Source organism: Kitasatospora sp. NPDC057936 (assembly GCF_042887525.1).
GTDB lineage: Bacteria > Actinomycetota > Actinomycetes > Streptomycetales > Streptomycetaceae > Kitasatospora.
Genome location: NZ_JBHVPD010000079.1, coordinates 1 through 49,540, shown reverse-complemented (window position 1 = coordinate 49,540; position 49,540 = coordinate 1). Strand labels below are relative to the sequence as shown.

Genomic DNA, 49,540 nt, shown 5'->3' with positions numbered 1-49,540 from the left:
GCGGCAGCTCCATCCACTCCTGACCAACCCCGCACCATCCGGCGGCCACGGGCTTCGCGCCCGTGGGCGCCGCCCCTGATGAGAGGGACGGGACCATGCGCAGGACTCCGGCTCCGCTGTTCACGGCGGCCGTCGTCGCGGCACTCGCCGCGGGCGTCAGCGCCCCGGCCGCCGCCGATCCAGCGCCCGGGGTGATCCCGGGCGCCCAGGACATCGTGTGTACGGCGCCGCAGGGCGCGTCCGACGTGCTGAACCAGCTCAGCGGCGACTACAACGCCTCGCTGACCGACCCCGGCGCTCCGCGCTGGTACGTCTGGGGCCCGCAGGGACCGTCGCCGATCACGGCGAAGGCGGGAGCGAACCCGATCACCCGGCCGAGCAACACCACCGGGGGACTGAGAGCTCTCGACTTGCCGGGCAGCGGCGTCGACTGCGCCGGCGCCGCCCGCGACCCGCAGAGCGGCGACCAGGTGAGCGACGACTTCGTGGCGTTCGCCAAGGAGGCGGTCGCGGTGGCCGGAGGATCACGGGTGCCGGCGAACCTGACGACGCAGAACCTCAGGGACCTCTACACCTGCAACGTCACCAACTGGCATCAGATCGACCCGGCGTACTCCGACTCCACGGCCAAGCCCTTCCTCCCGGCGTACGACTCCAACGTCAGGGCCTTCTTCCTGAAGACCATCGGTGGCGGCAGTCCGGTCACCCCGGGTAGCTGCGTCATCCAGGGCACCCAGGAGAACCAGGGATCCGACCCGGCGCTGAGCGATCCCGACGCGATCGTCCCGTACTCGGTCAGCCACTACATCTGGCAAGTGCTCTACGGCCGCGGCGGCGGCTCGGACGTTCCCGGCCCGTTGACCCTGCGCAGCATCGACGGTGTCGCGCCCGTCGACACGGCGAACCGGAGGATCGGCGACGCGTTCGCCGGGACCGTCTACAGCCACATCCTCTACAACGTCGTCCGGGACGCCGACTGGACCGCGACCGACGCGCACGCCACCGCGCTGCAGAACATCTTCGGCCCCACCGGCTGGATCTGCACCAGCCCGACGGCGGCCGGCGACCTGCAGAGCTTCGGCCTCCTGCCGCTACAGGGCTTCGACTGCGGCAGCTCCATCCACTCCTGACCGGCTCCTCTCCGCACCAGTGGAACCCACCTCTCCCAAGGAGTTCACCATGTCAAGAACCCGTGTCCGGCTCGCCGCCACCGGTGCCGCCGTCGTCCTCGCCGTGACCGGCCTGAGCGGCGCCGCCGCGGCCGACACCACCGTCACGACCACGCCGCCCACCGGGCAGGCCGTCGTGACCTCCGACCTGACGTTCCTCCAGAACGCGGTGACCAACGGCATCGTGATCGTCCCGCTCCCGCCGGCGACCCCGGCCTACGCTGACACCACCGGCCTCACCACGACCTTCCCGGTCTCGGGCGGCGTCGCGAACATCCCGGCGTTCAACGGTGACATCCAGTTCGGCGGCGACCTGCTGTTCGTCAACATCGCCACGGGCAAGACCGTGATCTTCAAGCAGCTCGACCTCGTGATCAACAAGGGCAGGTTCTTCGCCGTGCCGGACGGCGCGACGGCCCCGGTGGCCCTGCTGGACCCGGCGGGCCGGGTCTCGGTCGGCCGCAACGGCACCGCCCAGACGCTCGACACCACCGGTCTGAAGGTGGACGCGGCCGCCGCGCAGTACCTCGACACCAACCTCGGCACGACCTTCTTCACGGCCGGCCAGTCGATCGGTTCGCTCGCGGTGACCTACACGCCCGGCAGCTGACGTCTCGGCCCGGTGGACGCCACCGGGGCAGCTCGGCGGGTCCGCGCTCCGGCGCGGGCCCGCCCGCCTTGGGAGCGGCCAACTCCGTTACAGGGGAGTCGCGTTGTGGCCTCGTACATCTGGCCGACCGGATCCGGCCATGTCCGGCTGGCCGAATGGTACGCACCGGAGCCATCCGGCCCAGCGCCATCGACGCCCCGCGCCGCCCACCGGCGGCTCGCACCCACCGGAGGTCCCCGCCATGAGAATCCGCGAACCCGACCCGGGAGGCCGAGGGTGGTGGCGCCGGCGACTGCCGGCCCTGGCGCTCGTCTGGGCCGTGGTGGCGGCACTCGCGGTGGTCCCGGTGGGCCTGGGAGCGGTGCCCGAGGCGCGGGCGGACTCCGCGAAGACGGTGCAGGGACCGAAGGTCTGGATCCCGGAGAAGAAGGGGTACGGGCCCGAGGGGAGCGTGACGGTCTCCCAGACGGAGAACCTGACCAACCAGGTGCTACAGGTCTCCTGGAGCGGGTTCACGCCGACCCGGTCCGTCACCGGCAAGCCGGTGATCAAGGCGATCAAGGATTCCGAGGACATCGCCTACGCGGTGCGGATCTACGAGTGCAAGGGCGAGAACCCCCTCATCACGGACTGCTACGGAAGCACGCTCTACGGAGGGGAGGCTTCGCTCGGCTTCGAGCAGAAGGCGCGTCCCTCGGGTCTGGAAGCGCCCGAACTCCGGTCCAACATGGTGATCGCCGCGACCGGCCAGGACGGCTCCGGCGCGGCCTCCATCGAGGTCTGGAACAAGCAGCAGAGCGTCGGACTCGGGTGTGACGCGGCGAACCCCTGCTCCCTCGTGGTCGAGCCGAACTACGGCGGCGACCCGATCGACTACTACAAGCTCCGCAAGGGCCAGGCCGACTGCGAAGACCACCGGATGGACGTCGGCTCGCAGATCTTCAAGGCCGCGACGGACTCCACCCTGCGCCCCGGCATGGAGAACTGGAAGACCAGGAACCGCAGCAGCGAGCAGTGCGCCTGGGGCCATCACGTGGTCGTCCCCCTGCACTTCGCCCCCACCCCGGACGACTGCGCGGCGGCCGCCGCCGACCTCCGGGCCCAGGGCCTGGAGATGGCGAACCGCGCCATGCAGCAGTGGCGGTCCGGTCTGTGCCTCGGCAGCTCCCCGCTGACCGTCCAGTACGCCTCGGCCGGCGGTGAACCGCAGGCGCGGACGGCGTTCTTCGGCGGGACCACCGACGTCGCGCTCACGGCCAGGCCGGACCAGTCGCCGCCGGCCCGGCCGTACGTCTACGCGCCCCTGACCACGACCGGCATCTCCGTGGTGTTCGCGATCGACGACAGGACGACCGGGCGCCAGATCCGCGACCTGCGGCTGAACGCCCGGCTGCTGGCCAAGCTCCTGACCCAGTCCTACGACTCGCCGGGCGATCCGATCAAGTCGGTGGCGGGCAACCCGACGTGCCTGTTCACGGACCCGGAGTTCATCAAGCTGAACCCGCAGACGGAAGCGAACGGAATCCACTGGCCGACCAACTGCGGCGGGATCCTGACCGTCTTCCCGTCCGTCGCCGGCGGTACCACCGACCTCACCTACCAGGTGACCTCGTGGATCGCGAGCGACCCCGAGGCGGCCCGTTTCCTCGACGGCGAGCCCGATCCGTGGGGCATGCGGATCGACACCTTCTACCTGCGGCCGCAGTTCCCCGGGTACCCCGTCGAGGCCTTCCAGCCGCAGGACTTCACCGGCCCGGGCGTGTCGACCACCACCGTGGACCTCGCCCACTGGAAGCAGTACGAGTGGAACCCCTCCCTGCTCGGCCTGAGCCGGGTGGCCCGCAACATCCTGGAGGGCAAGCCGACCTGCCAGCAGCCGAACTCCGAATCGGACGGCCGGCACCTGGACTGCCCCGTCCAGGCCCCGGGTGAACGGGCCCTGCTCGCCATCATGGACGCCGGCCAGGCCAAGGCGTTCTCGATGCCCGAGGCGGCCCTGCTCAACCCGGCGGGCGCCTTCGTCGCCCCCGAGCGGTCCGGCTTCCAGGCCGCCGTCGCCGACATGACGGTCGATGCCGCCACCGGCGTGCAGCAGCTGCCCTACGGCGCCGCGGACACCGCGTACTCGCGGGACCAGAAGGCCTACCCGCTGACCACCGTGCAGTACGCGATGGTCCCGACGAGCGGAGTGCCGGAGGCCAAGGCCGGTGCGATCGCGAACTTCCTCAAGTCGGTCACCAACGGCGGCCAGGTGTACGGCATCGAGCCCGGCCAGCTCGCCCCGGGCTTCCTCGCCCTGACCGCCGCCCAGCGCGCCCAGGCCCAGGACGCGGCCGCGCACGTGGCCGCGCAGGACGGCAAGCTGCCCGGGAACCAGGCCGCCCCGCCGAACCCGCCGGCCGTCGCGGGCGGCACCTCCGGGGGCGGCGCCACCTCCGCCCCGGCGGGCGGCAGCGGAGGCTCCACCCCGGTGAGCGACAACGGCTCGGCGGGCGGCACCGCCCCCGACGGCACCGGGACGGGCTCCGGCCGGAACGGCACCGCCACCGACGGGTCCACCGCGGCCGGTACGGGCGCCGGTGCGCCCGCTGCCGCGGCACCGCCGGCCGCGGGTGCCAAGCCCACTGGGACGCCGACCGCCAAGGGCCCGCTGTCCGCCGCCCCGGTGGCGGCCGGCACCCCGCTGGCCGACCGATCGGGCCTGGCGCGGCTGCTGCTGCCCGTCGCCCTGATCGCCGGCCTGGTGCTGGTGGTCGGCGGGCCGGCCGCGCTGCTCCTCGGCGGCACCCCGGCCGGCGACAAGGCGGTGGCCGCAGTGCGCCGGGGCTGGTCGCGGCTGCGCCGCAGGCCCTGACGCCGACGCGGCGAACGACTCGGCGGGGCCGCCGTCCCGGCCCCGCCGAGCCCCTTCCGGCGGGCGCACGCTCCCTGCCCGTTCCCCCACAGCCGTTCCATGCAGCCGTTCCCACGCAGCCGTCCCCGAGCACGGAGAGCAGACCATGACAGCCGCCGCCGAGCCCGCGGCACCGTACGCCGGGGCACCGGGCCAGCCCGACCGCGGGCCGGACGAGGACGTCCCGCGCATCATCACCGCCCCCGCGACCGCCGGCGACCGGGTGTTCCGCGGCGTGCTGCGGCTCGCCGGGCTCTCGGTCTTCGCGATCATGGGGCTGATCGCCTTCTTCCTCGTGCTGCGCGGCGCCGACGCGCTGCGCATCGTCGGCTGGTCCTTCCTGACCGAGCGGAAGTGGCAGACCGGCGCGCACAGCTTCGGCATCGCGGCGGTGCTCCCGGACGGTCTGCTGATCGCCGTCATCGCGCTGACGATCGCCGTCCCGGTGGCGCTCAGCACCGCGATCTTCATCTCCGAGTACGCGCCCCTGCGGCTGCGTGCACTGCTGATCACCCTGGTCGACCTGATGGCGGCCATCCCCAGCATCGTCTACGGCCTCTGGGGGCTGTTCTTCCTCCAGCCGCGCATCCTCGGCCTGGTGCGCTGGATGGCCAACCACCTCGGTGACGTGCTCCCGTTCCTGAAGGTGCGCACCAGCGACGTCGGACCGTCCTACACCTCCTCGACCTTCATCGCGGGCGTGGTGGTGTCGCTGATGATCATTCCGATCGTCACCTCGCTCTCCCGCGAGGTGTTCTCCCAGGCGCCGCAGGGCGAGCGGGAGGGCGCCTACGCACTGGGCTCGACGCGCTGGGGGATGGTCCGGACCGTGGTGCTGCCGTTCGGACGCGGCGGTGTGATCGGCGCGGTGATGCTGGGCTTCGGCCGCGCGATGGGCGAGACGATCGCCGTCGCGCTGATCATCTCGCCGAGCTTCCAGACCATCACGCACGTCCTCGAGAACGGCGCCAACTCGATCCCGGCGCTGATCGCACTGCGGTTCGGCGAGTCGGACTCGCTGTCGCTCTCCGCGCTGATGGCGGCCGGTCTGGTGCTGTTCGCGCTCACCCTGCTGGTCAACGTGGCGGCCGGCTTCGTGATCAACCGGTCCCGTTCCGGCTCCGCGACGGCGGACTGACCATGACGAACCCCGAAGGGACGATCCGATGACCACGCTCGACCTGCCGCCGGTCGCGGCGTCCGGGCCCGCAGCCGCTCCCGCGCCCGACGGACGGCCGCGACCCGAGAAGCGGGTGAAGCTCGGCGGCATCACCCGGGACGACGTCTTCACCCTGGCCGGCGCGTCGGCCGGCTCGCTGGGCCTGGACTGGATGCTGTACGAGCGGGTCCTGCCGTTCAGCGGCGTGCTCGGCTTCCTGATCTGCTGGTACGTGCTCTTCCTGGCCGGCTACTACGCGCTCGGCCGTCTCCAGTGGGGTCCGATGATGGTGCGCGACCGCTTGGTGGCGGTGGTCGCCTGGAGCGCCGGGCTGCTCATCGTCGGACTGATCGCCGACCAGATCGGCTACGTGACGAGCCGTGGGATGGACGCGGCGCAGCACCTCAACTTCTTCACCGAGTCGATGGAGAGCACCGGCCCGCTCAGCCCGATCACCTCCGGCGGTGCGCTCAACGCGATCGTCGGATCGCTCGAACAGCTGGGCCTGGCGACGTTGTTCGCGGTGCCGCTGGGGATCGGCGCGGCCGTCTTCATGTCCGAGGTCGGCGGCCGGATGGCCCGGCCCGTACGGACGCTGGTCGAGGCGATGACGGCGCTGCCGTCGATCGTCGCCGGCCTGTTCGTCTTCGGCGTCGTGATCCTCACCTTCGGGTTCGAGAAGAGTGGCTTCGCCGCCTCCCTGGCGCTGACCGTGATGATGATGCCGATCGTCACCCGGGCCGCCGAAGTGGTCATCCGGTTGGTGCCGGGCACCCTGCGCGAGGCCTCGTACGCGCTCGGCGGCAGCCAGTGGCGGACGGTGTGGAACGTCGTGCTGCCCACCGCCCGCCCAGGACTGGTGACGGCCGTCGTGCTCGGGATGGCGCGCGGCGTCGGTGAGACCTCGCCGGTGCTGCTGACCGCCGGCTTCACCGCACAGTTCAACGGCAACCCGTTCGAAGGGCACCAGGTGTCGCTGCCGCTGTACATCTGGAACTACGTCAAACAGCCCTACGACCCCATGATCGCGCGGGGCTTCGCCGCCGGTCTGACCCTGATGGGCGTGGTGCTGGTCCTGTTCGTCACCGCGCGTCTGCTCGGTGGCCGCCGGCCCGGTCAGCTGACCGGGGCCCAGAAGCGCCGGATCAGCCGGGACGCGCGCCGCGCCGAGGCCGCCGCGCTGGCCGCCGTCTCCCGTCCGGTCGTCGCCGTGCCGAGGAGTCGCTGATGTCGCACTCAACCAACCGCTGTACCAGAGGAGTTCTCATGTCGTGGGAGGCCGCAAGGCGCCCCGTGGCCCGCACGGTGGCCGTACTGCTGTCCCTCCTGCTCGCCTCGGGGACCATGCTGGCGCGCAGCACTCCGGCGCACGCGGGCGTGGTGCTGAGCGGCGAGGGTTCCAGCTGGGCCGCACCGGCCCTGGACCAGTGGCGCCAGGACGTCCGGACGCAGGGCATCGGCATCGACTTCGCCGCGACCGGCTCGGCGAACGGCCGCGCCTCGTGGCGCAACAACCAGACCGACTTCACCGCCTCGGACGTGCCGTTCCGCTCCAAGGAGGACACCGGCCTGAACGAGGCGGGCCGGCGCGGCGGCGGCGGTGGCGCCGAACAGCCGACGTACGGCTACTCGTACGTGCCGATCACCGCGGGCGGCACCACCTTCATGTACAACCTGCAGATCGGCGGGAAGCAGGTCCGTGACCTGCGGCTCTCCCCGCAGACCATCGTGGACATCTTCACCAACAAGATCACCAACTGGAACGATTCGAAGATCACCCAGGACTACGGCAGACAGCTGCCCAGCCTGAAGATCTTCCCGGTCGTCCGCTCCGACGGCTCGGGCGCCACCGCGCAGTTCACCCGCTGGATGTCGCACACCTACGGCGCCCAGTGGGACGACTACTGCAAGGCGGTCAACTCCGTCAGCTGCGGTGAGTACACCGAGTTCTTCCCGGCGTCCAGCCCGATGGTCGCGCAGAGCAGCTCCGACACCGTCGCCAGCTACATCATGGCGCCCACCAACCAGGGCACCATCGGCTACGACGAGTACGCGTTCGCCAAGAAGGCCAACTGGCCCGTGGTGAAGGTGCTCAACAAGGCCGGCTACTTCTCGCTGCCGACCGCCTCCAACGTGGCGGTGTCGCTCACCGCGGCGAAGATCCGGGGCGTCGACGACGACACCCCGGAGTCCGACCCCAATTACCTCCAGCAGAACCTCGACGGCGTCTACACCATGGACGACCCGCGCGCGTACCCGATCTCCAGCTACAGCTACCTGATCGTGCCGCGCTCCGACTTCCTCAAGCCGCTGCCCCGGTTCAACGACGACAAGGGCGCCGCCCTCAGCCGGTTCCTCGACTACGTGCTGTGCGAGGGACAGGGCGAAGCCGATCAGCTCGGCTACTCGCCGATCCCGTACGGCCTGGTCAAGGGCGGGCTGAAGCAGAGCAAGCACATCCCGGGCAACGCCAGCAAGGTCAACGCGGACAGCCTGGCGGGCTGCGCCAACCCGACCATCAACCAGGCCGGCGAGCTGACGCTCCTCAAGAACGCCCCGATGCCCAGCCCCTGCGACAAGCAGGGTCAGGCGCTCGACTGCACCGTGCAGAACGGCCAGGCGGTCAGCGGCGGTTCGGGCCCGGGCGGCGGCCCGGGCGGCAGCGGCGGCGGCGCGGCCGGCGGCACCGGCGGTACGGGCAGCGGCGGCGGCACCGGCAAGGCCGGAAACAAGGGCACGGGCGGTGGTGGCACCGCGGGCGGCGCCGGCGGTGCGGCGGCGGCCGGCGGCACCGGCGACCCGAACGCGCAGGGGGCGGCCGCCGACCCGAACGCGGCCGCCGGCACCCCCGGCGACCAGCCCGTCGACGACGTCGTCGACCCGCAGACCGGCCAGGTGGTGGCCCGCGGCCGCGGCGGTGCCGGGGAGGTCGCGGCGAACGTGGTCGACGTGGCCGGAAAGCCGGACGACTGGATGCTCAGCACGCTCACCGCGATCGAGCTGATCGCCGTCGTCCTCGTCCCGCCGCTGCTCGGCCGCCGGCTGCTGCGCCGCCGCACGTCGGGCGGCGCGTCGTGACGGCCCCCGTGCTGGAGAAGCCGGCCGCCCCCGCCCCTGGCGTTCCGGAGCCGGCCGGTCCGGCCGGGCGGCCCGCGGTGACGCCGGGGCGGCGATGGTTCCTCCAGGCGGCCTGGGCGGTCAGCCTGCTGGCCGCGCTGGTCCTGGGCTTCGTCGGCTTCCTGTTCACGCTCTCGGACATCCAGGAGCGGCACTACCAGTCCACCGCGCACAAGACCTTCCGGGACCAGCTCGCCCGCGCGGTCGCCCCGACCGGCTCCGCGCCGGACGGCGAACCGGTGGCGCTGCTGGACATCCCGGCGATCGGCCTGCACCAGGCCGTCGTCGTCGAGGGCACCACCGGCCGGGACCTCATGCGCGGGCCCGGCCACCGGCGGGACACCGCGCTGCCCGGCCAGAGCGGGGTGGCGGTGGTCTTCGGCCGCGGGGCCACCTTCGGGGCGCCGTTCGCCGAACTGTCCAAGCTGCGGGTCGGCGACCGGATCGAGACGATCACCGGGCAGGGCACGGCCAGCTACACCGTCAACGCGTACGGCGACGGCGACGCCCCGATCACCGACCCGGCCCGCGACCGGCTCGTCCTGGTCACCGGGGACTCCGACTGGATCCCCGGCTCCACCGTGATGATCGGCGCCCGGCTGGACGGCGACCCCCAGCAGAACCCGGGCGGCCGGCCCGCCACCGTCCCGTACGACAAGGCGCTGGCCGCGGACAAGGGCGCGCTGGCCACGCTGCAGCTGTGGTCGCTCGGCCTGCTCGGCGCGGTGGTCGCCGCCCTGCTGCTGGCCCGGTACTGGCGCCGCTCGACCGCTTACCTGAGCCTCGCACCGGTGGTCGGCGCGGCGCTCTGGGCGGTCTACGAGAACGCCGCCGCCCTGCTGCCCAACCTCTACTGACGCGCGCCCGGAGGACCGTACCGATGATGGATGCACCGATGACCGACCACCCGCCGACCCCGGCCCGGCCGGCCGACGCGCCGCACCCGGCGGCGGACCCGGCCGCCGACACGCTCACCCTGCCGCCCGTCCAGCCGGTGCCGCGGTACGGCACCGGGGCCGGCGGCGGGGCGCTCGCCGCCCTGGAGACCCGGGACGTCTCCGCCTGGTTCGGCTCGCGCAAGGTGCTGGAGCGGGTCTCGCTGGCGATGCCGGCCGGCGAGGTCACCGCGCTGATCGGCCCGTCGGGCTGCGGCAAGTCCACCTACCTGCGGATCCTCAACCGGATGCACGAGATGGTGCGCGGCGCCGCGCTGGCCGGCGAGGTCCTGCTGGACGGCGAGGACGTCTACCACCTCGACCGGCGGCCGGCCGAGGTGCGCCGCCGGATCGGCATGGTGTTCCAGCGGCCCAACCCGTTCCCGGCGATGTCCGTCCAGGACAACGTCGCGAGCGGGCTCAAGCTGGCCGGGATCAAGGTGTCCAAGGAGGAGCGCCGGCACCTCGTGGAGACCAGCCTGCGCCGGGCCGGGCTCTGGGACGAGGTGGCCACCCGGCTGCACACGCCCGGCGGCGCGCTCTCCGGCGGTCAGCAGCAACGCCTGTGCATCGCACGGTCGTTGGCCGTGTCGCCGGACATCCTGCTGATGGACGAGCCGTGCTCGGCGCTCGACCCGACCTCCACCCGGCGGGTCGAGGAGACCATCGCCGAGCTGCGCGGGCGGCTCACCATCGTGATCGTCACCCACAACATGCAGCAGGCCCAGCGGGTCTCGCAGACCTGCGCGTTCTTCCTGGCCACCCACGACACCCCGGGCCGGATCGTCGAGGCCGGGCCGACCGAGCAGGTCTTCGGCAGCCCGCGCGACCGGCGCACCTCGGACTACGTCAACGGCCGCTTCGGCTGAGGGAGCCCGAGGATCCGCTCCAGCACCGCCGCGACGCCGTCCTGCTCGTTGCTCACGGTGTGCAGCGCCACCGCCGCCAGCACCTGCGGGTGCGCGTTGGCGACGGCGTACGCGGTGCCGGCCCAGTCCAGCATCTCCAGGTCGTTCGGCATGTCGCCGAAGGCGACCACCTCGGTGCGGTCGATGCCGTGCCCGGCGCACCAGCGGGCCAGCGTGCTGGCCTTGGTGACGCCGGGCGCGCTGATCTCCAGCAGCGGGATCGGCGCGGAGCGGGTGATCTCGGCCAGGTGCCCGGCGGCCTCGCGGGCCTCGCCCAGCAGCTTGTCCGGGTCGAGGTCCGGGTGCTTGGCCAGCAGCTTGAACAGGCCGCGCACCGGCCCGTCCGGCCCCAGCAGCAGCTCGGCCGGGCCGATCGGGTGGTCCACGTCCTCGCCCCACATCGGCACCTCGTACCCGGGCTCGCGGGCGAACCCGGCCGGGTACTCGAAGGCGAAGGACGTGCCGGGCAGCTTGGCGCGCAGGATCTCGACCACGGCCAGCGCGGTCTCCTCCGGCAGCGGGAAGGACTCCAGCAGCTCGCCGCGCCGCACGTCGACGACCGCGCCGCCGTTGGAGCAGATCGCCACCCCGTGCCCGCCGATGTGCGGGCTGACCTGCTGCATCCAGCGCGGCGGGCGCCCGGTCACGAACACCACCCGCACCCCGGCCGCCTCGGCCGCGGCGAGGGCGGCGGCGGTGCGGTCGGTGACGGTGCCGCCGCTGCACAGCAGGGTGCCGTCCAGGTCGGTGGCGATCAGGCGGGGGGCGCGGGGTTCGGTCACCGGTCCATCTTCGCCCATCGGCGGGGTGCCGGTCATCGGCGGGACCGCCACCCGTCCTCCGACCCCGGTCGGCCTTCTTTCGGCCCCGGAAGCGCCGTTTCCGGCCGATTCGCCCGGGGCGGGGGTGTCCGGCTTCCGCCCTCCGGGCAGGACCCGCATGGCCGAGCAGACCGCCTCCCCGTCGGCAGGAAGAGCCATGCCCACTCGCCAGCTCCGGGACGAGACGCTCCCGACCGCCCCTCCCGCGGCCCGCGCCGCGCCGCGCGAGCCCGTCCTCCTCGGCGACGTGCTGTTCCACGCCCTCGCCGAGATCGCCCGCCGGGGAGCCCCGGACGGGCCCGCCGGGCCGGAGCCGAAGCTCCCCGCCCAGCGCACCCGTCCGCACCCGTGATCCGGCCGTCGGTCCCCTGAGCCGCTAGCCCTCGCCGAGCTGGGCGAGGCCCTCGGCGGCGATCTCCTCGAAGACGGCGAGGTCGTTCTCGAAGATCGAGCCCGGCACCGGCCAGTGGATCACCAGCTCGGTGATGCCCAGCTCGCGGTAGGTGCCCGCCCAGTCGACGAAGGCGCCCAGCGACTGCAGGGGCTTCTCCGCCGTCGAGCCCTGGAGCAGCACCTTCTCCAGTGTCGCGACGTCCCGGCCGGCGGCCTCGCAGGCCGTGGTGAGCTTCGCGATCTGCCGCGCGATGACCTCGGGCGCCTGCTCCACCGGCACGTCCGCCGGCCCGCGCGGGTCGCCGTACGTGACCCAGCCCTGCCCGTGCTCGGCGGCCAGCCTCAGCCCGCGGGGGCCGGTCGCGGCCACGTAGAACGGGACGCGCGGCGTCTGCACGCAGCCGGGGATGTTCCGCGCCTCGACGGCCGAGTAGTACGTGCCGGCCTCGGTCGTGGCGTCCTCGCGCAGCAGCTTGTCCAGCAGCGGCAGGAACTCGCCGAAGCGGTCCGCCCGCTCCTTCGGCGACCACGCCTCCTGGCCCATCGCCGTCGCGTCGTAGCCGACGCCGCCGGCGCCGATGCCGAGCGTCAGCCGCCCGCCGGACACGTCGTCCAGCGTGATCAGCTCCTTGGCCAGCGTCACCGGGTGCCGGAAGTTCGGCGAGGTGACGAGGGTGCCGAGGCGCAGCCGCTCGGTGGCCGTCGCGGCCGCGGTCAGGGTCGGGACGGACCCGAACCACGGCTCGTCCCGGAACGACCGCCAGGAGAGGTGGTCGTACGTGTACGCGGCGTGGAAACCGAGCTCCTCGGCCCGCCGCCAGATCTTCTGCCCCTCGCCCCACCGGTGGATGGGGAGGATCACGGTGCTCAGTCGCATGGGTCCGACCCTACGTCGCCCGTGCGCCGGTGTCCGGTGGCGCAGGGGGCGCCCAGGGGCGCGGGGGTGCAGGTGCGGGTGTGCGTGGAGCGACGGTGGGAGGCGCTAGTCTGTCGGCCGCACCGATAACCTGATCATGCGTCACACGGGGGTTAGTCGTCATGCTCGTTTCCAGGAAACTGCTCTCCGCCGCCCTGGTTGCCACGGCCGCGTTCGGCCTGGCCGCCTGCGGCCCGGACAACTCGTCCGACCAGGCCGGCGGCGGCTCCAGCACCGCCGCCGCCGCGCCCACCGGCGCGCCCGCCACCGCCGCGCCCACCGCCGCGCCCACCGGTGCGGCCACCGGCGCCGCCTCGCCGACCGGGAAGGCCAAGCCCACCGGCAAGCCGTCCGCCGGCGCGACCGACGCAGGCCCGGAGGGCATCTGCACCCACGACCCGCTGCCGGCCGGGCAGAAGTGGATCGTCCCGGTGAAGGGCACCAACGGGACCACCCTGGTCTACAAGGACACCAAGGACGCCTGCGGGGTCGACGACGTCGCCCTCGAACCGACCGGGCCCGACAAGACCGCGCAGTTCGCGCCCGCCTTCAAGGCCCAGCTGCGGTCGGTGGTGAAGCCGCCGATGGACGCCAACGCGGAGACCCTCGCCAAGCACGTCAACGAGTGCATCGCGACGCCGGGCAGCGACAAGGGCGTCTACCCCTGCCAGAACAACGTCTTCAAGGTGACGCTCGACGCCTCCGGCAAGGTCGTCGAGATGTGGGAGAAGGCGGTTTCCTGAGGCGCGGCCGCCCGCGCCGGTAGCGGGTGGCGCAGGGCGAACGGGGCGGATCGGCGGTCGACGCCGGTCCGCCCATTGCGTTTGGATCACGGCGTGCCCGATTCATCGGGAATTGGGAGGGAACGTGGTGATGATTTTGTTGGCGGATTTCTCACCGGCCTCTCATACTTCCTGCTGAGACGCGTGCCGGACGGTCCGGAGAGCCGCTGGGGGGCGGTGTGCGAGGGGCCCGCGCGCGACATTCCACGTTTCCCTGGGGGAGTTCCTTGTCCGCGCCCGAAAACGAGCACCCCGCAGAGCAGCCGGTAGCTGCTCAACCTGCTGTTCCCGGTGCCGAGTTGCCCGCCGCGCCGATGGCCGAGCCGATTGCCTCGCCGATGGCCGAGCTGACGGCCGAGCCGATGGCCGAGCCCGTCGTCGGGGCGCCCGCCGAGGCGCCCGCGCGCCGACTGCCGCGCGCCGTCGGCATCGCGCTCGCCACCGCCGGGCTGCTCGCCGTCACGGCGACCAGCGCCGCCGTGACCGTCGCGGTCGGCAAGCCGGACGCCCGCCCGGCCGCCGCCGCACCCGCGCCGACGGCCGCCGCGTCCGCGTCCGGGACGGCCTCCGCGAGTCCGACGCCCACCGCCGTGCCGCTTCCGACGCCGACCGCCGTCCCGACCACGCCCAAGCCGGCCAGCACCGTCAAGGGCGCCGTCAGCGGCGGCAGGCACGACGGCGATCTGCGCTACTTCCTGCTCCCGATCCCCGACGGCGGCGAGTCGTACGGGCCCGTGGACGGGGCGAAGCTGAGCGACGACGACGTCGCCGAACTGTTCGGCAAGCAGGACGGGATCATGGGCATCCTCGGCTCGTACGGGTACAAGGAGGGCGCCACCCGGATGTACCGCACCGCCGACGGCAAGGCCGAAGTCACCGTCACCCTCCTGCACTTCGGCTCCACCGCGATGGCGACCGAGTTCGTCAAGGGCTACACCGTCAAGTCGCAGGACCCGATCGACATCGACGGCGACCCGAACGCCCACGGCTACGTCCACAAGCCCAAGCAGCAGGCCTACACCGGCTCGATGACCGGCATCTCCAGCCAGGGCGACGTCCAGTACACGATCGACGTCGAGGTGAAGGGGACGCCGGACAAGGCGCTGCTCAGCGAGCTGATGAAGCGGCAGCGCGAGTGGCTCGCCTCCGGCGGCTGAGCCCGTACCGCCGCCCGCCCGCCGTCGTCCTTCCTTCTCCTGGAGCCACTTCGTGACCACCGAACCCGTGGAGCCGTCGCCCGGCGACGCTCCTCCGCAGCCCGCGGCCCCCGCCGCGCCGCCTGCCCCGCCGGTGCCGCCGCAGCCCGTCGCCGCGTCGGACGCCATCGCTCCCGAGGCCGTCGCTCCCGACGCCGTCGTGACCGGGCCGCCCGGTGCCTTCGTGCCCGACCTCCTGGCCGTCGGTCCCGAGCCCGCGCCGCGCGTCCCGCGCCGGCCCCGGCCGGTGCTGCTGGCCGTGTGCGGCCTGGTGCTCGGCGTCCTCGGCGGTGGCGGCGTGGGCTACGCCATCCAGGCGCAGCGCCCGCCGACGCCGCTCCCGCCGCTGCAGGTCGCACTGCCGTCCTACCCGGCCGCGACGGTCGACCCGACCGCCTTCGCCGCCGAGCAGCCGCAGCCGCTCGCCATCGACGGCGACCTGCGCAAGCTCCTCCTCACCGCGCCGGAGGGCAGCAAGCCCTGGGGCGAGAACCCGGACAAGCCCTCCTGGGTGTCGGCCGGCGACCTCGCCGAGCACACCGGCGACGCGGTCCGCGAGTTCAAGGACCTGAACTCGCGCGGTTTCCGGCGCGCGGTGGAGGTCGACTGGCAGAAGGACGACGTCAAGTACCGCGTGTCGTTGATCCAGTACGCGCCCGAGCACGCCGGCGAGGCGAAGTCGCGCGCCACCGTCTTTCGCACGCAGCCCTTCGAGAAGGGCGCCAACGGCGGTTACAAGGTGTTCGACCAGCCCAATTACTGGTCGGACAGCAAGGATCCGTACTACTACGGCCACGCCGTGGCCCAGCGCGGCACCGTCGTGATGGAGGTCGAGATCTTCGGTGCCAAGCCGGTGACGTCGAACGCCGTGGAGGACCTCGCCAAGCAGCAGTGGGAGCGGCTGATATGAGCGACAGCACCGTGACCGGGGCTGAGACCCCCGAGCAGCCGCACACCATCCCCGTGCAGCCCGCCGCCGAGCAGCTCGCCCCGGAACAGCAGCCCGCCGCCGGGCGGTTCGCGCCCGGGCCGTTCACGCCCGAGCAGCCGGCCCCCGTCGCCCCGCGCCCCCGCCCGGCCTCCGGCCGCCTGTTGCGCGCGGGTGCCGCCACGGTCGCCGCGGCGCTGGTCGGCGTGGTCATCGGCATCGGCATCATCAAGACGCAGTACGACGACCCCGCCCCGGTCGCCGCCGGCCCGTCCGCCGCGCCGGCGCCGACCGCGACCGCCACGCCGTTCGGCGCCAGGTCCAACGGCAACCACTTCGGTTCGCTGCGCGACCTGCTGCTGCCCGTCCCGGCCGGTTTCGAACTCGGCCCGGACGAGGGCGGCTACGGCAACGACGACGAGATCGGCGCCGAGCGGCTCAGCGCCGAACTGGACGAGGAGCTCCAGCAGATCCCCAAGGACAAGCGGGACAAGCTCCGCGCCTACTGGGAGGGCCTGCACGTCAAGGCCACCGGTGTGCGGACGTACCGGGCCCAGGGCGACGACCTGGTGGCCGGCCTGAAGCTGCGCCAGTTCAACCAGCAGGAGGTGCAGAAGCTCAACGAGTACACGGCGGTCTTCAGCGACACCGGCCTGTTCCGGCTCGGCCCGGAGATCCCCGGCCACCCGGAGGCGCACTGCTACCTGATGCCGGCGCCGCCGTCCGCCCCGCTCGACTACCTGGAGTGCTCGGCCGCCGAGGGCGACCTCCTCGTGGTCATGAACGTCGAGGGCGTCGCGCCGCTGCCCAAGGACAAGATCGTCGCCCTCTTCACCGCGCAGCTCGACCGCCTCGCCCGCCCGGGAGCGTCCGTATGACCGACCACGTCACCTCGCAGGACCCCGCGGGCACCCCCGTCCCCCCGCCCGCGCCGACCGCTCCGCCCGCGCCCGTGCCGACCGCTCCGCCCGCGCCCGTGCCGACCGCTCCGCCCGCGCCCGTGCCGACCGCCCCGCCCGAGCCCGCGGCGCCGGCCGGCCCGGCGCTCTCCGAGGTGGAGCTGGTGCCGCCCCCGCCGGCCGCGCCCGAGACGCCCGAGAAGCGCGAGGCCCGCCTCGCCCGCCGGACCCGCCGCCGCAAGGCGGTGGTGCGCTGGGCCGCCGCCACCCTGGTGTGCGCGCTCGCCGGCACCGGGACGGCGATGGCCCTGACCGTTCCCGAGCGCACGGACATCCCGGGCCTGGCGACCAAGAGCGACGGCCGCTACACCTTCCCCGCGCTCGCGTTGCCGCCGCAGCCCCCGGCGAAGGGCCCGTCGGTGCGCAAGGAGCCGCACCGCGCGGACCTCCGCAACCTCGTGCTGCCCGCGCCCAAGGAGGCCGGCGGTCCGCTCGGGCTGGTCGTCTTCCCGAGCCCGACCGCGACGCCCTCGGCGTCCGGCTCGGCGAGCCCGTCCGCCACCGCGTCCGCGAGCCCGTCCGCGAGCGGGTCCCCGTCCGGGACGGCGAGCCCGGCGGCCTCCGCCAAGGCCAGCGCGGCCACCGCCGACTGGGCCCCCTGCGACGCCGTCCTCGACGAGCAGCAGAACCCGGACGACCTGCGCGCCCTGCTGCTGCAGAACGCGTGCCGCGCGGCCGCCGTCCGGGAGTGGACGGCCTCCGACGGCACCCGCACCCAGATCCGGCTGCTGCGCTTCGGCTCCTCCTTCGAGGGCGGGGAGGTCTTCTCGGCCCTGCGCGCGAACAGCCTGCCGAAGGCCCTGCCCGGGGCGAAGGCCGGCTCGCACGACGGCTGGGACGCCCTCCCGAACGTCGACCTCGCGGTCAAGGAGTCCTCGGTGCAGGGCGCCAAGGGCGACCCGACGGCCCGCGTGGCGTACCTCGGGGCGAGCAACGTCCTCGCCGTCATCACGATGACCAACCCGAAGGGCGTGCCGGTCGCGCCGTTCCGCCAGGTGGCCACCCTGCAGTCCGACCTGCTGAACTGACGGAACGTCATGCGAACGCCGGGCCGACCGCGTCACGACCGGTCGGCCCGGCCGCTTCCGTCCGACCCCTAGGGGAGAGCCCGCCGGCGTCATACCGCAGCATCATCCGCGGTTCGTCATTCCAGCTCATGGTCCTTGCGGCGCGGGCCCGTTACGTTGGGGGCGTGTCCACTCCTGTCATCAAGACGGACGACCTCTCCAAGAGGTTCCCCCGGGTAACGGCGCTCGACCGGCTCACCGTCGAGGTGCACCCGGGGGTCGTCGGCCTGGTCGGCGCCAACGGGGCGGGCAAGTCCACCCTCATCAAGATCCTGCTCGGGCTCGCCCCGGCGACCTCCGGCACCGGCCGGGTCCTCGGCCTGGACATCGCCACCCAGGGCCCGGAGATCCGCGAGCGCGTCGGCTACATGCCGGAGCACGACTGCCTGCCGCCCGACGTGTCGGCCACCGAGTTCGTGGTGCACATGGCCCGGATGGCCGGACTGCCCGCCGCCGCGGCCCGCGAGCGCACCGCGGACACCCTCCGCCACGTCGGCCTGTACGAGGAGCGCTACCGCCCGATGGGCGGCTACTCGACCGGCATGAAGCAGCGGGTCAAGCTGGCCCAGGCACTCGTGCACGACCCGAAGCTGGTGCTGCTGGACGAGCCGACCAACGGCCTCGACCCGGCCGGCCGGGACGAGATGCTGGCACTGATCCGCCGCGTCCACCGGGACTTCGGCATCTCGGTGCTGGTCACCACCCACCTGCTCGGCGAGCTGGAGCGCACCTGCGACCACCTGGTCGTCATCGACGGTGGCAAGCTGCTGCGCTCCTCCTCCACCGCCTCCTTCACCGAGGCGACGGCCCTGCTCGCGCTCGAAGTCACCGACCACCCGGATGACCTGGTGCGCGACCCCGGCGCCGCCGTCCTCGAACGCCTCACCGCCGCGGGCCTGTCCGCCACCCCGGACGGCTCGCACGTGCTCCTCGTCCGGCTGGCCGGCGACGACACCTACGACACCATCCGCGACACCGTCGCGGACCTCGGCCTCGGCCTGGTCCGGCTGGAACAGCGCCGGCACCGGGTCGCCGAACTCTTCACGGACGAGTCCAAGGGAGGTCCGGACGATGCCTCCTGAGAGCAGGCCCGCCGACGCCGGCGTCATCCACGACATCGGCTACCGCGGCTACGCCGGCCCCCGCCTCGGCCGGGCCTACGCGACCCGCTCGCTGTTCACCCAGAGCCTGCGCGCCGCGTACGGCCTCGGGCGCTCCGGCAAGTCCAAGGTGCTGCCGATGCTGGTGCTCGGCGTGCTCACCGTGCCCGCCGTCATCATGGTCGCGATCGCGCTGTTCACCAACGCCGCGCAGCTGCCGCTGGACTACCCGCGCTACCTGTCGGCCTTCGGCCTGATCGTCTCGATCTTCCTGGCCTCGCAGACGCCGGTGCTCCTCTCCCGGGACCTCAGGTACCACACCGTCCCGCTGTACTTCTCCCGCCCGATCACCCGCGGCGACTACGTGCGGGCCAAGTTCGCGGCGATGTTCTGCGCCCAGTTCCTGCTGATGGCGGCACCCCTGGTGGTGCTCTACGTCGGCGCGCTGCTGGGCCGGCTGGACTTCGCGCACAACACCGAGCACTTCCTGATCGGCCTGGTGGCCGCCGTGCTGTACGCGCTCGTGCCGACCTCGGTCGCGCTGGTGATCGCCGCCGCCACCCCGCGCCGCGGCTTCGGGGTGGCCGGGATCATGGGCTACCTCGCGGTCAGCTCGGTGGTCGTGGCGATCCTGACCCGGATCGGCACCGGCTTCGAGGTCACCGTCCCGGACTCCGCCCAGTGGGCCGCGCTGCTGTCGCCGAACGACCTGGTGGAGAGCCTGACCAACCAGCTCTTCGACGTCGGCGGCTCGGTCGGCCGGATGCACGCCCCCGGGGCGCTCGGCGCCGCCGTGTTCCTCGTCGTCGCCGCCGGGATGGCGGCCGGGGCGTACGGGCTGCTGCTGCGCCGCTACCGCAGCGTCTGATCCACCCGCGGCGTCCGACGACCGCAGAGCCCAGGAGGGGCACGCAATGGCCACCATCACCATCGACAAGGTCTCGCGCTGGTTCGGCAACGTGGTCGCCGTCAACGACATCAGCATGGCCATCGGCCCGGGGATCACCGGTCTGCTTGGCCCGAACGGCGCGGGCAAGTCCACCCTCATCCACATGATGAGCGGCTTCCTCTCGCCCTCCACCGGCACGGTCACCCTGGACGGCTCGCCGATCTGGCGCAACCAGGAGGTGTACCGGAAGATCGGGCTGGTCCCCGAGCGGGAGTCGATGTACGACTACCTGACCGGCTGGGAGTTCGTGCTGGCCAACGCCGAGCTGCACGGCCTGCCCGATCCGGGCGCCGCCGCCCGCCGCGCCCTCGGCCTGGTCGAGATGGAGTACGCCCAGGACCGCAGGACCGGCACCTACTCCAAGGGCATGAAGCAGCGGGTCAAGATGGCCTCCGCGCTCGTCCACGACCCGGCCGTGCTGCTGCTCGACGAGCCGTTCAACGGCATGGACCCGCGCCAGCGGCTCCAGCTGATGGACCTGCTGCGCCGGTTCGGCGCGGACGGCCGGACCGTCCTGTTCTCCTCGCACATCCTGGAGGAGGTCGAGCAGCTCGCCCGGCACATCGAGGTCGTGGTGGCCGGCCGGCACGCCGCCTCGGGCGACTTCCGCCGGATCCGCCGCCTGATGACCGACCGCCCGCACCGCTACCTGGTCCGCTCCAGCGACGACCGCCGGCTGGCCGCCGCCCTGATCGCCGACGGCTCCACCGCGGGCATCGAGGTGGACGAGCGCGAACGGGCCCTGCGGATCCAGGCGGTGAACTTCCAGGGCTTCACGACGCTGCTGCCCCGGGTCGCCCGGCAGGCCGGCATCACCCTGTACACCGTCGCCCCGGCGGACGAGTCGCTGGAGAGCGTGTTCTCCTACCTCGTCTCCGCCTGACCTCAGCACGCCATCGGGAAAGGCCGACCATGAATCCGACCGTCGCCAGGCTGACGCTGCGCGGCCTGCTGGGCCGCCGCCGCGGCGCCCTGCTGCTGGTGGTCCCCGCCCTGCTGCTGCTCGTCTCGGCGCTCGCGAGCGGGTCCAGCGGGGACGGGCACGACCTGACCGTCAAGATCCTCGGCCAGCTCGGCCTCGGCACCCTGGTGCCGATCCTCGGCCTGGTCGTCGGCACCGGCGTGATCGCCACCGAGATCGACGACGGCTCGATCGTCTACCTGCTCGCCAAGCCGCTGCCGCGCTGGGAGATCGTCACCACCAAGCTGTTCGTCGCGATCGGCACCACGTGGGTGTTCGCCGCCGTCCCGACCATGCTCGCGGGCTTGATGCTGTACGGCACGAAGGACGGCGTCACGCTCGGCTACACCGTCGCGGCGCTGGTCGCGGGGGCCGCGTACAGCGCGATCTTCCTGCTGCTCGGCGTCGTCACCCGGCACGCGGTGGTCGTCGGACTCGGCTACGCGCTGGTGTGGGAGTCGCTGGTCGGCAACTTCGTGGCGGGCGCCCGCACGCTGAGCGTCCAGCAGTGGGCCCGGTCGGTCGCCGAGACGGTGGCGGGGGACACCGCGATCGGCGCGGACGTCTCCTTCGGGGTGGCCGTGCCGCTGCTGCTGGTGGTCACCGTCGCCGCGACCGTGCTGGCCGCGGTGCGGCTGGCCGGGCTGACCCTGGCCGGCGAGGACTGAGCCGGCCGGGGCCCGGCCCGTACGTCCAAACGGGTGGTCAGAGCGTCCGGTTGCGGCCCGCGCCCCAGCCGGCCGCGCCGACCACGGCGACCAGGACGAGCATCAGTGCGAGCGTCGCGCTCCACCCGCCGGTCAGCTGGTGCAGCGCACCCGCGCCGACCGGACCGGCCGCCGCGACGAGGTAGCCGATCGCCTGGGACATGCCGCCGAGCTGGGCGGCGCCGGCCGCGCTGCCGGTCCGCAGCACGATGAACGCCAGGCCCAGGCCGAGCGAACCGCCCTGCGCGACACCGAGGATCGCCGCCGCGACCCAGGCACCCGACACCGGCGCGACCAGCAGCACGGCGATGCCGAGGCCGTTCAGCCCGGCCATGGCCACCGCGAGGGCGCGCTGGCTGGTCATCCGGCCGGCGATCAGCGGCACCAGGAAGGCGCCGACCACCTGCAGCAGGTTGGAGAAGGCGAAGACCAGGCCGGCCTGGCCGCGGTCCATCCCGTGCTCGGCCAGGATGGTCGGCATCCACGCCACCAGGGTGTAGACCAGCAGCGACGAGATGCCCATGAACAGGCTGATCTGCCAGGCCAGTCCGGACCGCCAGATGCCCTCGATCGGCTTGCTCGCGCCGGCCCGTCCGGCGGCCGGGGCCGCGCCGGCCGCCGCCCGCTCGTCGCGCGAGCGCAGCACCTGCGGCAGCCAGGCCACCGCCGCCACCAGCGCGAGCACCGACCAGGCGCCCAGCGAGGCCTCCCAGCCGCCGCCCAGCGCGTGCTCCAGCGGCACCGAGAGCCCGGCCGCGAGGGTCGCGCCGACCAGCATCGTGGTCGAGTAGACGCCGGTCATCGCCGCCGCCCGCTCCGGGAACTCCCGCTTGACCAGGCCCGGCATGGAGACGTTCAGCACCGCGATCGCCACGCCGATGACCACGCAGCCCGCGTACAGCGCCACCACCGAGGGCAGCACCCGCAGCAGCACGCCCGCGCCGAGCACCAGCACCGCGCCGAGCACGACGCGCTCGGTGCCGAAGCGCCGGGTCAGCCGGGGGGTGAGCGGCGCGCCGACGCCCTGGAACAGCACCGGCACGGTGGTGATCAGGCCGCTCGCGGTCGTGGACAGCCCGAAGGTGCGCTGGATCTCGCCGACCATCGGGGAGATCGCCGCGAGGCAGGCGCGCATGTTCAGCGCGACCAGCAGGATGCCGGTCAGCAGCAGGGCCGGGTGGGCCAGCCGGGACCGGACGGGGAGCGGGGCGGAGGAGGTGACAACCGGCTGCTGGGCACGGGTGACGGCCATGGGGGTGCTGTTCTTTCGGGGGGGGAGAGAGAGACGGTGCGGACGGCGGAAGGGCGCGTGGGCCCTGCCCCCGGCCTTACTTCCGGGCCGCGATGGCCGCGATGAGCTGCTCGACGGCCGCGATCGGCTCGGCGAGCAGCGCCCGACACGCCGCCTCGGCGCGGTCCGGGTCGCCGCTCTCGATCGCGTCCACCAGGGCCGCGTGGGTGGCGACGACCACCTCGGGCATGTCGTGGTCGCCGAAGGCCGTCCGCATCGACTCGCGCACCGAGGCGCCGAAGTAGCGGTAGACCTCGGCCAGCGCGGGGTTGTGCGCGGCCTCCACGACGGCGGTGTGGAACTCCAGGTCGTGCTCGACGGTGGCCTCGCGGCCGGTCCGCTCCGGGCTCGCCGCGATCACCTCGGCCTCGCGGGCCAGCGCGGCCCGCATCCGGGCGATGTCCTCGGGGGTGTGCCGCAGGGCCGCCAGGCGCGCGCCCTCGGTCTCCAGCGCCGCGCGGACCTCCAGGACGTCCCGGATGCCCGAGCGCTGGACACCGCGCAGGACGGCCGCCGGGTCGCTGGTGCTGCGGACGAAGGTGCCCTCGCCCTGCCGGGAGACCAGCATGCCGGCGTGCACCAGCACCCGGATCGCCTCCCGGACGGTGTTGCGGCCGACCTGCAGCCGCTCGGCGAGCTCGTGCTCGGTGGGGATCTTCGAACCCACCGGCCAGGCGCCGCCCGCGAGTTGCTCGCGCAGCTGGTCGATGGCGGTGTCCACGAGGGAGCGCCGTCCGGCCGCCTGCAGGCTGTTGCCGTCGCTGGTCATGCCGGTGCTCCCTCCGCTGCTCTTCACCATCGGTCGTCGGTCATCCTACAACCGCTTGCCCGGTCATCCTACAACTGGGGGTGAAGGTTCGGCGACGGGTCCGGGACGGGGAAGGCCCCGGCCGCTCAGCGGGCCGGGTAGAGGCGCTCCAGGACGACGGCCACGCCGTCCTCGTCGTTGCTCGCGGTGACCTCGTCGGCCACGGCCAGGAGCTCCTCGTGGGCGTTGGCCATCGCGACGCCGTGCGCGGCCCAGCCGAACATCGGCACGTCGTTGGGCATGTCGCCGAAGGCGATGGTGTCGGCGGCGCGCACCCCGAGGCGGCGGGCGGCGACGGCCAGCCCGGTGGCCTTGGACAGGCCGAGCGGCAGCAGCTCGACCACGCCGGCGCCGGCCATGACGACGCCGACCAGGTCCCCGGCGACGCGGCGGGCGGCCTCGGCGAGGGCGTCGTCGGTCAGGCCGGGGTGCTGGATGTAGAGCTTGCTGATCGGGGTGGTGAGCAGTTCGTCCCGCTCGACCCGGACCACCGGCAGGTCGGAGCCGATCAGCAGCTCGTAGCCGGGCCCGGCGAGGACCTGGCCGTCCAGCCCGTCCTGGTTGGCGGCCACCGCCAGCGGGCCGGTCTCGGCCTCGATCTTGGTGATGGCGACCGCGGCGAGCCGGCGGTCCAGGGTGAGCGAGGTGAGCAGCTTGTGCGCGCCGGCGTCGTAGACCTGGGCGCCCTGGCCGCAGACCGCTATCCCGGTGTAGCCGATCTCGTCGAACACCGGCCGGGCCCAGACGGCGGAGCGGCCGGTGACGACGATGTGCAGCGCGCCCGCGCCGGTGGCCGTGGCCAGGGCGGCGCGGGTGCGCGCGGAGACGGTCTCCTCGCCGGTCAGCAGGGTGCCGTCGAGGTCGGTGGCGACCAGCCGGAAGGGCAGGCCGCCACCGCGCGGGGCGTCGTCGCCGAGGGAGACGGGGCTGGGGCTGGTGGTGCTCATGGGCCGTGCGTCTCCCGGGAGTTGCTGGTGGTGCGGGCTACTTGGCGACCGGTTCGAGGACGGTGCGCCCACCGAGGAACGGCCGCAGCGCCTCCGGCACGACCACCGAGCCGTCGGCCTGCTGGTGGTTCTCCAGGATCGCCACGATGGTGCGCGGGACGGCGACCAGCGTGCCGTTCAGGGTGGCGAGCGGGCGGGTCTTGCCCTCCTCGCGCATCCGGATGGCCAGTCGGCGGGACTGGTACTCGGTGGTGTTGGAGGTCGAGGTGACCTCGCGGTACTTGCCCTGGGTGGGGATCCAGGCCTCGATGTCGAACTTGCGGGCCGCCGAGGCGCCGAGGTCGCCGGAGGCGACATCGATCACCCGGTAGGGCAGCTCCAGCGCGTTGAGGAAGTCCTTCTCCCACTGGAGCAGGCGGCGGTGCTCGTTCTCGGCGTCCTCGGGAGTGGTGTAGACGAACATCTCCACCTTCTCGAACTGGTGGACGCGGATGATGCCGCGGGTGTCCTTGCCGTAGGTGCCGGCCTCGCGGCGGAAGCAGGACGAGTAGCCGGCGTAGCGCAGCGGCAGCTTCTCGGCCTCGATGATCTCGTCCATGTGGTACGCCGCGAGCGGGACCTCGCTGGTGCCGACGAGGTAACGGTCCTCCTCCTTGAGGTGGTACACGTTCTCGGCGGCCTGGCCCAGGAAGCCGGTGCCGTCCATGGCGGCCGGGCGGACCAGGGTCGGGGTGATCATCGGGATGAAGCCGGCCGCGGTCGCCTGCGCGAAGGCCATGTTGACCAGGGCGAGCTCCAGCAGCGCGCCGACGCCGGTCAGGTAGTACGAGCGGGCACCGGCGACCTTGGCGCCGCGCTCGGTGTCGATCGCGCCCAGGATCTGGCCGAGCTCGACGTGGTCGCGGGGCTCGAAGCCCTCGGCGGCGAAGTCGCGCGGGGTGCCGATCTCCTCCAGGGTGACGAAGTCCTCCTCGCCGCCGACCGGGGCGGCCGGGTCGATGAGGTTCGCCAGCGAGCGGAGCAGGCGGTCGGCCTCCTCCTTGGCGGCGCCCTGTTCGGCGTCCGCGGCCTTGACCTCGGCGGCCAGGTCCTTGGTGCGCTGCAGCAGGGCGGCCTTCTCGTCGCCCTTGGCCTGGGCGACCTGCTTGCCCAGCAGTCGCTGCTCGCTGCGCAGTTCGTCGAAACGGGTGCCCGAGGACCGGCGCCGCTCGTCGGCGGAGAGGAGGGCGTCGACCAGGTCGACGTCCTCGCCACGGACGCGCTGCGAGGCGCGCACTCGGTCAGGGTCCTCACGGAGCAGGCGAAGGTCAATCACGCGCCCAAGCCTACCGGGCGGGGGCTCGTCCACCGGTACCGGTTTTCCCCTGGGGATAACTCGGTTCCGCCTGTGGATAACTCCTGTGGGGAACCCGTCGGACGTGAGTTATCCACAGGCGTGGGGCCGAGGCTGTGGATCCTTGTGGAACGCAGCCCTCCGGGCGGTCGAACCAAGGAATTGAGGTTTCAAACCTCATTCGACCTTCTCGGGCGAGGGAATTGAAGCACTGGAACGGGTGATTTGCTGGCAGGCGGGTGACTCTGGTCCGATTAGTCAACTCTGCGAAGCAAACCGATGATCTGACCGTTCTGCGCAGTGGCTATACCGGTTTGTCGACTCATCCCCAGGCCTGTGGATAACTTTCGGCTGTGGATAGCGGGTGGCCCTGTGGACAGCGGGTTCCGGGTCCGGACGCGCCTGTGGACGACGGGTGCGGTCACCCGCCCCGTCCGGAGGGTCCGGGCGAAAACGGTCGGAAAAGGTCAGAAAGACAAAGGGTGTCGCTCAGATGTCGCCGCGGCCGTCGAGGGCGCGCGAGAGCCAGTCGGCCGCCGCCGCGAAATCCTCGTCCGAGGTCCCGGGCCGCCGGTGCGAGGACTCCTGCCGGTCGGCGCGGGGATAGGAGCCGAGGAAACGCACCTGCGGGCAGATCCGCTTGAGGCCCATCAGCGCCTCGCCCACCCGCCGCTCGGACAGGTGGCCCTCGCAGTCGATGAGGAAGCAGTAGCTGCCCAGCCCCTCGCCGGTCGGCCGGGACTCGATCCGCATCAGGTTGATCCCGCGCACCGCGAACTCCTGGAGCAGCTCCAGCAGCGCACCGGGGTGGTCGTCCGGCAGCCAGGCCACCATCGAGGTCTTGTCCGCCCCGGTCGGCGACGAGACCCGCCCCGGCTTGCCGACCAGGACGAACCGGGTGGTCGCGTTCTGCGCGTCGGCGATCTCCTTGACCAGCGGGTCCAGCCCGTAGATCGGCGCCGCGAACTCGCCCGCGAACGCGCCGTCGTAGCGGCCCTCGGCCACCAGCCGGGCGCCGTCCGCGTTGGACGCGGCCGCCTCCCACCGCGCGTCCGGCAGGTTGGCCGCCATCCAGCGCCGCACCTGCGGCTGGGCCACCGGGTGGCTGGTGACGGTCTTGACCTCCGACAGCTCCGTGCCGGGGCGCACCAGCAGCGCGAAGGAGATCGGCAGCAGCACCTCACGGTAGATCATGAGCGGTGTGCCGGAGGCGAGTTCGTCGCTGGTCGCGGTGACGGCGCCCTCGACGGAGTTCTCGATCGGCACGAAGGCGCCGGAGGCCTCGCCGCCGCGCACCGCGTCCAGCACCAGCGGCACCGAGGCCAGCGGCACCAGCTCCCGGGTCGCCGCCTCGGGCAGGGTGCGCAGGGCCGCCTCGGTGAAGGTGCCCGCCGGGCCGAGGTAGGTGTAGCGGGTGGCCGACATGCCGTCTCCGTCTCGTCAGGTCGAAGTAGCCACCATAGCCACTCCGTTCCCCGCCCAGGAAAGCGTTCCGATGGGCGGGATCCGCCGCCGCCGTCCAGCAGTTCGGCGGTCGCGCCGCCCGGCGCCGGCGGCGGGCGGTGGGTTCAGGCGTCCAGCAGCTGCTGCCCCACGTACCCGCCCTGCGGGGCGCCGGGCGGCACGACGTACAGGCCGCTCGCCTCGTGCCGCAGGAAGCGGGAGAGGCCGTCGCCGCGGGACAGTTTGCGCTGCACCGGGGTGAAGCCCTTGCGCGGGTCGGCCTGGAAGGCGAGGAAGAGCAGTCCGGCGTCCGGCGAACCGTCCGCCAACAGGCCGTCGTGGTACGAGAATCCGCGCCGCAGCATGGCCGCGCCGCCGTTGGAGGCCGGTGCGGCGACCCGGATGTGCGCGTCGGAGGGGATCGCCAGGGCGCCGTCCCCGTCCTGGGCGGACAGGTCCACCGCGGCGTGCTCCCCGGCCCCGGCGGGCGTGCCGAGCGGCGCGCCGTCCGACTTGCGCCGCCCGATCACCCGCTCCTGGCGGTCCACCGGCAGCGCCTCCCAGTGGTCGAGCAGCATCCGGATCCGCCGGAACACCAGGTAGGAGCCGCCGGCCGCCCAGGCCGGCTGGTCGCCCCCGGCGGCGGCGAACACCTTGGCGGCGAAGCCGTCGTCGGCGGGCTTCGGATTGTTGCTGCCGTCGATCTGGCCCATCAGGTTGCGGCCGGTCATCGGGTGCGGGGTGGCGCCCGGGGTGCGGGCGAAGCCGCCGCACTGCCAGCGCAGCGAGGCCGTCCCGGCCGCCTGGCGCTGGAGCACCCGCAGGGCGTGCACGGCCACGAGGGCGTCGTCGGCGCCGATCTGGACGAACAGGTCGCCGTCGCCGCGCGCCGGGTCGAGCGCGTCGCCGGGGAAGGCGGGCAGCGGTTCGAGGGCGGCCGGTCGGTGGTCGGCCAGCCCGGCCTTGTCGAACAGGGCGGCCCCGAAGCCGAAGGTGAGCGTCAGCGAGCAGGGGCCGGCGTCCAGCGCGATCTGGTTCTCGAACTCCTCGGCCGGCTCCCCGGCGGTCAGCCGGGCCGCCGTGCGCGACCAGCGCCGGAGCAGGCCGCGCAGCCCGTCCCGCCCGGCGCCGTCGGCCAGGTCGAAGGCGGCGAGCTGGACCCGGGCCTGCTGCGGTTCGAGGATGCCGGCCTGGTGCTCGCCGAAGAACGGGACCCGGGCCGCGCCGAGCGCCGGGCCGCCGCCCGGCCCGCCGCCGGCGGCCGGGCGCTCCAGGGCCACCGCCCCGGCGACCCCGGCGCCGGTGCCGACGACCAGCCCCGCGCCGGCGGTGCCGAGCAGGGCGCGCCGGGTGAAGCCGGTCCGTGCGGTGGCGCTGCCGGTGGTGCTGTCGGTCATGCTCAGCCGATCTTCAGGGACTTCGTCGGGGTGGTCTGGTCGATGTCGGAGGAGCGGATCTGCACCGACACCACCCACTCCCCGGCCAGCGGCAGCTGCGCGGTGCCGCTCCAGCGGCCGGTGCCCTCGGGGGTCAGCGGCACGGGCAGCGGGCCGAGGTCGCGGTCCGGCAGGGTGAAGGCGAGCTGCACCTCGGGGACGTCCACCGGCTTGCCGTCGGCGCCGTCCAGCGCGAGCTTCACCTCGTTGGAGCCGGTCCCCGCCGGGTTGACGGTCACCGTCGCGGTGCCCTTGGCGTTCGGGGTGCGGCCCTTGGTGTCGTACGGGAGCTTGAGCTCCACGGTGCGGCCCGGCTGGGTCTGCGCGGGAGCGGCCCCGCCGGCCGCCGGCGCCGCGGCGCCCCCGGCCCCGACCTCGCCCGCGACCCGCCCGGGCGGGGAGTTGGTCAGCATCGTGGTGACCACCAGCACGGCCACCGCGACCGCCGCCTCGACCAGCACCGAGCGGCGCAGCCCGGCCCGGGTCGGGGTCAGGCCGCGCGCCCGGCCGGCGCTCGCCACGGCGGCCCGCTGGCGCTCCAGCTGGGCCCGGCGGACCGGGTCCTCGGAGTGCGCCGCGACGGCCACCGGCTCCGGCAGTTCGGCCGGTTCGACCTCGGCGGCCTCGGCCGGGGCCGAGCGCAGCCGGGCCAGCCAGGAGCGGGAGATCCAGGCGACGCCGAGCATCGCGACCACGCAGCCGGTCTTCACCAGCAGCAGCCGCCCGTACTCGGTGCCGGTCAGTGCGCCCCAGCTGCCGAGGCCGCGCCAGGACTGGTAGACGCCGGTGACGACGAGCACCGCGACCGAGCCGAACGCGATCTTGGAGAAGCGATCGACGACCTCCGCGCCGACGCCCTCGCGCAGCGCGACCAGCAGCGAGGCGAGGCCGCCCAGCCAGAACGCCATCGCGATCAGGTGCAGCAGGCCGAGCGGCAGCGCCAGCCAGACCTGGATGCCCACCGAGGCGTGGTCCGCGCCGACCCAGGTCGCCGCGAGGGCGACCGCCAGCACCAGCCCGCCGACGCCGAGCCCGATCCGGGCCTCCCGCTGCGGGCGCCGGGCGGCGCGCCGCTCCAGCTCGCGCAGTTCGGCGGCCTCGGCGTTCTCGGCGGCCCCGGGGGCCCCGGCGCTCGAGTCGTCGCCTCCGTCGCCGTGCTCGTCCTCGCCCTCCGGGCCCGGCTGCCCCAACTGGCCGACCAGCAGCGACAGGAACACCCCGCTCGCCGCGAGCAGCAGCAGCCGGGCGGCCAGCGCGGTGCCGATCCGCTCGTCCAGCGTGGTGCGCACCAGCGACAGGTCGAGGGCCTGCCCGATCCCCGAACCGCGCTCGTAGGGCCCGCGCAGCATCAGCACCGCGACGGTGGACACCAGCAGCGCCACCCAGCCGGTCATCAGCAGCCGCTGCACCGAGCGCCGGGCCACCCCGGCGGGCCAGCAGATCAGCGTGAACGCGGCGGCGCCGGCGAGCAGTGCGAACGCGACGTACGCGACGGTGCGCCCGGTGCCGTACAGCGCGGCGACCACGCCGTCCGCCTTGGCGCCCTGGAGCGCGGTGGCGGACACCGAGGTGTCCGAGGGCGCGCCGATGGAGAAGGTGAACGCGCCGCCGACGGGGTGGGAGTCCTCCGAGACGGCCCGCCAGGCCACCGTGTACGTGCCGTTGGCGAGGCCGGGGTTGAGCCCGACCCGGGCCGTGTCGGTCCTGCCGTCGGCGTGCCCCGGGTTGCCGGTGTCGACCGCCTTGCCGGCCGGGTCGAGCACCCGGACCGAGTCGCCGGAGAGCGACACGCCCTCGCTGAAGGTCAGGGTGACCGCCTGCGGGGCGGTGGCGAGCACCGAGTTCTGGTGCGGGTCGGTGGACTCCAGGGTGGCGTGCGCGGAGGCCGGGACGGCGCCGGCGAGCATCAGCGCGAACAGCGCGCCGAGCAGGCCGAGCAGGCCGGCGATGCGGCGGGGGGCGGTGCGCGGGGCTGCGATCCGGCGGTGCGAGGCCTTCTCCATGCTGGCGGACCCTAACTCTGGCCGGGACGGTAGGTGAGCTCCTTGACCGGCACCTTGACGGAGATGGTGCCGGACTTGGCGAAGGTCAGGTCGAGCTCCAGCTCGTCCCCGAGGGCCGGGGCCTTCTGCCAACCCATGATCATGAGATGGGTGCCGCCCCGGGTGAACTGCAGCGCCCCGTGCGCGGGCACGTCCAGGCGGTCGACCTGCTCCATGGTCGACGCCGTCGACTGGTGCATGGTCACCGATCCGGCGCCCGGGCTGGTCACCTTGACCAGCTGGTCCTCGCCGCCGTCGTTGCGCACGGTCAGGTAGCCGGCCGCCATCCCGCCCGCCGGGGGCAGCGGGATGTAGGAGTCGGCGACGCTCAGCCTGGCCGCCCCGCCGGCGGCACCGTCCTGGCCGCCCGCCCCGCAGGCGGCCAGGAAGGCGCCGCCGCCCAGGGCCGTCGCCAGCACCGCGCCGGTGAGCGCCGTCCGGCGGAAGCCGAGCATCGTCATGCCGCGACCCCCTTGGCGAGCAGCGGCAGGTCGTGCTGGTAGGTCTTCACCTCGGTGCCGCTCATGTACAGCACGTGCGCCTTGTCGTCCGAGGGGAGGAAGGCCAGCACCTGCGCGCCGTGGGTGGAGGTCACGGTGCCGTCCGCGTTGACCACCGGGTCCTCGATCATGATGCCGAGCGACCTGGCGGCGGTCTTGACCTTCTCCAGGTCGCCGGTGAGGCCTATGAAGTCGCTGCCCATCGAGTCGAGCCAGGTGCGCAGCACCTTGGGAGTGTCGCGCTGCGGGTCGGTGGAGACGAACACGACGTCGATCTTCTGCCGCTCCTCGGGGGAGAGGCCCTTCATGGCGACGCCGATGTCGCCCATGGTGGTCGGGCAGACGTCCGGGCAGCTGGTGTAGCCGAAGAACAGCAGCAGGCTCTTGCCGCTGGTGCGCTGGCGCAGGTCGAAGGGCTGGCCGGAGGTGTCGGTCAGCGTCAGGTCCGGCTTCTCGAAGTTCTTGGCGAGCTTGGTGCCCTCGTACGGCGTCGCGTCCTTCTGCTGCGTCACCTTGGCGGCGGTCGAGCCGCCGCCGGAGGACCCGCAGGCGGTCAGCGTGAGGGCGGCGGCCAGGGCGACGGCGGCCGCGCCGGCCAGGCGGGTGGTGCGGGTGGTGCGGGGCATGCGGGTTCCGATCGTGCGCGGTGGTCCGCCGGCGGGGGTCAGGAGGCGGTGCCGCTCTTGCGGCGCAGGCCGATCACGCCGACGGCGGTGCCGATCACGCCGACGACGATGCCGACGACGCCGAGCACCCGGGCGGTGGAGTCGCTGCTCTTCTTGTCGCCGTCCGAGGCCTGGGCCTGGTCGGCGCTGTCGCCGTGCCCGTGGCCGCCCGCGGCCGGGGAGGCGGTGGCGGAGGCGCCGTGGCCGTCGTCGCTGGCGGCCTTGGTGAGCTTCAGGACGGGCGCGGGGTGGGCCGGCTCGGGCTGGCCGGCCTGGGACTCGTCGATCCAGCGGACGACGTCGCCGTTGTCGTAGGTCTGCAGGGCCTTGAAGGCCATGCTGTCGGCGTCGGACGGCAGCGGGCCGAGCGAGACGCGGAACTCCTGGAACTGCCCGGGGGCGATCTTGGTGCCGGCGTCGGCGGTCCAGGTGATCTTGGAGACGGCCTCGTTGACGTCGGCGCCGTGCACCTTGATCGGCTTGTCGAGCTTGGCCTTCTCGACGGTCGCGGTCCAGCCCGGCATCGGCAGCGTCCGGACCGAGGCGAGCGGGTGGTCCAGCGGGAGGTTGACCTCGAGCTTCACGGTGCTCGCCGAGTCGCTCTCGTTCGGCACCCGGAAGTCGACGGCCGTGTAACCGCCCTGGGCGGCCGAGCCCGGGTTCACGGTGACGTGCGCGAAGGCCGGTCCGGCCAGCACCACGACGGAAGTGGCGGCGACGGCGAGGGCGGCGGCGATGCGGCGGGTGGGAAGGGAACGCATGGGTTCGGGGTCTCCGTTCGGAGCTCGGCGGACCGGCCCGCCGGGATCAGGCCCGGTCGGGGTCCGCGCGTGGGGACGGGTGGGGGTGGAACGGCGCACGGACCGCCGCGACGTGAACGCGGGTGCGGCCCGGCGACCTGCGCACGCCCGGTGCCCGGCAGGAACGGGGCACCAGGGGGCTGGTCAGTACGCGAACACCCCGGCCGGCGGCCCGCGCCGCACCACGCTGTGCCGCAGCACGGCACCCCCGGGCAGCGGGTGCTCCCCGCCCCGGACACCGAACCGGCGGGCCGGGCCCGCCGCCCCGAACAGACCCCGCAGCAGCGCCGCGACCAGCGCGAACGCCGACCGCAGGGGCGCCGCCCAGTGCTCGCGCGCGGCCGTCGCGGCCACCCGCACCAGCCGCCACAGCGCCGCCTCGCCGCGCCGCAGCCACCAGCCGGCCACCAGGGCCGCGGCCAGGTGGCCCGCCAGCATCGCCGGCGTCATGCCGAACACGCCGCCCTGCCACCACGGCACGGCCGGGAACGCGGCCGGGTCCAGCCCGGCCGACGACACCAGCTGCTCGGCCGTCGGACCGCCCGGCAGTCCGGTCAGCGTGCCCGGGTGCGCCTCGTTGCAGATCAGCCGGCCGGCCACCTGCGGCAGGGTCAGCGGGCCGGAAGCGCCGTGGTGCATCCCGGCCATCGACCCGGCGCCGGAGTCGCCGACGAGGGCGCCGAAGCCGTGGAAGAGGCAGTGCAGACCCAGCTGGCCCGCGCCCAGTGCACCGGCGATGGCCGCCAGCGAACGCTCCCGCCCGCCGAACGCCACCGCGAGCACCAGCACCGCCGCGAAGCCCGTCGCGAGGGCGGGCGGGGCGACGTCGCCGCCGCCCGTCAGGGCGTGCCCGGCGGCCGCGATCAGGGTGCAGACGAGGGCGAACGGAACGGCCCTGGCAAGCCGCAGGTCCCAGGCGGCGGCCCCCACCGGCGCGTCCGGTGCGGGGGCGCCCGGGTGTGGGGCGGCGGCGAGGGCAGTCATGGCCGGGCCATCATCTCATCGCCTACCACGCCACCGGGGGCAGGGTGGGAAATGCCTACGAATCCCCCGTCCGGCCGAGGCGCGTGCGCTCGCGTGTGCGCCGCTCGGCACAGACCACCGCGCCAGTCCATCCGCCGAACGGGCGGTCGCGGACCTCCGTCACGGTTCACCGGCGGAACGGCCGGAGATACCTAGTTGTATGTGGAGCCGCAGCCAGGAGGGACCTCCCGTGGACATCTGGTGGACTCTGCACCTCAAGCGCGACCCGGCCAGCGTTCCGCTGGCCCGGCGCATCCTGCTCGGTGCCATGGCGACGGCGGGCGTCGACCCGCAGATCGCCGACGACCTCGGCGTCGCGCTCAGCGAGGCCTGCGCCAACGCCGTCGAGCACGGCGCCGGCGGGCGGCCCGACGAGGGCTTCCAGGTCACCGCGTCGATCTGCGGCGACCGCCTGCGGATCGAGGTCACCGACTCCGGCCCGGGCCTGCCCGCGCCGACCGCGGCCCCCTCGCCGCTGCCCCGGCGCCGCCCGCCGGCCCCGCCCCAGGCGCAGGCCCACCCGGCCCCGCGCCGCTCCCGCCGCGGGCGCGCGACCGTCCCCGCCCGGGTGCTGACCGGGCACCGCCCGCGCCGCGACGGCCGCCCCTACGACACCCACGTCCTGCCCTGTCGCCCCCAGCCCCCGACGCTGCGTCCGGTGGACCTCGACACCCTCCCCGACCTCACCGCCGAATCCGGCCGGGGCCTCTTCCTCATCCACGCGCTCACCGACCACGTCCAGCTCCGCAACCACCCCCTGCGAGGGGCGATCGTGAGCTTCGACAAGATCCTCAAGTGGCAGGACGGCGCGCTGCTCCAGGCGGCGTCGTAGTCGCCCCCCGGATCAGTCCTCTTCGACCGCGGTGGTGCGGCGGCGGGTGAGCAGCAGGAGGGCGGCGCCCAGCGCGATGGTGGCGGCGCCGGTGACCGCGATGGGGGTGGAGCCGGTGCCGCCGCCGGTGTCGGCGAGCCGGTCGGCGGTGCGGGCCGGGCTCGGTGCGGCGGCCGGGGCGGTCGTGCCGGAGGCCCCGGCCGGGGCGTGGTCGGTCACCGTGAAGGTGCCGCCGGTGCTCGCGGTCAGCTGGGGGCAGGTGTACTTCTTCGCCGGGGCCGAACCGATCGGCAGCACCTCGGACCTGGCCGCGAACGCGAAGCGGTAGTCCCCGGGCGCCGCGCCCGCTCCGGCCGTCACCCGCACCTGGAGGGTCAGCTTCTGGCCGTGCTCGATCCCGTAGGTGCCGGTGTTCGTCCCCGTGAGCGGCTTCCAGTCGCCGCCGGGCGCGCGCAGCTTGACGTCGAGCCCGGTGGCCGCGCCGTCCTTGCCGGCCAGCGTGAAGGTCGTGGCCAGCTCACGGACCGTGGCGCTGCTGGTGTTGTCGAAGGTCACCGAGAGCTCGCCGGGTGCTCCGCCGGTCACCACGGCGCCGCCGGCCGGGCCGGCGGCGGTGGCCGGCATCGGGGCGGCCATCGGGCCCTCGGGGCAGTTGTAGGGCCACGGCGAGCCAGTGGCCGTCGGGGTCGCGGCGGCGGTGGGCGTGCCGGTCGCGGTGGGCGTCGCTGCCGGAGCGGTGGCGGGCGCGGTCGGTTCCCCGGTGGCCGGGGCGGTCGGGCCCGCCGAGGTCGTGGGGGCCGGGTCGGCGAGGGCCGGGGCGGCGCCGGCGGCGACGGTGCCGGTGGTGAGCACGAGCAGGGCGCAGGCGGCGGGCAACCGGGGGGAACGCATGGTCGGGGCTCCAGCGGTGGGGTCGGGTGTCGCTACTCCGGCTGGGAAGACCACCGGGGGGCGGGAACGGTTGTCCCCGCCCCCCGGTGAATTGGTCAGCTGTTCGTGCCGGCCTTGCGACGGCGCAGGAAGAACAGGGTGCCGGCGCCCGCGACGAGCACCGCGGCACCGCCGACGGCGATCGGCAGGGTGGTGGACGAGGCACCAGTCTCGGCCAGGTGCGGGCCCGCGGCGGCCGGGGCGGACGGCGACGCGGAGGCGGCGGTGGCCGGGGTGGTGGCGGCCGGGGCGGCGGTGGCCGGGGCGGTGGCGGCACCCGCCTCGGCGACCTGGAAGTTGCCCTCGAAGTCGGCGAGGAACTGGGTGCAGGCGTTCGGCTTGGTGTTGGCCGGGGTGGGGACCTTGTCGTTGTCGAACGCGTCCGAGCCGGCCTCGTAGTTGCCGCCGTACTTCCCGGCCGGGGCCTTGGCGTTGGCGGCGATCCGCAGCTGGACGGTGAACTTCTCGCCCTTGGCCAGCTTGAAGTCCTGCATCTGCAGGACGCGGTCCTTGTCGGTCAGCTGCTTCCAGCCGCCGGCGGTCTTCAGCTGGACGGTGAAGAACTCCGGGCTCCAGTCGACCGGGCGCTCCTGCATCTCGTCGGTGAGGTAGAGCGAGTTGTGAACGACCGGCAGGTCGGCGCCGCTGTTGTTCTCCCAGGTCAGGCTGACCTCGGCGGCCGGGCCGCCCTTGACCAGGGTGGTGCCGTACAGGCCGGTGCCGGTGACCTTGAGGAGCCCGCTCTGGTAGACGCCGCCGTTGCAGCGGTCGCTGTTGGTCGGCGTCGGGTTGGGCAGGCCGGTCGGCTTGGTGGTCGGCGCGCCCGTGGGGGCGGTCGGCGCCGGGGTGCCCGGGGCGGCCGTCGAGGTGGAGGTCTCGGTGGCGGTCGGGGTCGGCGTGATGCCGACGGCGCTCGCGGTGGCGGTGCCAACCGTGGCGCCGAGCGAGAGCGCCACGAGGGTGGACGCGGCCAGGAGGCGGGAAGAGCGCACGGTCAATGCTCCAGCTTTGGGTGAATTCTGTCCGTTTTCAGGCGACTTGGGGCGGCGACGGCGGGGCGTCGGCGGTGGTCGCGCCCGCGAACCATACCGGCCGGTGGTGGCCTGATCTCGATCAGGGGCTGTCGAAATACGATCGATATAAAGGGACGCTCGGTGCGGCCCGTGGTCCGGCCCGGGTCCGCCCCGGTTGCCGGGCCGTTCGGGGGGTCGGACGATGGGGGCATGATGCACCAGATGCGAGCCGAGTACGGCGCCGGCGGTCCGTCGGACGGGGTGCGGCTGTGGCACGTGGTCCGGGGTGCCGAGCAGGTCGCGATGTGCGGCCGGGAGCTGGAGGCGGGGGCGCCGGTCCGGGACGCGGTGGACTGGGGGAAGACCCCCGAACTCTGCTGCCACACCTGCGGGGCGTACTTCCTGCGCGAGTCGCCGTACCTGGGCGCCGAGCACCAGTAGCGCCCCCGGCGCGCGGGCTACCGTGATCGGCATGGAGGAACCCCTTGTCCGGCCCCGCTCGCTGACCCGCGAGGCCGCCGAACTGCGCGCCGGTGACCCGCCGTTGACCGAGTACGTCGAGCGGCTGTGCGCCCGCGTCGAGCGGATCGACCCGCTGATCCACGCCTTCGTCCCCGAGCCGGGGCGCCACCACCGGCTGCACGAGGAGGCCCGCGCGCTGGCCCGCAGGTACCCCGGGCCGGCCGGGCGGCCGCCGCTGTACGGGGTGGCGGTCGGGATCAAGGACATCATCCACGTGGACGGCCTGCCCACCCACGCCGGATCCGCCCTGCCGCCGGGCGTGCTCGCCGGGCCGCAGGCCGTCGTCGTGGACCGGCTGCGGGCGGCCGGGGCGCTCGTGGCGGGCAAGACGGCGACGGCCGAGTTCGCGGCCACCGCGCCGGGGCCGACCCGCAATCCGCACCACCCGGACCACACCCCGGGCGGGTCGAGCAGCGGTTCGGCGGCGGCGGTCGCGGCGGGGCTGGTGACGCTCGCGGTCGGGACGCAGACGGTCGGCTCGGTGATCCGGCCCGCCGCGTACTGCGGGGTGGTGGGCTTCCGGCCGACGTACGGGCGGATCCCGATGGCGGGGGTGATCCCGAACGCGCCGTCCTTCGACACGCTGGGCGTGTTCGCCGCGGACGTGGCCGGGGCGGCCCTGGCGGCCGGACTGCTCTGCGACGGCTGGGAGCGGGCCGGGGCGGGCGCCGTCCGGAGGCCGCCGGTGCTCGGCGTGCCGGACCGCCGGTACCTGGAGCGGGCCGACGCGGAGGCGCTGCGGGCGTACGACGCGCAGGTGGAGCGGTTCGAGGCGGCCGGGATGACGGTGCGGCGGCTGGGCTTCGGCATCGGGTTCGAGGAGATCGTCCGGCAGTTGCAGACGGTCAACCGCTTCGAGCTGGCCCGCAGCCACGCCGACTGGTTCGCCCGCTTCGGCTCCCTCTACCGCCCGGAGACGGTCGCGAGCATCCGGCAGGGCCAGGCCGTCGCGCCGGAGGACCACGAGGCCGCGCTGCGGGCGCGCGAGCACCTGCGCGAGCTGGTCGCCGGGTCGATGCGCGAGCACGCGGTGGACCTCTGGCTGGCGCCGTCCGCCACCGGCGGGGCGCCGAAGGGCCTGCACGGCACGGGGGACGGGGTGATGTCGCTGCCGTGGAGCCATCTGGGCCTGCCCGCCGTGAGCCTGCCCGCCGGACGGACGGCGGACGGGCTGCCGCTGGGCCTCCAACTCGTCGGCGCGGCAGGGCGGGACGAATCCCTGCTGTCCTTCGCCGCCTTCCTGGAAACGGAGTTGGCGAAGCGCCCGCTCTAGGGGGTGTCGGCTGGTCCGGGCCTCAATGCCGCAGTGGAACGGGGCTTGACGCATCGTCTGGAGTGCGAGCCGTTCGCCGGAGTCGAGAACCCGTGGCAGCTCGCCTCGACGCCGCTCACCGTCCGGGAAGAGTCCGAAAGAGATCGACGCCCGGATCCCCGTCGTGCACGATGAGGGCGACACCGCGGTCGGCCCGGACCACGCCCACCGGCTCAAGGCCGCCCACGGCGGCCGCCCGGCCTGCTGCTCACCCGGGGCCGGGCCACCGCAGGATCGTCACCGAACCCACCGTCATCGACCAAGCCGTCGGCTGCGTGGCCGCCGGCCAGGAGAGTGCGATCCGATGGAACTGACAGCGCTGTACGCCCGCTCGGTGGAACTGGCCGCCGAGGTCGTCGACACCGTCACGCCGGAGCACCTGGAGCTGGCGACCCCGTGCGGGGACTGGAACCTGCGCCGGCTGATGGAACACGTGGTCGGCCAGCACCAGGGCTTCGCCGCCGCCGCGCGCGGCGCCGGGCCGGACCTCGCGCTGTGGGCCGACGCCCCGGTGGGCGACGACCCGGCTGGCGCCTTCCGGCGCACGGCGGAGGACCTCAAGGCGGCGTTCGCCGAGGCCGCCGCGGCGGACCGCAAGCTGTGGCTGCCCGAGATCCGCGACGGCGGCCCGTTCCCGCTGGAGCTGGCGGTGGGCTTCCAGCTCGTCGACACGCTGGTGCACGGCTGGGACGTCGCGGCCGCCCTCGGCGCGCCGTCCGGCCTCGCCGCGGCCGTCGACGCCGACCCGGTGCTGGCCGGGGCGCTGGTGTCGGTGTCCGAGCTGGTCCCGGCCGGGCCGGAGAGCCGCGGGCCGGACCGCGCGTTCCGCGAGCGCCTCCGGCAGGACGGCGCCCACGGGCCGTTCGAGCGCGCGCTGGCGCTGCTCGGCCGCGACCCGGCCTGGACGCCCTGAGCCGGCGGGGCCCCGGACCCCGCCGGGCGGTCAGCCGCGCGGCCGCTCGGGCCCGCGCTCCTCGTCGGGGAAGCGCGGCCCGCCGATCAGGAAGAGCAGTGCGGCGCTCGGGAAGCCGAGCCCGGCCGCCAGCACCACGATGAACTGCCAGAACATGTCCCGCTCCTCGTCGATCGGGAGCCGTCGGGGGCGGGGCCGCCGGAACCGTCAGTCCCGGGTGCGGCCCGCCACCCGAAGGTGGACCGCAAACCCGACCGGCCCTGATTGGCCGAATTGTCCACTCGGTATCCGACGGTATGGCCGGATTGCCCCGGCTGCCACCGGACGCCGGTCACCCCGAGGGCCCCGGCTCGCGCCACACCGGCGCAAGGGTCTGGGCGCGGGCCGGGGGAGGCGGCCACACTGTCGGGATGCAGCTACAGCTCGCAGGGGAAGCACGGCGGCCCGGCCGCGAGAGCGAGGACTTCGCGGCGGCTTCGCCGGAAGCGCTGGTACTGCTGGACGGTGCGAGCTCACCGGCCGGCCTGGAGTCCGGCTGCCGGCACGGGACGGCCTGGTACGTCCGCCGGCTGGGCGTGCACCTGCTCGCCCGGCTCACCGACCGGGTGGACCGCTCGATCGCCGAGTGCCTGGCCGACGCCATCGTCGAGACGGCCGCGCTGCACGGCGGCCGGTGCGACCTGGCCCACCCGAACACGCCCGCCGCGATGGTCGTCGCCGCGCGGCGGCACGGCGAGTCGCTGGAGTACCTGGTGCTCGGCGACTCGCTGCTGGTGCTGGAGTTCAAGGACGGCCCGCCGCGGGTGATCGGGGACAACCAGCGCTTCCCCGGCGGCGAGGGCCTGCGCCGGCAGATCTGGCAGACCGTGCCCGGCTCCACCGAGCGGGCCGCGCTGCACATGGAGTACGCGCTCGCCGTCCGCGCCGCGCGCAACACCGGGAACGGCCCGTGGATCGCCGCGGCCAGCCCGCGCGCGGCCGGGCACGCCGAGACGGGCTTCGTCCGGCTGGAGCGCCTGCGGGCGCTGGCGGCGCTGACCGACGGCGCCTCGCGCTACACCGAGCGCTTCGGCCTGGGCAGCTGGGCGGACGCCCTGCGGCTGCTCGCCGAGTCGGGACCGGGGGAGCTGATCGCCCAGGTCCGCGAGGTCGAGCGGGCGGACGCCGCGTGCGAGCGGTGGCCGCGCGGCAAGGCGCAGGACGACGCCTCGGCCGTCTACGCGCTGCTGTAGGCGACCGAGGCGTCCGGGTCCGCGGGTCCGGTCAGTCGACCGGGTGGCCGAAGCTGCCGGACTGGAAGTCCCGCATGGCCTGCTCCAGCTCGCGGTGGCTGTTCATGACGAACGGCCCGTACCAGGCGACCGGCTCCCGGATCGGCTGCCCGCCCAGAAGGATGACGTCCAGGTTGGGGTGCCGGGAGTCCTGCTTGGCGTCGGCGGCGATGGTGATCGTGTCGCCCTCGCCGAACACCGCGGCCTGTCCGCTGCGAATCGGCCGGCGCTCGGCGCCGATCGTGCCGTCGCCGTTCAGGACGTACGCCAGCGCGTTGAAGTCCTGCTTCCACGGCAGGGTGATCTGAGCGCCCGGGGTGACGGTGGCGTGCAGCAGGGTGATCGGGGTGTGGGTGACGCCCGGCCCCTGGTACCCGCCCAGCTCGCCCGCGATCAGCCGCAGGATCGAGCCGCCGTCCGGGGTGGAGAGCAGCTTGACGTGGCCGCCGTGGATGTCCTGGTAGCGCGGGGCGGTCATCTTGCCGGACGCCGGGAGGTTGACCCACAGCTGGATGCCGTGGAACAGGCCGCCGGACAGCACCAGCGACTCCGGCGGGGTCTCGATGTGCAGGATGCCGGAGCCGGCCGTCATCCACTGGGTGTCGCCGCCGCCGAGGTGGCCGCCGCCGCCGTGCGAGTCCTTGTGGATGAACTCGCCGTCGATCAGGTAGGTGACGGTCTCGAAGCCGCGGTGCGGGTGCCAGGGCGTGCCCTTGGGCTCGCCGGCGGCGTACTCCACCTCGCCCATCTGGTCCATCATGATGAACGGGTCGAGGTACTTGGTGTTGATCTTGGCGAAGGCGCGGCGCACCGGGAAGCCCTCGCCCTCGAAGCCCTCGGGCGCGGTGACCACGGTGAGGACGGGCCGTGCACTGGTGGCGGCGGGGTCGGGGGTGGCGACGCGCGGGAGGGTCAGCGGGTTCTCGACGGTCACGGCGGGCATGTCGGCCTCCTTCGGGGGGTTCCTCTGGCCTACGTCCACGAGAGTAGTTCAATTCTCAACAAGTAGCAAGTTGAAAGTTGAACTATGTGAGTGTGGCGGAGTTCGGCTCCTGCTTCGGACGTCCCGCTCCAGGCTGTCTCAGCCGTACATGCGGCGCATGGTGAAGTCCACCATCTGCTCCACGGCCTTCGCGTCGAAGACCATCCGGTGCTCGCCCTCCATGTCCAGTGCGAAGCCGTAGCCGGTCGGCAGGAGGTCCAGGACCTCGGCGCCGGTCACGGTGAAGTGCTTGGAGTCCTTGCCGGCGTAGCGGCGCAGCTCCTTCAGCGAGCTGAACATCGGGATCACCGGCGTGGGCGTGTTGTGCAGCGCCAGGAAGCCGGGGCGCTCACCGCGCGGGCAGTGCACCTTGGAGGTGATGAAGATGGCCTGGAAGTCCTCGACGGCCATCGACCCGGTGGTGAAGGCCCGGACGGCGTCCGCGAGGGACGGCGGGGACGGTTCCGGGTAGAGCGACTGCTGGGACGCCTGGGACTGCGCGCCGTAGGCGTCGGCGCCGGGCATGCCGTTCATGCCCGGCTGCGGACCCGCCTGCTGCTGGTAGGGGTCGCCCGGGTATGCGTTCTGGTCATATCCGTACACACGGACAGGCTAGCGGGAGCGCACCCGCCCGTGCTGGCGTCGATCCTGACAAGGAGTCGTCGTCCCGCCTTGTGGGACGTGACCACGTTCATAGCGGATTCACCGCCGGGGGCTTGCCCAAGTTACCGCTGGGTAGCATCATGATGCCTACTGGTGGGTACGGGACGCCCGAACGCGGCGGTCACCCGGAAGCGACGAACCGGAGAAAACGGCCATGGGTCACTACAAGTCCAACCTGCGGGACGTGGAGTTCAACCTCTTCGAGGTGTTCGGCCGCGACCAGGTGTACGGCACCGGACCGTTCGCCGACATGGACGTCGAGACCGCGAAGAACATCCTGAGCGAGATCGCGCGCCTGGCCGAGAACGACCTCGCCGCGTCCTTCGTCGACGCCGACCGCAACCCGCCGGTCTTCGACCCGGAGACCAACACCGCCCCGGTCCCGGCCACGTTCAAGAAGAGCTACCAGACCTTCATGGACGCCGAGTGGTGGCGCCTGGGCATCCCGGAGTCCATCGGCGGCCAGGTCACCCCGAACTCGCTGATCTGGGCCTTCGCCGAGCAGATCCTGGGCTCGAACCCGGCCATCTGGATGTACTCCTCCGGCCCGGCCTTCGCCGGCGTCATCGCCGAGGAGGGCACCGAGGAGCAGCTGGAGGTCGCCAAGCGGATGACCGACCGCCTGTGGGGCTCCACCATGGTCCTCACCGAGCCCGACGCGGGCTCCGACGTGGGCGCCGGCCGCACGAAGGCGATCCGGCAGGAGGACGGCTCCTGGCACATCGAGGGCGTCAAGCGCTTCATCACCTCGGGTGAGCACGACATGTCCGAGAACATCATCCACATGGTGCTGGCCCGCCCCGAGGGCGGTAAGCCGGGCACCAAGGGCCTCGGTCTGTTCATCGTCCCGAAGTTCGACTTCGACTGGGAGACCGGCGAGCTCGGCGAGCGCAACGGCGTCTACGCCACCAACGTCGAGCACAAGATGGGCCTCAAGGCCTCGAACACCTGCGAGATGACCTTCGGTGCCAAGCACCCGGCCAAGGGCTGGCTGCTCGGCGAGAAGGTCGACGGCATCCGCCAGATGTTCAAGATCATCGAGTTCGCCCGCATGATGGTCGGCACGAAGGCCATCGCCACCCTCTCCACCGGCTACCTGAACGCCCTGGAGTACGCCAAGGAGCGCGTGCAGGGCGCCGACATCTCGCAGTTCCTGGACAAGACCGCCCCGCGCGTCACCATCACCCACCACCCGGACGTGCGCCGCTCGCTGCTGACCCAGAAGGCCTACGCCGAGGGCATGCGCGCGCTGGTCCTGTTCACCGCGTCCACCCAGGACGACATGATGGCCGCCAAGCTGCGCGGTGAGCGCGACGAGGCCGCCGAGCGCCTGAACGACCTGCTCCTGCCGATCGTCAAGGGCTACGGCTCGGAGAAGTCCTACGAGCAGCTCGCCCAGTCCCTGCAGACCTTCGGTGGCTCCGGCTACCTGCAGGAGTACCCGATCGAGCAGTACATCCGCGACGCCAAGATCGACACCCTCTACGAGGGCACCACGGCGATCCAGGGCCAGGACTTCTTCTTCCGCAAGATCGTCAAGGACGGCGGCCAGGCCCTCACCGCGCTGTCCGAGCAGATCCAGAAGTTCCTCGCCTCGGCCGAGGGCGGCGACGCCCTGGCCGCCGAGCGCGAGCTGCTCGCCAAGGCCGCCGGCGACCTGGAGGGCATCGTCGGCAAGCTGCTGGCCGACCTCTCCTCGGTCGAGCAGGACGTCAAGAACATGTACAAGGTGGGCCTCAACACCACCCGCCTGCTGATGGTCTCCGGCGACGTCGTGGTCGGCTGGCTGCTGCTGCGCCAGGCCGCGGTGGCCCTGGCCAAGCTGGAGGCCGGCGCCTCGGAGAAGGACGTCCCGTTCTACCAGGGCAAGGTCGCGGCGGCCCGCTTCTTCGCCAAGAACGTCCTGCCGACCGTCGCCCCGCAGCGCCTGATCGCCGAGGGCATCGACAACGAGATCATGGACCTGGCGGAGGAGGCCTTCTAAGGCCCTCGCGCTACCCGAACCACCTGACGAAACCCTCATGGCGAAGGGCCCGACCCACCGGTCGGGCCCTTCGCCATTCCCCGTTCAACCGCTCCGCAGGGCCTTCAGCGGGTCCGTGCGGGCCGCCCGGAGCGCCGGGTACAGGCCGGCCAGGAGACCCACCAGCGTGCCGATCAGCGGGGCCGGCAGGGTGGCGGCGGGCTGGAGCACGGCGGTCCAGCCGCGGGCGGCGGCGACCCCGACCACCGTCACCACGCCGAGGCTCGTGCCGACCAGGCCGCCCAGGGTGCCCAGCGCGGTCGACTCGGTGAGGAACTGGGCCGCGACGTGGCCGGTGCGGGCGCCCAGCGAGCGGCGCAGCCCGATCTCCTCCGTCCGCTCCAGCACGGCCACCAGCGTCGTGTTGGCGATGCCGACCGCGCCGACCAGCAGGCAGATCCCGGCCAGGCCCAGGAACAGGCCGGTCAGGTCGGAGGTCACGCCGTCCCGCAGGCCGTGCGGGTCCGGCGGCGGCACGACGGTGAACGCCTGCGGGGTGTCCGGCCGCAGGGCGAGCGGGATCTGCGCGGCCACCACCGGCGCCGCGCCGACCCTGGTCGCCACCAGGGCCTGGACGCCGCGGTCCGGCTGCGGGGCCGGGTCGCCGTAGCGCTCCAGCGCCGTACTGGCGGGGATCACCAGGCCGAGCAGGGCGCCCGGCTGCCGCCGGACGTCCGCGTAGACGCCGATCACCGTGTACGGGACGGCGTCGATGAACACCGCGGGCCGGGCGTCCAGCCGGCTCACCCCGAGGCGCCGCGCCGCGGCCTCGCTCAGCAGCACCACCGGCTGCGCCGTCCGCTGGACGAACGGGTCCATGGTGACGCCGGCCGTCAGCGTCGGCTCCATCGCGGCGACGGCGCCCGGCGTGGCCGCGAACACGGACAGGCGGGCGCCCTCGTCCGGGCCGTCCGCCCGGGCGGAGACCGTCGGGGCGCCGGGGAGCGGCCACCAGACGCCGCCGGCCCGGACGCCGTCGATCGCGGCGAGGCGCCGGTCGGTGTCCGCGGGGAAGTCGCTCGGCGGGTTGGTGCCGGGGGCGGCGCCGTCGGTGCGCGGGTGGCCGGTCACCGTGACGGTGGTCGCCGCGGTCAGGCTGAACCGGGCGCCGATCTGGCCGGCGGCCGTCGCGGTGAGGCCGAGCACGGCGACGAACGCGCCGATGCCCAGCACGGTGCCCAGCATCGTCAGCGCCGAGCGGGCGGGGCGCTGCAGGACGCCGGCGAGCGCCTCGGCGAGGAGGTCGCGCGGGCTCAGCCGGGAGGGCGGCCCGGGCAGTGCGGGGCGGCGCCTCACGGGGCCGCCGCCCCGGCCTCGGCCAGCACGCCGTCGCGGATGGCCACCCGGCGGTCGGCCCGCGCGGCGACGGCCGGGTCGTGGGTGATCACCACCAGCGTGTAGCCCTGGGCGTGCAGGGCGTCGAACCGCTCCAGGACGGTCTCCGCGCCGGCCGAGTCCAGGTTCCCGGTCGGCTCGTCGCACAGCAGCAGGCTCGGCCGGTTCACCAGGGCGCGGGCGATCGCCACCCGCTGGCGCTCGCCGCCGGACATCGTGCCGGGCAGCGCCTCCGTGCGGTGGCCGAGCCCGACCAGGCGCAGCGCCTCCAGGGCGGCGGCGCGGCGGGCCCGCGGCGGGGTGCCGTTGTAGACCTGGGCGAGGGCGACGTTCTCCGCCGCGGTGCGGTGCGCCAGCAGGTGGAAGGACTGGAAGACGAAGCCGATCCGGCGCCCGCGCAGCGTCGAGCGGTCCCGGTCGCGCAGGCCGCCGGTGTCGATGCCGTCCAGCTCGTAGCGGCCGGTGGTGGGGGTGTCGAGCAGGCCGAGCAGGTGCAGCAGCGTGGACTTGCCGGAGCCGGACGGGCCGGTGACGGCGAGGTACTCGCCGCGGCGGACGGTCAGGTCGCAGGGGCGCAGGGCGACCACCGGCGGGTGGCCGGGGTGGGTGCGGCCCACGCCCGAGAGGGCGATGACCGGGGGCCCGGGGGTCACTTCCCGACCACCACCCGGTCGCCGGGGCGCAGTCCGGCGCCGTCCGCCGGGGTCACGGCCACCATGCCGTCGGCGGAGACGCCGGTGCTCACGGGGACGGTGGTCCGGGTGCCGGCCGCGTCGACCCTGGTGACGGACGTCCGTCCGGCGGCGTCGGTCGAGACGGCGGCCACCGGGACGGCGGTGACGGGGGCGCTCGCCGCGTCCCGGCGGATCGTGAGGCGGACGTTCTTCCCGTTCAGGGCGGGTGGGAGCGGGCCGCTCGGGGTGATCGTGACGGGGATGTAACTCGGCGTGCCGGCCGCGTTGTTGGGTGGTGCCCCGGCGGCGCCGCCCGTCGCGCCGCCGACCGTGCCCGGCCCGCCCGGGGGTGCGCCGCCGGGTGCCGCCGCTCCGCCGCCGAGGGTGATCACCCTGCCGGCCGGGGGCGCGGTCGTCGGGGCGCCGACCTCGGTGACCGTGCCGGACACGGTGGTGCCGGTGTCCTCGGCGAGGATCTCCGCGGCCATGCCCGGCTTGACGCCCGCAGCCTGGCCCGGTGTCAGCTGGCCGGTGACGTCCAGGCCGCCGCTGGTCAGCGACAGCAGCGTGCCGGCGGCGGGCGAGCCCACCGATCCGTTGACGGCGGTGACGGCGGCCGGGAGCACGGGCAGGAACAGCACGTGGGCGGCGGGCACCATCGGGCCGTTCACCGCCCTGGCCTTCTCCAGTGCGACCTGGTCGGCGGCCAATTGCTTCCTGGTGGCGGCCAGTTGCTGGTCGATGTCGATGTCGATGTCGATGTCGGTACCGGGGCCCGTCGCCGGGGGTGTGGCGGGTGTGGCGGGAGTGGCGGCCGGGGCGGGGGCGGGTGCCCGGGTGGCGCCGGCCCGTTTCCGCTCGGTGAGGCCGTCCACCGTCCGGCGGTCGGCGTCCACCGCCTTCTGCGCCGTGTCCACCGCCTGCTGGGTGGTGGCGCCGGTGGTCGGCACCGGGTAGCCGAGCCCGCGGTAGAACGCCGTCACCGCCGCCGCCGTCCCCGGGCCGAACGTCCCCTTGTCGTCGTCGCCGATCGGGTGCCCCAACCCCGACAGCGCGTCCTGGAGTTCGGCGACGTCCGGGCCGGTGGCGCCCGGCTTGACGTCCCGGTACGCGGGCACCGGCCCCGGCAGCGCGAACAGCGGCTGCCCGGACACCTCCGCGAGCAGCCGACCCGCCGCCGCGGTGTCCCCGGTCCTGACCCCGAGCTTCGACACGAACAGCCGGGTGATCTCCGGCGACGCGGCCGACGGCACCACGTCGTACTGCGCCGGCGGGTACACCACCGCCCGCGCCGTCACCGACCTCGTCAGCACCTGGCTCACCACGGGCGCGGTGAGCAGGCTCTCCGGCGGCGGCGCCGTCCGGGCCGCGCGTTCGGCCGGCGACTTCACGAACGCCGCGGCCCCCAGCCCGCCGACCGCCACCAGCGCCGCCGCCACCGCCACCCCCACCAGCACCCGCCTGCGCCGGGCACCCCGGGACGGCCCGGCCGGTGGATCGGCGACGTCGTCGTCGGCGCCCCCGGCGGTCATCGTCGTTGCGGTCAACGCGCCCCTCCCCACGGTGACTTCACTGCACCGAAGTATCGTCGACCGGACGCCGCCGCGGTCCGGAATCGGCCGCCCGGCCGGTCCGTCGCGCCACCGCCGGCGCCCGCGGCCCCCGGCGGGCGGATGACCGTCTGCGACCAGGGGCGTTCACTGGGTGAAAGGTGCTGGGGGCGACGGTACTTCACGGTTGTGTCTGTGTTTCGCATCCGTTGCGACGTTGCGAGTGCCCTGTCCGTGTACGGGCATATGCTCAGGGTGCGAAGCCGACCCCCATTCGGCTCCGACCCTCCATCGACTCAGGAGCAGTATGTCGCCCGCCGCCCGACAGGCGTTCTTCGACCGGACGCACACCGATGATCTGATCGCGTTCCTCGGAACCTCGCCTTCCCCGTACCACGCGGTCGCGAGCGCCGCCGAGCGGCTGGAGAAGGCGGGCTTCCGGCAGGTCGCCGAGACGGACGCGTGGGACGCCGCGGCCGGTGGGCGCTACGTCATCCGCGGCGGCGCGCTCATCGCCTGGTACCTGCCCGAGGGCGCCGGGCCCGAGACGCCCTTCCGCGTGGTCGGGACGCACACCGACTCGCCGAACCTGCGGGTCAAGCCGGTGCCGGACACCGGCTCGGCCGGCTGGCGGCAGGTCGCGGTGGAGATCTACGGCGGCGTCCCGCTGAACACCTGGCTCGACCGGGACCTCGGCCTGTCCGGCCGGCTGGCCCTGAAGGACGGTAGCTGGCGCCTGGTGCAGCTGGACGAGCCGCTGCTGCGCGTGCCGCAGCTGGCGATCCACCTGGACCGCCAGGTCAACGACGGCATGAAGCTCGACAAGCAGCGCCACCTCACCCCGATCTGGGGCCTCGGCCCGGTCGACGAGGGCGGCCTGATCTCCTACGTCGCCCAGCGGGCCGGCCTGGAGCCGGCCGACGTGGTCGGCTGGGACCTCATGACGCACGACGTGCAGCCCGCCTCCTACCTCGGCCGCGACCGCGAGCTGCTGGCCGGCCCGCGCCTGGACAACCTGCTGTCCGTGCACGCGGCCACCGCGGCGCTCGCCGCCGTCGCCACCGCCGAGGGCGCCGCCGACCTGCCGTACATCCCGGTGCTGGCCGCCTTCGACCACGAGGAGACCGGCAGCGAGTCGGACACCGGCGCGCAGAGCCCGCTGCTCGGCAACGTCCTGGACCGCACCGTCTACGCGCGCGGCGGCTCCCCGGAGGACCGCGCCCGGGCGCTGGCCGGCACCGTCTGCCTCTCCTCGGACATGGGCCACGCGATCCACCCGAACTACACCGAGCGGCACGAGCCGGGCCACCACCCGATGCCGAACGGCGGCCCGATCCTCAAGGTCAACGTCAACAACCGCTACGCGACCGACGGCGTCGGCCGGGCCGTGTTCGCGGCGGCCTGCGAGCGGGCCGGCGTGCCGTGGCAGTCCTTCGTCTCCAACAACGCCATGCCCTGCGGCACGACGATCGGCCCGATCACCGCGGCCCGCCTCGGCATCAGGACGGTCGACTGCGGCATCGCGGCGCTGTCCATGCACTCGGCGCGCGAGCTGTGCGGCGCGGACGACCCGTACCTGCTGGCCGGCGCGATCAAGGCCTTCCTGGAGGGCTGACGCGCCCGGACGTGCGGAAGGGCCCGACGGGAGACTCCCGTCGGGCC

Annotated in this window: 46 protein-coding genes; 25 read left to right on the top strand and 21 right to left on the bottom strand. The window is 73.8% G+C overall.

Translation table 11 applies throughout. The annotated features are described in order from the left end of the window. Window positions 1–95: 95 nt before the first annotated feature. The 8 genes from ACFVU9_RS32800 to ACFVU9_RS32765 all read left to right on the top strand — a co-directional run bounded on the left by ACFVU9_RS32800 (window position 96) and on the right by ACFVU9_RS32765 (window position 10,752). On the top strand, window positions 96–1,130 hold the full coding sequence (locus ACFVU9_RS32800) for a hypothetical protein (RefSeq protein WP_387599694.1): 1,035 nt from the start codon (window positions 96–98) through the stop codon (window positions 1,128–1,130). A gap of 49 nt (window positions 1,131–1,179) precedes the next feature. Next, the gene (locus tag ACFVU9_RS32795) at window positions 1,180–1,779 is read left to right on the top strand and encodes a hypothetical protein (RefSeq protein ID WP_387599691.1); all 600 of its coding nucleotides are present in this window, start codon (window positions 1,180–1,182) and stop codon (window positions 1,777–1,779) included. 241 nt (window positions 1,780–2,020) lie between these two features. Continuing rightward, on the top strand, window positions 2,021–4,633 hold the full coding sequence (locus tag ACFVU9_RS32790) for a hypothetical protein (RefSeq protein WP_387599689.1): 2,613 nt from the start codon (window positions 2,021–2,023) through the stop codon (window positions 4,631–4,633). Window positions 4,634–4,778: 145 nt separating this feature from the next. Next, the gene (pstC, locus tag ACFVU9_RS32785; protein WP_387599686.1) at window positions 4,779–5,810 is read left to right on the top strand and encodes a phosphate ABC transporter permease subunit PstC; all 1,032 of its coding nucleotides are present in this window, start codon (window positions 4,779–4,781) and stop codon (window positions 5,808–5,810) included. A 28-nt stretch (window positions 5,811–5,838) separates the two neighbouring features. Then, complete coding sequence (gene pstA / locus ACFVU9_RS32780) at window positions 5,839–7,059, top strand: phosphate ABC transporter permease PstA (RefSeq protein ID WP_380498823.1); 1,221 nt, start codon at window positions 5,839–5,841, stop codon at window positions 7,057–7,059. A gap of 38 nt (window positions 7,060–7,097) precedes the next feature. Further along, entirely contained in the window at window positions 7,098–8,909 is a 1,812-nt protein-coding gene (locus tag ACFVU9_RS32775; protein ID WP_387599683.1) for a substrate-binding domain-containing protein, read from the top strand. Then, entirely contained in the window at window positions 8,906–9,805 is a 900-nt protein-coding gene (locus ACFVU9_RS32770; protein ID WP_387599681.1) for a sortase, read from the top strand. Before ACFVU9_RS32775 ends, ACFVU9_RS32770 begins: the two co-directional genes overlap by 4 nt. Window positions 9,806–9,828: 23 nt before the next feature. Further along, window positions 9,829–10,752, top strand: coding sequence for a phosphate ABC transporter ATP-binding protein (locus ACFVU9_RS32765; RefSeq protein ID WP_387599678.1), 924 nt, complete (start codon window positions 9,829–9,831; stop codon window positions 10,750–10,752). On the opposite strand, the gene ACFVU9_RS32760 is transcribed toward ACFVU9_RS32765, so the two are convergent. Beyond that, complete coding sequence (locus ACFVU9_RS32760; protein ID WP_380439616.1) at window positions 10,728–11,609, bottom strand: HAD family hydrolase; 882 nt, start codon at window positions 11,607–11,609, stop codon at window positions 10,728–10,730. The genes ACFVU9_RS32765 and ACFVU9_RS32760 overlap by 25 nt on opposite strands. Window positions 11,610–11,769: 160 nt before the next feature. On the opposite strand from ACFVU9_RS32760, the gene ACFVU9_RS32755 reads away from it, so the two are divergent. Further along, the gene (locus tag ACFVU9_RS32755; protein ID WP_380439614.1) at window positions 11,770–11,964 is read left to right on the top strand and encodes a hypothetical protein; all 195 of its coding nucleotides are present in this window, start codon (window positions 11,770–11,772) and stop codon (window positions 11,962–11,964) included. 24 nt (window positions 11,965–11,988) lie between these two features. On the opposite strand, the gene ACFVU9_RS32750 is transcribed toward ACFVU9_RS32755, so the two are convergent. Then, complete coding sequence (locus ACFVU9_RS32750; protein WP_380439612.1) at window positions 11,989–12,882, bottom strand: LLM class flavin-dependent oxidoreductase; 894 nt, start codon at window positions 12,880–12,882, stop codon at window positions 11,989–11,991. A gap of 161 nt (window positions 12,883–13,043) precedes the next feature. Here ACFVU9_RS32750 and ACFVU9_RS32745 point away from each other — a divergent pair, with 161 nt between their 5' ends. The 9 genes from ACFVU9_RS32745 to ACFVU9_RS32705 all read left to right on the top strand — a co-directional run bounded on the left by ACFVU9_RS32745 (window position 13,044) and on the right by ACFVU9_RS32705 (window position 21,531). Beyond that, entirely contained in the window at window positions 13,044–13,664 is a 621-nt protein-coding gene (locus tag ACFVU9_RS32745; RefSeq protein ID WP_387599675.1) for a hypothetical protein, read from the top strand. A 353-nt stretch (window positions 13,665–14,017) separates the two neighbouring features. After that, entirely contained in the window at window positions 14,018–14,860 is an 843-nt protein-coding gene (locus tag ACFVU9_RS32740; protein WP_387599673.1) for a hypothetical protein, read from the top strand. Between the two features lie 52 nt (window positions 14,861–14,912). Further along, entirely contained in the window at window positions 14,913–15,809 is an 897-nt protein-coding gene (locus tag ACFVU9_RS32735) for a hypothetical protein (RefSeq protein WP_380439606.1), read from the top strand. Continuing rightward, complete coding sequence (locus ACFVU9_RS32730) at window positions 15,806–16,705, top strand: hypothetical protein (RefSeq protein WP_387599670.1); 900 nt, start codon at window positions 15,806–15,808, stop codon at window positions 16,703–16,705. Before ACFVU9_RS32735 ends, ACFVU9_RS32730 begins: the two co-directional genes overlap by 4 nt. Beyond that, window positions 16,702–17,814, top strand: a complete 1,113-nt coding sequence (locus tag ACFVU9_RS32725; protein WP_387599667.1) for a hypothetical protein — start codon at window positions 16,702–16,704, stop codon at window positions 17,812–17,814. The genes ACFVU9_RS32730 and ACFVU9_RS32725 overlap by 4 nt, the downstream gene beginning before the upstream one ends. Window positions 17,815–17,978: 164 nt before the next feature. Then, complete coding sequence (locus ACFVU9_RS32720; RefSeq protein ID WP_380439602.1) at window positions 17,979–18,935, top strand: ABC transporter ATP-binding protein; 957 nt, start codon at window positions 17,979–17,981, stop codon at window positions 18,933–18,935. Then, complete coding sequence (locus tag ACFVU9_RS32715) at window positions 18,925–19,821, top strand: ABC transporter permease (RefSeq protein WP_380439600.1); 897 nt, start codon at window positions 18,925–18,927, stop codon at window positions 19,819–19,821. Before ACFVU9_RS32720 ends, ACFVU9_RS32715 begins: the two co-directional genes overlap by 11 nt. A gap of 46 nt (window positions 19,822–19,867) precedes the next feature. Next, window positions 19,868–20,785, top strand: a complete 918-nt coding sequence (locus ACFVU9_RS32710; protein WP_380439598.1) for an ABC transporter ATP-binding protein — start codon at window positions 19,868–19,870, stop codon at window positions 20,783–20,785. Between the two features lie 29 nt (window positions 20,786–20,814). Further along, window positions 20,815–21,531, top strand: coding sequence for an ABC transporter permease (locus ACFVU9_RS32705; protein ID WP_387599663.1), 717 nt, complete (start codon window positions 20,815–20,817; stop codon window positions 21,529–21,531). Window positions 21,532–21,568: 37 nt separating this feature from the next. Here ACFVU9_RS32705 and ACFVU9_RS32700 read toward each other — a convergent pair whose 3' ends face one another. From ACFVU9_RS32700 to ACFVU9_RS32650, 11 genes are all read right to left on the bottom strand, one after another. Further along, window positions 21,569–22,822 (bottom strand): CynX/NimT family MFS transporter, encoded by a 1,254-nt coding sequence (locus ACFVU9_RS32700; RefSeq protein ID WP_380439594.1) that lies wholly within the window; start codon window positions 22,820–22,822, stop codon window positions 21,569–21,571. Window positions 22,823–22,898: 76 nt separating this feature from the next. After that, on the bottom strand, window positions 22,899–23,630 hold the full coding sequence (locus ACFVU9_RS32695) for a FadR/GntR family transcriptional regulator (protein ID WP_380439592.1): 732 nt from the start codon (window positions 23,628–23,630) through the stop codon (window positions 22,899–22,901). A 125-nt stretch (window positions 23,631–23,755) separates the two neighbouring features. Next, entirely contained in the window at window positions 23,756–24,616 is an 861-nt protein-coding gene (locus ACFVU9_RS32690; RefSeq protein ID WP_380498808.1) for an HAD family hydrolase, read from the bottom strand. A gap of 37 nt (window positions 24,617–24,653) precedes the next feature. Next, entirely contained in the window at window positions 24,654–25,931 is a 1,278-nt protein-coding gene (gene serS / locus ACFVU9_RS32685; RefSeq protein WP_359968686.1) for a serine--tRNA ligase, read from the bottom strand. A gap of 507 nt (window positions 25,932–26,438) precedes the next feature. Further along, on the bottom strand, window positions 26,439–27,374 hold the full coding sequence (pheA, locus tag ACFVU9_RS32680) for a prephenate dehydratase (RefSeq protein WP_380439588.1): 936 nt from the start codon (window positions 27,372–27,374) through the stop codon (window positions 26,439–26,441). Window positions 27,375–27,517: 143 nt separating this feature from the next. After that, a complete protein-coding gene (gene efeB / locus ACFVU9_RS32675) occupies window positions 27,518–28,789 on the bottom strand; it encodes an iron uptake transporter deferrochelatase/peroxidase subunit (protein ID WP_387599658.1) in 1,272 nt (423 codons plus the stop codon). A gap of 2 nt (window positions 28,790–28,791) precedes the next feature. Then, window positions 28,792–30,831 carry a FixH family protein gene (locus tag ACFVU9_RS32670; RefSeq protein ID WP_380440753.1) on the bottom strand — a complete coding sequence of 680 codons (2,040 nt, stop codon included), beginning with the start codon at window positions 30,829–30,831 and terminating at the stop codon, window positions 28,792–28,794. An 11-nt stretch (window positions 30,832–30,842) separates the two neighbouring features. Further along, entirely contained in the window at window positions 30,843–31,331 is a 489-nt protein-coding gene (locus ACFVU9_RS32665; protein WP_380440752.1) for a copper chaperone PCu(A)C, read from the bottom strand. Continuing rightward, window positions 31,328–31,996: an SCO family protein gene (locus tag ACFVU9_RS32660; RefSeq protein WP_380498804.1), complete on the bottom strand. Its 669-nt coding sequence runs from the start codon at window positions 31,994–31,996 to the stop codon at window positions 31,328–31,330. The genes ACFVU9_RS32665 and ACFVU9_RS32660 overlap by 4 nt, the downstream gene beginning before the upstream one ends. A 38-nt stretch (window positions 31,997–32,034) precedes the next feature. After that, window positions 32,035–32,796, bottom strand: coding sequence for a YcnI family protein (locus tag ACFVU9_RS32655; protein ID WP_387599654.1), 762 nt, complete (start codon window positions 32,794–32,796; stop codon window positions 32,035–32,037). A 183-nt stretch (window positions 32,797–32,979) separates the two neighbouring features. After that, a complete protein-coding gene (locus ACFVU9_RS32650; RefSeq protein ID WP_387599651.1) occupies window positions 32,980–33,819 on the bottom strand; it encodes a hypothetical protein in 840 nt (279 codons plus the stop codon). Window positions 33,820–34,048: 229 nt separating this feature from the next. Between ACFVU9_RS32650 and ACFVU9_RS32645 the strand changes: the two genes are divergently transcribed. Further along, window positions 34,049–34,690 (top strand): ATP-binding protein, encoded by a 642-nt coding sequence (locus ACFVU9_RS32645; RefSeq protein WP_380440745.1) that lies wholly within the window; start codon window positions 34,049–34,051, stop codon window positions 34,688–34,690. Window positions 34,691–34,702: 12 nt separating this feature from the next. Here the strand turns inward: ACFVU9_RS32645 and ACFVU9_RS32640 are convergent, their stop codons facing one another. Both ACFVU9_RS32640 and ACFVU9_RS32635 read right to left on the bottom strand, forming a co-directional pair. Continuing rightward, window positions 34,703–35,581, bottom strand: coding sequence for an NEW3 domain-containing protein (locus tag ACFVU9_RS32640; RefSeq protein ID WP_387599648.1), 879 nt, complete (start codon window positions 35,579–35,581; stop codon window positions 34,703–34,705). A gap of 95 nt (window positions 35,582–35,676) precedes the next feature. Then, complete coding sequence (locus tag ACFVU9_RS32635; protein ID WP_387599645.1) at window positions 35,677–36,612, bottom strand: LAETG motif-containing sortase-dependent surface protein; 936 nt, start codon at window positions 36,610–36,612, stop codon at window positions 35,677–35,679. A 231-nt stretch (window positions 36,613–36,843) separates the two neighbouring features. Between ACFVU9_RS32635 and ACFVU9_RS32630 the strand changes: the two genes are divergently transcribed. The 3 genes from ACFVU9_RS32630 (at window position 36,844) to ACFVU9_RS32620 (ending at window position 39,380) form a co-directional block, all read left to right on the top strand. Then, window positions 36,844–37,074, top strand: a complete 231-nt coding sequence (locus tag ACFVU9_RS32630) for a hypothetical protein (protein ID WP_380440739.1) — start codon at window positions 36,844–36,846, stop codon at window positions 37,072–37,074. A 31-nt stretch (window positions 37,075–37,105) separates the two neighbouring features. Beyond that, a complete protein-coding gene (locus tag ACFVU9_RS32625) occupies window positions 37,106–38,428 on the top strand; it encodes an amidase (protein ID WP_387599642.1) in 1,323 nt (440 codons plus the stop codon). A gap of 343 nt (window positions 38,429–38,771) precedes the next feature. Beyond that, the gene (locus tag ACFVU9_RS32620; RefSeq protein ID WP_380440735.1) at window positions 38,772–39,380 is read left to right on the top strand and encodes a TIGR03086 family metal-binding protein; all 609 of its coding nucleotides are present in this window, start codon (window positions 38,772–38,774) and stop codon (window positions 39,378–39,380) included. 30 nt (window positions 39,381–39,410) lie between these two features. Here ACFVU9_RS32620 and ACFVU9_RS32615 read toward each other — a convergent pair whose 3' ends face one another. After that, a complete protein-coding gene (locus ACFVU9_RS32615; RefSeq protein ID WP_380440733.1) occupies window positions 39,411–39,536 on the bottom strand; it encodes a hypothetical protein in 126 nt (41 codons plus the stop codon). A 254-nt stretch (window positions 39,537–39,790) separates the two neighbouring features. Here ACFVU9_RS32615 and ACFVU9_RS32610 point away from each other — a divergent pair, with 254 nt between their 5' ends. Next, window positions 39,791–40,612 (top strand): integrase, encoded by an 822-nt coding sequence (locus ACFVU9_RS32610; protein WP_380440731.1) that lies wholly within the window; start codon window positions 39,791–39,793, stop codon window positions 40,610–40,612. 31 nt (window positions 40,613–40,643) lie between these two features. Here ACFVU9_RS32610 and ACFVU9_RS32605 read toward each other — a convergent pair whose 3' ends face one another. Beyond that, complete coding sequence (locus tag ACFVU9_RS32605; protein ID WP_387599639.1) at window positions 40,644–41,594, bottom strand: pirin family protein; 951 nt, start codon at window positions 41,592–41,594, stop codon at window positions 40,644–40,646. Window positions 41,595–41,732: 138 nt separating this feature from the next. Continuing rightward, window positions 41,733–42,236, bottom strand: a complete 504-nt coding sequence (locus tag ACFVU9_RS32600) for an SseB family protein (protein ID WP_380440727.1) — start codon at window positions 42,234–42,236, stop codon at window positions 41,733–41,735. Window positions 42,237–42,450: 214 nt separating this feature from the next. Here ACFVU9_RS32600 and ACFVU9_RS32595 point away from each other — a divergent pair, with 214 nt between their 5' ends. Continuing rightward, a complete protein-coding gene (locus tag ACFVU9_RS32595) occupies window positions 42,451–44,280 on the top strand; it encodes an acyl-CoA dehydrogenase (protein WP_380497143.1) in 1,830 nt (609 codons plus the stop codon). Between the two features lie 84 nt (window positions 44,281–44,364). Here ACFVU9_RS32595 and ACFVU9_RS32590 read toward each other — a convergent pair whose 3' ends face one another. The 3 genes from ACFVU9_RS32590 to ACFVU9_RS32580 are packed head-to-tail and all read right to left on the bottom strand — an operon-like array spanning window position 44,365 to window position 47,875. Further along, a complete protein-coding gene (locus tag ACFVU9_RS32590; protein WP_387599635.1) occupies window positions 44,365–45,615 on the bottom strand; it encodes an ABC transporter permease in 1,251 nt (416 codons plus the stop codon). Continuing rightward, window positions 45,612–46,307: an ABC transporter ATP-binding protein gene (locus ACFVU9_RS32585; protein ID WP_387599632.1), complete on the bottom strand. Its 696-nt coding sequence runs from the start codon at window positions 46,305–46,307 to the stop codon at window positions 45,612–45,614. The genes ACFVU9_RS32590 and ACFVU9_RS32585 overlap by 4 nt, the downstream gene beginning before the upstream one ends. Then, window positions 46,304–47,875: a peptidoglycan-binding protein gene (locus tag ACFVU9_RS32580; RefSeq protein WP_387599630.1), complete on the bottom strand. Its 1,572-nt coding sequence runs from the start codon at window positions 47,873–47,875 to the stop codon at window positions 46,304–46,306. Before ACFVU9_RS32580 ends, ACFVU9_RS32585 begins: the two co-directional genes overlap by 4 nt. 310 nt (window positions 47,876–48,185) lie before the next feature. Between ACFVU9_RS32580 and ACFVU9_RS32575 the strand changes: the two genes are divergently transcribed. Next, window positions 48,186–49,493 (top strand): M18 family aminopeptidase, encoded by a 1,308-nt coding sequence (locus tag ACFVU9_RS32575; RefSeq protein WP_380440717.1) that lies wholly within the window; start codon window positions 48,186–48,188, stop codon window positions 49,491–49,493. The last annotated feature ends 47 nt before the right edge of the window (window positions 49,494–49,540 follow it).

Excerpts from the sequence above, each read along its gene's own strand:
- ACFVU9_RS32760 (WP_380439616.1), bottom strand. The coding sequence starts at position 11,609 with ATGACCGGCACCCCGCCGATGGGCGAAGATGGACCGGTGACCGAACCC.
- ACFVU9_RS32790 (WP_387599689.1), top strand. The coding sequence starts at position 2,021 with ATGAGAATCCGCGAACCCGACCCGGGAGGCCGAGGGTGGTGGCGCCGG.
- ACFVU9_RS32665 (WP_380440752.1), bottom strand. The coding sequence starts at position 31,331 with ATGACGATGCTCGGCTTCCGCCGGACGGCGCTCACCGGCGCGGTGCTG.
- ACFVU9_RS32620 (WP_380440735.1), top strand. The coding sequence starts at position 38,772 with ATGGAACTGACAGCGCTGTACGCCCGCTCGGTGGAACTGGCCGCCGAG.
- ACFVU9_RS32775 (WP_387599683.1), top strand. The coding sequence starts at position 7,098 with ATGTCGTGGGAGGCCGCAAGGCGCCCCGTGGCCCGCACGGTGGCCGTA.
- pstC (WP_387599686.1), top strand. The coding sequence starts at position 4,779 with ATGACAGCCGCCGCCGAGCCCGCGGCACCGTACGCCGGGGCACCGGGC.
- ACFVU9_RS32705 (WP_387599663.1), top strand. The coding sequence starts at position 20,815 with ATGAATCCGACCGTCGCCAGGCTGACGCTGCGCGGCCTGCTGGGCCGC.
- pstA (WP_380498823.1), top strand. The coding sequence starts at position 5,839 with ATGACCACGCTCGACCTGCCGCCGGTCGCGGCGTCCGGGCCCGCAGCC.
- ACFVU9_RS32690 (WP_380498808.1), bottom strand. The coding sequence starts at position 24,616 with ATGAGCACCACCAGCCCCAGCCCCGTCTCCCTCGGCGACGACGCCCCG.
- ACFVU9_RS32725 (WP_387599667.1), top strand. The coding sequence starts at position 16,702 with ATGACCGACCACGTCACCTCGCAGGACCCCGCGGGCACCCCCGTCCCC.
- ACFVU9_RS32640 (WP_387599648.1), bottom strand. The coding sequence starts at position 35,581 with ATGCGTTCCCCCCGGTTGCCCGCCGCCTGCGCCCTGCTCGTGCTCACC.
- ACFVU9_RS32800 (WP_387599694.1), top strand. The coding sequence starts at position 96 with ATGCGCAGGACTCCGGCTCCGCTGTTCACGGCGGCCGTCGTCGCGGCA.
- ACFVU9_RS32750 (WP_380439612.1), bottom strand. The coding sequence starts at position 12,882 with ATGCGACTGAGCACCGTGATCCTCCCCATCCACCGGTGGGGCGAGGGG.
- ACFVU9_RS32660 (WP_380498804.1), bottom strand. The coding sequence starts at position 31,996 with ATGCCCCGCACCACCCGCACCACCCGCCTGGCCGGCGCGGCCGCCGTC.
- ACFVU9_RS32765 (WP_387599678.1), top strand. The coding sequence starts at position 9,829 with ATGATGGATGCACCGATGACCGACCACCCGCCGACCCCGGCCCGGCCG.
- ACFVU9_RS32630 (WP_380440739.1), top strand. The coding sequence starts at position 36,844 with ATGATGCACCAGATGCGAGCCGAGTACGGCGCCGGCGGTCCGTCGGAC.
- ACFVU9_RS32670 (WP_380440753.1), bottom strand. The coding sequence starts at position 30,831 with ATGGAGAAGGCCTCGCACCGCCGGATCGCAGCCCCGCGCACCGCCCCC.
- ACFVU9_RS32755 (WP_380439614.1), top strand. The coding sequence starts at position 11,770 with ATGCCCACTCGCCAGCTCCGGGACGAGACGCTCCCGACCGCCCCTCCC.
- ACFVU9_RS32695 (WP_380439592.1), bottom strand. The coding sequence starts at position 23,630 with ATGACCAGCGACGGCAACAGCCTGCAGGCGGCCGGACGGCGCTCCCTC.
- ACFVU9_RS32605 (WP_387599639.1), bottom strand. The coding sequence starts at position 41,594 with ATGCCCGCCGTGACCGTCGAGAACCCGCTGACCCTCCCGCGCGTCGCC.
- efeB (WP_387599658.1), bottom strand. The coding sequence starts at position 28,789 with ATGACCGACAGCACCACCGGCAGCGCCACCGCACGGACCGGCTTCACC.
- ACFVU9_RS32625 (WP_387599642.1), top strand. The coding sequence starts at position 37,106 with ATGGAGGAACCCCTTGTCCGGCCCCGCTCGCTGACCCGCGAGGCCGCC.
- ACFVU9_RS32740 (WP_387599673.1), top strand. The coding sequence starts at position 14,018 with ATGGCCGAGCCGATTGCCTCGCCGATGGCCGAGCTGACGGCCGAGCCG.
- ACFVU9_RS32610 (WP_380440731.1), top strand. The coding sequence starts at position 39,791 with ATGCAGCTACAGCTCGCAGGGGAAGCACGGCGGCCCGGCCGCGAGAGC.
- ACFVU9_RS32595 (WP_380497143.1), top strand. The coding sequence starts at position 42,451 with ATGGGTCACTACAAGTCCAACCTGCGGGACGTGGAGTTCAACCTCTTC.
- ACFVU9_RS32715 (WP_380439600.1), top strand. The coding sequence starts at position 18,925 with ATGCCTCCTGAGAGCAGGCCCGCCGACGCCGGCGTCATCCACGACATC.
- pheA (WP_380439588.1), bottom strand. The coding sequence starts at position 27,374 with ATGTCGGCCACCCGCTACACCTACCTCGGCCCGGCGGGCACCTTCACC.
- ACFVU9_RS32700 (WP_380439594.1), bottom strand. The coding sequence starts at position 22,822 with ATGGCCGTCACCCGTGCCCAGCAGCCGGTTGTCACCTCCTCCGCCCCG.
- ACFVU9_RS32795 (WP_387599691.1), top strand. The coding sequence starts at position 1,180 with ATGTCAAGAACCCGTGTCCGGCTCGCCGCCACCGGTGCCGCCGTCGTC.
- ACFVU9_RS32745 (WP_387599675.1), top strand. The coding sequence starts at position 13,044 with ATGCTCGTTTCCAGGAAACTGCTCTCCGCCGCCCTGGTTGCCACGGCC.
- ACFVU9_RS32710 (WP_380439598.1), top strand. The coding sequence starts at position 19,868 with ATGGCCACCATCACCATCGACAAGGTCTCGCGCTGGTTCGGCAACGTG.
- ACFVU9_RS32650 (WP_387599651.1), bottom strand. The coding sequence starts at position 33,819 with ATGACTGCCCTCGCCGCCGCCCCACACCCGGGCGCCCCCGCACCGGAC.
- ACFVU9_RS32655 (WP_387599654.1), bottom strand. The coding sequence starts at position 32,796 with ATGCGTTCCCTTCCCACCCGCCGCATCGCCGCCGCCCTCGCCGTCGCC.
- ACFVU9_RS32575 (WP_380440717.1), top strand. The coding sequence starts at position 48,186 with ATGTCGCCCGCCGCCCGACAGGCGTTCTTCGACCGGACGCACACCGAT.
- ACFVU9_RS32730 (WP_387599670.1), top strand. The coding sequence starts at position 15,806 with ATGAGCGACAGCACCGTGACCGGGGCTGAGACCCCCGAGCAGCCGCAC.
- ACFVU9_RS32615 (WP_380440733.1), bottom strand. The coding sequence starts at position 39,536 with ATGTTCTGGCAGTTCATCGTGGTGCTGGCGGCCGGGCTCGGCTTCCCG.